The sequence below is a fragment of the Streptomyces sp. NRRL F-525 genome, from assembly GCF_000716605.1.
Classification (GTDB): Bacteria; Actinomycetota; Actinomycetes; order Streptomycetales; family Streptomycetaceae; genus Streptomyces.
This window is the reverse complement of sequence record NZ_JNXE01000002.1, coordinates 57,672-112,473: the sequence shown is the minus strand read 5'-3', so window position 1 is coordinate 112,473 and position 54,802 is coordinate 57,672. Positions and strand designations below refer to the sequence as shown.

The 54,802-nt window shown below is 70.7% G+C and carries 55 protein-coding genes (2 of these 55 only partly in view); 26 read left to right on the top strand and 29 right to left on the bottom strand.

What is annotated here, in order from left to right; all coding sequences use genetic code 11:
- Nucleotides 1-1,077, top strand: the 3' portion of a protein-coding gene (locus OO69_RS03615; RefSeq protein ID WP_033278910.1) for an NAD(P)-dependent alcohol dehydrogenase. It extends 30 nt beyond the left edge of the window; 1,077 of the gene's 1,107 nt are visible here — the last part of the coding sequence; the start codon falls outside the window, past its left edge; the stop codon is at nt 1,075-1,077.
- 13 nt (nt 1,078-1,090) lie between these two features.
- Here the strand turns inward: OO69_RS03615 and OO69_RS03610 are convergent, their stop codons facing one another.
- Nucleotides 1,091-2,041 carry an NADP-dependent oxidoreductase gene (locus OO69_RS03610; protein WP_199810872.1) on the bottom strand — a complete coding sequence of 317 codons (951 nt, stop codon included), beginning with the start codon at nt 2,039-2,041 and terminating at the stop codon, nt 1,091-1,093.
- 71 nt (nt 2,042-2,112) lie between these two features.
- Here OO69_RS03610 and OO69_RS03605 point away from each other — a divergent pair, with 71 nt between their 5' ends.
- Together OO69_RS03605 and OO69_RS03600 are read left to right on the top strand one after the other, a co-directional pair.
- Nucleotides 2,113-3,060 (top strand): GlxA family transcriptional regulator, encoded by a 948-nt coding sequence (locus OO69_RS03605; RefSeq protein ID WP_033278908.1) that lies wholly within the window; start codon nt 2,113-2,115, stop codon nt 3,058-3,060.
- Nucleotides 3,061-3,117: 57 nt separating this feature from the next.
- Nucleotides 3,118-3,945 carry a hypothetical protein gene (locus OO69_RS03600; protein WP_033278907.1) on the top strand — a complete coding sequence of 276 codons (828 nt, stop codon included), beginning with the start codon at nt 3,118-3,120 and terminating at the stop codon, nt 3,943-3,945.
- 7 nt (nt 3,946-3,952) lie between these two features.
- On the opposite strand, the gene OO69_RS03595 is transcribed toward OO69_RS03600, so the two are convergent.
- Both OO69_RS03595 and OO69_RS03590 read right to left on the bottom strand, forming a co-directional pair.
- Nucleotides 3,953-4,516 carry a TetR/AcrR family transcriptional regulator gene (locus OO69_RS03595; RefSeq protein WP_033278906.1) on the bottom strand — a complete coding sequence of 188 codons (564 nt, stop codon included), beginning with the start codon at nt 4,514-4,516 and terminating at the stop codon, nt 3,953-3,955.
- Entirely contained in the window at nt 4,513-4,875 is a 363-nt protein-coding gene (locus OO69_RS03590) for a DUF1304 domain-containing protein (RefSeq protein ID WP_033278905.1), read from the bottom strand. The genes OO69_RS03595 and OO69_RS03590 overlap by 4 nt, the downstream gene beginning before the upstream one ends.
- Before the next feature lie 272 nt (nt 4,876-5,147).
- Between OO69_RS03590 and OO69_RS03585 the strand changes: the two genes are divergently transcribed.
- The 5 genes from OO69_RS03585 to OO69_RS03565 are packed head-to-tail and all read left to right on the top strand — an operon-like array spanning nt 5,148 to nt 9,468.
- Entirely contained in the window at nt 5,148-6,854 is a 1,707-nt protein-coding gene (locus OO69_RS03585) for an ATP-binding protein (protein WP_033278904.1), read from the top strand.
- Nucleotides 6,851-7,261: a roadblock/LC7 domain-containing protein gene (locus OO69_RS03580; protein WP_019057749.1), complete on the top strand. Its 411-nt coding sequence runs from the start codon at nt 6,851-6,853 to the stop codon at nt 7,259-7,261. The genes OO69_RS03585 and OO69_RS03580 overlap by 4 nt, the downstream gene beginning before the upstream one ends.
- On the top strand, nt 7,258-7,629 hold the full coding sequence (locus tag OO69_RS03575) for a DUF742 domain-containing protein (protein ID WP_033278903.1): 372 nt from the start codon (nt 7,258-7,260) through the stop codon (nt 7,627-7,629). The genes OO69_RS03580 and OO69_RS03575 overlap by 4 nt, the downstream gene beginning before the upstream one ends.
- Nucleotides 7,610-8,218 (top strand): GTP-binding protein, encoded by a 609-nt coding sequence (locus OO69_RS03570; protein ID WP_033278902.1) that lies wholly within the window; start codon nt 7,610-7,612, stop codon nt 8,216-8,218. The genes OO69_RS03575 and OO69_RS03570 overlap by 20 nt, the downstream gene beginning before the upstream one ends.
- Complete coding sequence (locus OO69_RS03565; RefSeq protein WP_033278901.1) at nt 8,215-9,468, top strand: cytochrome P450; 1,254 nt, start codon at nt 8,215-8,217, stop codon at nt 9,466-9,468. Before OO69_RS03570 ends, OO69_RS03565 begins: the two co-directional genes overlap by 4 nt.
- 104 nt (nt 9,469-9,572) lie before the next feature.
- On the opposite strand, the gene OO69_RS03560 is transcribed toward OO69_RS03565, so the two are convergent.
- The 3 genes from OO69_RS03560 to OO69_RS03550 all read right to left on the bottom strand — a co-directional run bounded on the left by OO69_RS03560 (nt 9,573) and on the right by OO69_RS03550 (nt 13,903).
- Entirely contained in the window at nt 9,573-10,583 is a 1,011-nt protein-coding gene (locus tag OO69_RS03560) for a terpene synthase family protein (protein ID WP_033278900.1), read from the bottom strand.
- 178 nt (nt 10,584-10,761) lie between these two features.
- Nucleotides 10,762-12,393, bottom strand: a complete 1,632-nt coding sequence (locus OO69_RS03555; RefSeq protein ID WP_033278899.1) for an amidohydrolase — start codon at nt 12,391-12,393, stop codon at nt 10,762-10,764.
- A gap of 19 nt (nt 12,394-12,412) precedes the next feature.
- Nucleotides 12,413-13,903, bottom strand: coding sequence for an APC family permease (locus OO69_RS03550; protein ID WP_033278898.1), 1,491 nt, complete (start codon nt 13,901-13,903; stop codon nt 12,413-12,415).
- Between the two features lie 133 nt (nt 13,904-14,036).
- Between OO69_RS03550 and OO69_RS03545 the strand changes: the two genes are divergently transcribed.
- Together OO69_RS03545 and OO69_RS03540 are read left to right on the top strand one after the other, a co-directional pair.
- The gene (locus tag OO69_RS03545; RefSeq protein WP_033278897.1) at nt 14,037-14,756 is read left to right on the top strand and encodes a TetR/AcrR family transcriptional regulator; all 720 of its coding nucleotides are present in this window, start codon (nt 14,037-14,039) and stop codon (nt 14,754-14,756) included.
- A gap of 16 nt (nt 14,757-14,772) precedes the next feature.
- Complete coding sequence (locus OO69_RS03540; RefSeq protein WP_033278896.1) at nt 14,773-15,237, top strand: pyridoxamine 5'-phosphate oxidase family protein; 465 nt, start codon at nt 14,773-14,775, stop codon at nt 15,235-15,237.
- A 9-nt stretch (nt 15,238-15,246) separates the two neighbouring features.
- Here the strand turns inward: OO69_RS03540 and OO69_RS03535 are convergent, their stop codons facing one another.
- Nucleotides 15,247-16,704, bottom strand: a complete 1,458-nt coding sequence (locus tag OO69_RS03535; protein ID WP_033278895.1) for an FG-GAP repeat domain-containing protein — start codon at nt 16,702-16,704, stop codon at nt 15,247-15,249.
- A gap of 168 nt (nt 16,705-16,872) precedes the next feature.
- Between OO69_RS03535 and OO69_RS03530 the strand changes: the two genes are divergently transcribed.
- Nucleotides 16,873-17,265, top strand: coding sequence for a VOC family protein (locus OO69_RS03530; protein WP_033278894.1), 393 nt, complete (start codon nt 16,873-16,875; stop codon nt 17,263-17,265).
- A 28-nt stretch (nt 17,266-17,293) separates the two neighbouring features.
- Here OO69_RS03530 and OO69_RS03525 read toward each other — a convergent pair whose 3' ends face one another.
- A complete protein-coding gene (locus tag OO69_RS03525) occupies nt 17,294-17,596 on the bottom strand; it encodes a DUF4235 domain-containing protein (protein WP_033278893.1) in 303 nt (100 codons plus the stop codon).
- 118 nt (nt 17,597-17,714) lie between these two features.
- On the opposite strand from OO69_RS03525, the gene OO69_RS03520 reads away from it, so the two are divergent.
- Entirely contained in the window at nt 17,715-18,686 is a 972-nt protein-coding gene (locus OO69_RS03520; RefSeq protein WP_033278892.1) for a cation diffusion facilitator family transporter, read from the top strand.
- 78 nt (nt 18,687-18,764) lie between these two features.
- On the opposite strand, the gene OO69_RS03515 is transcribed toward OO69_RS03520, so the two are convergent.
- Nucleotides 18,765-19,214, bottom strand: a complete 450-nt coding sequence (locus OO69_RS03515) for a nitroreductase family deazaflavin-dependent oxidoreductase (protein WP_033278891.1) — start codon at nt 19,212-19,214, stop codon at nt 18,765-18,767.
- A 197-nt stretch (nt 19,215-19,411) separates the two neighbouring features.
- On the opposite strand from OO69_RS03515, the gene OO69_RS03510 reads away from it, so the two are divergent.
- The 3 genes from OO69_RS03510 to OO69_RS03500 all read left to right on the top strand — a co-directional run bounded on the left by OO69_RS03510 (nt 19,412) and on the right by OO69_RS03500 (nt 21,476).
- Nucleotides 19,412-19,870 (top strand): nuclear transport factor 2 family protein, encoded by a 459-nt coding sequence (locus OO69_RS03510; RefSeq protein ID WP_033278890.1) that lies wholly within the window; start codon nt 19,412-19,414, stop codon nt 19,868-19,870.
- A gap of 162 nt (nt 19,871-20,032) precedes the next feature.
- Complete coding sequence (locus tag OO69_RS03505; RefSeq protein WP_033278889.1) at nt 20,033-21,256, top strand: cytochrome P450; 1,224 nt, start codon at nt 20,033-20,035, stop codon at nt 21,254-21,256.
- Nucleotides 21,257-21,269: 13 nt separating this feature from the next.
- Complete coding sequence (locus OO69_RS03500) at nt 21,270-21,476, top strand: ferredoxin (RefSeq protein WP_033278888.1); 207 nt, start codon at nt 21,270-21,272, stop codon at nt 21,474-21,476.
- A gap of 60 nt (nt 21,477-21,536) precedes the next feature.
- Here the strand turns inward: OO69_RS03500 and OO69_RS03495 are convergent, their stop codons facing one another.
- A complete protein-coding gene (locus tag OO69_RS03495; RefSeq protein WP_033278887.1) occupies nt 21,537-22,406 on the bottom strand; it encodes a sigma-70 family RNA polymerase sigma factor in 870 nt (289 codons plus the stop codon).
- An 80-nt stretch (nt 22,407-22,486) separates the two neighbouring features.
- On the opposite strand from OO69_RS03495, the gene OO69_RS03490 reads away from it, so the two are divergent.
- A complete protein-coding gene (locus OO69_RS03490; protein WP_033278886.1) occupies nt 22,487-23,164 on the top strand; it encodes an FMN-dependent NADH-azoreductase in 678 nt (225 codons plus the stop codon).
- 2 nt (nt 23,165-23,166) lie between these two features.
- Here the strand turns inward: OO69_RS03490 and OO69_RS03485 are convergent, their stop codons facing one another.
- Nucleotides 23,167-23,724 carry a TetR/AcrR family transcriptional regulator gene (locus tag OO69_RS03485; protein WP_033278885.1) on the bottom strand — a complete coding sequence of 186 codons (558 nt, stop codon included), beginning with the start codon at nt 23,722-23,724 and terminating at the stop codon, nt 23,167-23,169.
- Nucleotides 23,725-23,822: 98 nt separating this feature from the next.
- Between OO69_RS03485 and OO69_RS03480 the strand changes: the two genes are divergently transcribed.
- A complete protein-coding gene (locus OO69_RS03480; protein WP_033278884.1) occupies nt 23,823-24,281 on the top strand; it encodes a nuclear transport factor 2 family protein in 459 nt (152 codons plus the stop codon).
- 9 nt (nt 24,282-24,290) lie between these two features.
- Complete coding sequence (locus tag OO69_RS03475) at nt 24,291-24,815, top strand: flavoprotein (protein ID WP_033278883.1); 525 nt, start codon at nt 24,291-24,293, stop codon at nt 24,813-24,815.
- On the opposite strand, the gene OO69_RS03470 is transcribed toward OO69_RS03475, so the two are convergent.
- The 6 genes from OO69_RS03470 to OO69_RS03445 form a co-directional block, all read right to left on the bottom strand.
- Complete coding sequence (locus OO69_RS03470; RefSeq protein ID WP_033278882.1) at nt 24,812-25,633, bottom strand: hypothetical protein; 822 nt, start codon at nt 25,631-25,633, stop codon at nt 24,812-24,814. The two genes, OO69_RS03475 and OO69_RS03470, sit on opposite strands and share 4 nt — an antisense overlap.
- 165 nt (nt 25,634-25,798) lie before the next feature.
- On the bottom strand, nt 25,799-27,118 hold the full coding sequence (locus tag OO69_RS03465) for an alpha-glucosidase/alpha-galactosidase (protein ID WP_033278881.1): 1,320 nt from the start codon (nt 27,116-27,118) through the stop codon (nt 25,799-25,801).
- A 38-nt stretch (nt 27,119-27,156) separates the two neighbouring features.
- Nucleotides 27,157-27,975 carry a carbohydrate ABC transporter permease gene (locus OO69_RS03460; RefSeq protein WP_033278880.1) on the bottom strand — a complete coding sequence of 273 codons (819 nt, stop codon included), beginning with the start codon at nt 27,973-27,975 and terminating at the stop codon, nt 27,157-27,159.
- Complete coding sequence (locus OO69_RS03455; RefSeq protein ID WP_033278879.1) at nt 27,972-28,934, bottom strand: carbohydrate ABC transporter permease; 963 nt, start codon at nt 28,932-28,934, stop codon at nt 27,972-27,974. The genes OO69_RS03460 and OO69_RS03455 overlap by 4 nt, the downstream gene beginning before the upstream one ends.
- Before the next feature lie 23 nt (nt 28,935-28,957).
- Nucleotides 28,958-30,253: an ABC transporter substrate-binding protein gene (locus OO69_RS03450; protein WP_051800754.1), complete on the bottom strand. Its 1,296-nt coding sequence runs from the start codon at nt 30,251-30,253 to the stop codon at nt 28,958-28,960.
- Between the two features lie 10 nt (nt 30,254-30,263).
- Complete coding sequence (locus OO69_RS03445; protein ID WP_033278877.1) at nt 30,264-31,226, bottom strand: endo alpha-1,4 polygalactosaminidase; 963 nt, start codon at nt 31,224-31,226, stop codon at nt 30,264-30,266.
- Between the two features lie 258 nt (nt 31,227-31,484).
- Between OO69_RS03445 and OO69_RS03440 the strand changes: the two genes are divergently transcribed.
- Nucleotides 31,485-32,456 (top strand): aldo/keto reductase, encoded by a 972-nt coding sequence (locus OO69_RS03440; RefSeq protein ID WP_033278876.1) that lies wholly within the window; start codon nt 31,485-31,487, stop codon nt 32,454-32,456.
- Between the two features lie 43 nt (nt 32,457-32,499).
- On the opposite strand, the gene OO69_RS03435 is transcribed toward OO69_RS03440, so the two are convergent.
- Complete coding sequence (locus OO69_RS03435) at nt 32,500-33,279, bottom strand: phytanoyl-CoA dioxygenase family protein (protein ID WP_033278875.1); 780 nt, start codon at nt 33,277-33,279, stop codon at nt 32,500-32,502.
- Nucleotides 33,280-33,855: 576 nt separating this feature from the next.
- On the opposite strand from OO69_RS03435, the gene OO69_RS03430 reads away from it, so the two are divergent.
- Complete coding sequence (locus OO69_RS03430; RefSeq protein WP_033278874.1) at nt 33,856-35,667, top strand: ricin-type beta-trefoil lectin domain protein; 1,812 nt, start codon at nt 33,856-33,858, stop codon at nt 35,665-35,667.
- Between the two features lie 3 nt (nt 35,668-35,670).
- Here OO69_RS03430 and OO69_RS03425 read toward each other — a convergent pair whose 3' ends face one another.
- From OO69_RS03425 to OO69_RS03410, 4 genes are all read right to left on the bottom strand, one after another.
- Nucleotides 35,671-36,162, bottom strand: a complete 492-nt coding sequence (locus OO69_RS03425; RefSeq protein WP_033278873.1) for a universal stress protein — start codon at nt 36,160-36,162, stop codon at nt 35,671-35,673.
- A gap of 16 nt (nt 36,163-36,178) precedes the next feature.
- On the bottom strand, nt 36,179-37,492 hold the full coding sequence (locus OO69_RS03420; protein ID WP_405988901.1) for an arsenic transporter: 1,314 nt from the start codon (nt 37,490-37,492) through the stop codon (nt 36,179-36,181).
- 7 nt (nt 37,493-37,499) lie between these two features.
- Entirely contained in the window at nt 37,500-38,222 is a 723-nt protein-coding gene (locus OO69_RS03415; protein WP_033278872.1) for a DUF4232 domain-containing protein, read from the bottom strand.
- A gap of 135 nt (nt 38,223-38,357) precedes the next feature.
- Complete coding sequence (locus tag OO69_RS03410) at nt 38,358-39,740, bottom strand: serine/threonine-protein kinase (protein ID WP_033278871.1); 1,383 nt, start codon at nt 39,738-39,740, stop codon at nt 38,358-38,360.
- 46 nt (nt 39,741-39,786) lie between these two features.
- Here OO69_RS03410 and OO69_RS03405 point away from each other — a divergent pair, with 46 nt between their 5' ends.
- A complete protein-coding gene (locus OO69_RS03405) occupies nt 39,787-40,338 on the top strand; it encodes an RNA polymerase sigma factor (protein ID WP_033278870.1) in 552 nt (183 codons plus the stop codon).
- A gap of 6 nt (nt 40,339-40,344) precedes the next feature.
- Here OO69_RS03405 and OO69_RS03400 read toward each other — a convergent pair whose 3' ends face one another.
- Entirely contained in the window at nt 40,345-42,720 is a 2,376-nt protein-coding gene (locus OO69_RS03400) for a SpoIIE family protein phosphatase (protein ID WP_033278869.1), read from the bottom strand.
- Between the two features lie 256 nt (nt 42,721-42,976).
- Here OO69_RS03400 and OO69_RS03395 point away from each other — a divergent pair, with 256 nt between their 5' ends.
- The gene (locus tag OO69_RS03395; protein ID WP_033278868.1) at nt 42,977-46,069 is read left to right on the top strand and encodes a glycoside hydrolase family 2 TIM barrel-domain containing protein; all 3,093 of its coding nucleotides are present in this window, start codon (nt 42,977-42,979) and stop codon (nt 46,067-46,069) included.
- A 37-nt stretch (nt 46,070-46,106) separates the two neighbouring features.
- Here OO69_RS03395 and OO69_RS03390 read toward each other — a convergent pair whose 3' ends face one another.
- The 3 genes from OO69_RS03390 to sigJ all read right to left on the bottom strand — a co-directional run bounded on the left by OO69_RS03390 (nt 46,107) and on the right by sigJ (nt 49,133).
- A complete protein-coding gene (locus OO69_RS03390; RefSeq protein ID WP_033278867.1) occupies nt 46,107-46,622 on the bottom strand; it encodes a hypothetical protein in 516 nt (171 codons plus the stop codon).
- Between the two features lie 94 nt (nt 46,623-46,716).
- The gene (locus OO69_RS03385; RefSeq protein WP_033278866.1) at nt 46,717-48,198 is read right to left on the bottom strand and encodes a cytochrome b; all 1,482 of its coding nucleotides are present in this window, start codon (nt 48,196-48,198) and stop codon (nt 46,717-46,719) included.
- Nucleotides 48,195-49,133, bottom strand: a complete 939-nt coding sequence (sigJ, locus tag OO69_RS03380) for an RNA polymerase sigma factor SigJ (RefSeq protein ID WP_033278865.1) — start codon at nt 49,131-49,133, stop codon at nt 48,195-48,197. Before sigJ ends, OO69_RS03385 begins: the two co-directional genes overlap by 4 nt.
- Nucleotides 49,134-49,323: 190 nt before the next feature.
- Here sigJ and OO69_RS03375 point away from each other — a divergent pair, with 190 nt between their 5' ends.
- Complete coding sequence (locus OO69_RS03375; RefSeq protein WP_033278864.1) at nt 49,324-50,937, top strand: DHA2 family efflux MFS transporter permease subunit; 1,614 nt, start codon at nt 49,324-49,326, stop codon at nt 50,935-50,937.
- Between the two features lie 86 nt (nt 50,938-51,023).
- Here OO69_RS03375 and OO69_RS03370 read toward each other — a convergent pair whose 3' ends face one another.
- Both OO69_RS03370 and OO69_RS03365 read right to left on the bottom strand, forming a co-directional pair.
- Entirely contained in the window at nt 51,024-51,713 is a 690-nt protein-coding gene (locus tag OO69_RS03370) for a 2OG-Fe(II) oxygenase (RefSeq protein ID WP_033278863.1), read from the bottom strand.
- 17 nt (nt 51,714-51,730) lie between these two features.
- The gene (locus OO69_RS03365) at nt 51,731-52,228 is read right to left on the bottom strand and encodes a methylated-DNA--[protein]-cysteine S-methyltransferase (protein ID WP_033278862.1); all 498 of its coding nucleotides are present in this window, start codon (nt 52,226-52,228) and stop codon (nt 51,731-51,733) included.
- A 137-nt stretch (nt 52,229-52,365) separates the two neighbouring features.
- On the opposite strand from OO69_RS03365, the gene OO69_RS03360 reads away from it, so the two are divergent.
- Together OO69_RS03360 and OO69_RS03355 are read left to right on the top strand one after the other, a co-directional pair.
- Nucleotides 52,366-52,611 carry a hypothetical protein gene (locus OO69_RS03360; protein ID WP_033278861.1) on the top strand — a complete coding sequence of 82 codons (246 nt, stop codon included), beginning with the start codon at nt 52,366-52,368 and terminating at the stop codon, nt 52,609-52,611.
- Nucleotides 52,612-52,614: 3 nt separating this feature from the next.
- The gene (locus tag OO69_RS03355; protein ID WP_033278860.1) at nt 52,615-52,989 is read left to right on the top strand and encodes a toxin Doc; all 375 of its coding nucleotides are present in this window, start codon (nt 52,615-52,617) and stop codon (nt 52,987-52,989) included.
- Nucleotides 52,990-53,355: 366 nt separating this feature from the next.
- Here OO69_RS03355 and OO69_RS03350 read toward each other — a convergent pair whose 3' ends face one another.
- Nucleotides 53,356-54,396, bottom strand: coding sequence for a helix-turn-helix domain-containing protein (locus OO69_RS03350; RefSeq protein WP_234444323.1), 1,041 nt, complete (start codon nt 54,394-54,396; stop codon nt 53,356-53,358).
- Between the two features lie 145 nt (nt 54,397-54,541).
- On the opposite strand from OO69_RS03350, the gene OO69_RS03345 reads away from it, so the two are divergent.
- Nucleotides 54,542-54,802, top strand: the 5' portion of a protein-coding gene (locus tag OO69_RS03345) for an oxidoreductase (RefSeq protein WP_033278859.1). Its footprint extends 615 nt past the window's final position; 261 of the gene's 876 nt are visible here — the first part of the coding sequence; it begins with the start codon at nt 54,542-54,544; the stop codon falls past the right edge of the window.

Here is a 54,802-nt window from a genome sequence, read left to right as displayed (position 1 = left end):
GAGTCGGGCGGCGCACCCTTCACCCTCGCCGTCGTCGAACTGGCCGAACCGGGCCCGCACGAGGCGCTCGTCCGGGTCGTCGCAACCGGCCTGTGTCACACGGACCTTGGCGCCGCCAGCGGCGGACTGCCCTTTCCGCTCCCGGGAGTTCTCGGTCACGAGGGCGCCGGTGTCGTCGAGGAGGTCGGCTCGGCCGTCACCGGGGTCGCGCCCGGCGACCACGTCGTCCTGTCCTTCACGTCCTGCGGCGACTGCGGCAACTGCCAGGGCGGCCACCCCGCTTACTGCGCGACCTGGCTCCCGCTGAACCTCATCGGCGGTCGCCGTGCCGACGGCAGCAGCACCATCAGCCGCGACGGCGAGCCCCTCGGCGGACACTTCTTCGGCCAATCCTCGTTCGCCGAGCGGGCGTTGGTCGACGAGCGCAGCCTGGTGAAGGTCGACCCGGACGTGCCGCTGGCGTCGATCGCCCCACTGGGGTGCGGAGTTCAGACCGGAGTTGGCGCCGTCTGGAACGTCCTCGAGCCCCGGCTCGGCGACACGATCGTGGTACTCGGCGCCGGAGCCGTCGGCCTGTCCGCGGTGATGGCCGCCGCGCTCACCCCGGCCACCCGGATCATCGCCGTCGACCGGGTCGGTGAACGCCTGTCGCTGGCAAAGGAGTTGGGCGCCACCCACACCGTCAACGCGGGCGAGGCCGACCTCGGTGAGACCCTCGCGGTACTGACCGACGGCCAGGGAGCCGACGGCATCGTCGAGACGACCGGCAACGTGTGCGTCCTCCGGCAGGGCGCCGACGCGCTCGCCGCCCGGGGCACGCTGGTCGTCGTAGGGGCGCCGCCGTTCGGCAGCGAAGTCGCCCTGGACGTCAACGGGTTGCTCCCCGGGAAGCGCATCGTCGGCATCACCCTCGGCGACAGCGAGACGCAGAGCTTCATCCCGGCGCTGGTGCGACTGGTCAAGGAGGGGCGGCTGCCGCTGCACCGTCTGATCACCACGTATCCGTTCGCGGACATCGACCAGGCGGTGCGGGACATGAGTGCGGGCAAGGCGATCAAGCCCGTGCTCACCTTCTGACCTGTTCGGTCGGTCAGTCGACCGTCAGCACCAGCTTGCCCGCGGTGCGGCCGGTGGCGCCGAGCGCGTGTGCCTCGGCGGCATCGGCCAGCGGGAACGTCCTGGCGATCGTCGCGCGCAGCTTGCCCGCCTCGACGAGGTCCGCGATCGACTCCATGTCGGCGCGGTCGGCGTCGACGAGCATCCGGACCGCCCGCACGCCGAGCCGCTCGGCCTCCTCGTAGAAGTCCGGCTTGCCCATCGGCACGATGGAGACCACGATCCCGCCCGGCCGCAGCACCCGCAGCGACTTGAGCGCGGTCTCGCCGCCGAGCATGTCCAGGACGACGTCGACGTCCTTCACGGCGTCGGCGAAGTCGGTCTCCCGGTAGTCGATCGCCTCGTCGACGCCGAGTTCGCGCAGGAAGTCGTGCTTGGCCGCGCTCGCCGTGCCGATCACATAGGCGCCGCGCGCCTTCGCGATCTGCACGGCCACGTGCCCGACCCCGCCGGCCGCCGCGTGGATCAACACCCGCTGTCCGGGCTGGAGTTCGGCGTTCTCGACGAGTGCCTGCCACGCGGTCAGCGAGACCAGGGGCAGCGCGCCCGCCTGGACGTGGTCGATCCCGGCGGGCTTGTGGACGAAGGCGCGGGCCGGAGCGGCGACGTACTCGGCGTGCGAGCCGTGGCCCCACGGGTACGACAGCATCCCGAAGACCTCGTCGCCGGGCGCGAACCGGGCGACGCCGACGCCGACGGCCTCGACGACGCCGGAGACGTCCCAGCCGAGGGTGAACGGCGGCTCGCCGAGGAAGCCGCCGGTGGCCCGGTGCTTCCAGTCGGTGGGGTTGAGCCCGGCGGCACGGACCCGGATCAGGATCTCGTTGGCACGCGGCGCGGGCCGCTCGACCTGTACTTCTTCCAGGACCTCGGGACCGCCGAGGGCGTTCTGCGTGATGACGCGCATGGTGTTCACAGTGCTCATGGTCAGTCAGCCTGCCGGGTCCCGCCCGACAAGGAAATGGCACGATGGCCAACCTTCGATAGAATCGTGCCATGCAGCATGTGGAACGGGTCGTGGTCCTGGCGCTCGACGGCGTCTACCCCTTCGAGCTGGGCATCCCCAGCCGTATCTTCGGCGCGGCCGACGGCCACTACGAGGTGCTGACCTGCACGGTCGACGGCCGTCCGGTGCGCACCAACGCCGACTTCTCGGTCACGGTGGAGCACGGCCCCGAGATCCTCGAAACGGCGGACACGGTCGTGGTCGCCTCCATGGCGACCACGCGCATCCCCGCCGGGCTGCCCGACGAGATCGCCGCCGCCCTCGCCCGGATCCGCCCGGACGCGCGGATCGTCTCGATCTGCACGGCCGCCTTCGTGCTCGCCGCCGCCGGTCTCCTCGACGGCCGCCGCGCCACCACCCACTGGCAGGTCGTCGACCGTTTCCGGGCCCTGTATCCGCAGGTCGACCTGGACCCGGACGTGCTCTTCGTCCAGGACGGCCGCATCCTCACCTCCGCCGGCGCGGCCTCCGGAGTCGACATCTGCCTGCACATCGTGCGCACGGACCACGGCAGGGAACTCGCCAACGCGGTCGCCCGCAGCTGCGTCGTCCCGCCGTTCCGCGACGGCGGCCAGGCCCAGTACATCCAGCAGCCGGTGCCGGACGCCGGCGTCACCAGCACGGCCGCCACCCGCGACTGGGCCCTCACCCGCCTCGACGAGCCCCTCGCCCTGACCGACCTGGCCCGGCACGCCGGTATGAGCCTGCGCACCTTCGCCCGCCGCTTCAACGACGAGGTGGGCCTCAGCCCCGGCCGCTGGCTGATCCAGCAGCGGATCGCCCGCGCCCGCGACCTCCTGGAGGCCAGCGACCTCTCGGTCGACCAGATCGCCGGCCGCGTCGGCTTCGCGACGGGCGCGTCCCTGCGGCAGCACCTGCACGCGGCGATCGGGGTCTCCCCGCAGGCGTACCGGCGCACGTTCCAGACAACGCGCTGAACCCCAACGTTTCGGCCCGCCCGCGCGTCGTAGGAACACGACATGAGGGGGCAGGGCATGCGCAGAGGACTCGCAGGGGTCGCCGTACTGGTGGCCGTGACGGCGGTGGGATGCGGCACGGAGGACGGGAAGGACATCGTGGTCGCGGGCACCCCACCGGCCACGCCCTACGCCGGACCGCTGTACGTACCGGCCACCGCGTCCGACGAATCGGGCGCCGCGGGGCGGGCGTTGGAGTGCGACGGTTCGATGTACGCGGGCGGCGGCGCCGAGACATGGAGCAAGGGCGACGGCGGGAAGACACCCGAGGGCGGCCTGCGGACGTACTTCGACATCGAGCAGCCGGACGTGCCGCGCACGGGCTACCGCGTCGAGCGCAAGGCGGACGGTCGCGTCCTGTTCTCCTACGACGTCGGCGGCCGGACGAAGGTGGCCGTCATCGTCGCCAAGGACCGTAAGAACAGGCCGGGTTGGGGCCCGGAGACCAGAGCCTCCTGCGATCCGGCCGAACTCCCGGCGAGCTTCACCAAGGCGCACGGCTACGAGATCTGGACCGACAGGAACGGCAAACGCGTGCCGACCACCGTGGTGAGCAGCTCGGTCGGTGCCGCGCACTGCGACTGGCAGAAGGCGCACTTCCTGCACACCGGCGAAGGCGACAAGGGCAGGTTGTACGCCCGCGACCCGGACAAGGTGCTGCCGTCCGGGATGCTCACCGCTCCCTACGACGGCGACGTCCGGATGCCGGAGAGCGCCCATGACACCGGATACCGGTACCAGGACCGGCAGTTGTGGCTCACGGCCGACGCGTCGACGGCGTACGTCCGCACGCCCGACGGCGTGGAGGCCTGGCCGCTGGTGAAGGACGGCCAGGCCTGTCAGTGAGCCGCCGTCACCGGCTCATGTGCAGCGCGACCAGCAACTGCCATACCTGGTCGGCGATTTCCTCCGGCGTGCCCTCCAACAGGCCGTGCAGCCAGTCCGCGAGGACCCCGCCGAAGGTCCCGGCGACGGCCGAGGCGACCAGCGGGGCGTCCGCCGCGCCCGCGAGTTCGCGCTCGCGGAGGCTGTAGGCGCGCAGGTCCCGGTGCAGGACCCGGCCGAGCGGGCCGCCGCCGCCCGGGCTCAACAGGGCGCGGTACAGGGCCGCGTGGGGAAGCAGGCCCGCGAAGAACTCCGGCAGCGCGGGCGGCGCGTGCACGGGGTCGGGCCGGCCGCGCCACGCGTGCAGTGCCTCCACGGCCTCCCGTACGACGTCCGCGCAGGCGTCGACGGCAAGCGCTTCCAGGCCGTCGTAGTGGACGTAGAAGGTGGCCCGGCCGACCCCCGCGCGGCGTGCGAGGGCGGCCACGCCGACCTCTTCCAGGGGGTGTTCGGCGCACTCGTCGAGGAGGGCCTGGCGCAGCCGTGCCCGGGTGCGGGCGGCCCGCCGGTCCTCGGGCTCGGCGCGGCTCACCGGGCGATCAGCACGGCGGCCAGGGCCACCGCGCCGGGCAGCGCCTGGGCGAACAGGATGCGCCGGTTCGCCGTCACCGTGCCGTAGACGCCCGCGATCACGACGCAGCTGAGGAAGAAGACCTGGGCGCGGAAGCCGGTCGGGTCGGCGGCGATCAGGCCCCAGGCCAGACCCGCGGCGAGGAAGCCGTTGTACAGGCCCTGGTTGGCGGCGAGCGGTGCGGTGGCTCTGGCCATATCGGGGTCGAAGCCGTGCAGGCCGCGCCCGGGCTTCTTCTCCCACAGGAACATTTCGAGCACCAGGATGTACAGATGCAGCGCGGCCACCAGTCCGACCAGCACATTCGCGAGCGTTTCCATGATCGATCGACTCCTCGTCCTCTTGGATCATCTTCTTGGGCAGGTGTCTACTATAACTGGACACCTGTCCATGTTCAGACTTCTCGGAGCGTGACGGAACCCTCACTTCCGCACCACCTCGAGGTTGATCTTTTACCGTTCAAACCCGATAAGCTCCCCTGCGGCGCAGCGAGTTGACGTGATCGTGACCGGTCGGCTCGTGGGGCGTCCTCCTGAGTGCGGTCTGTCCTCGCACACCCCCCTGTACGTTCGTGTCGCTTCGAAGGATGCAGATGGAACTCGCCACTCCGCCACCGGCGGCGCGGGCACCGGTCGCCTGGTACAGCTGGTGGCTGATGCCGCTGGCCTTAGGGGGTGGGACCGTCGCCGCCACGTTCATGAGCCCGGAGCGAATAGCCACGACCGCGGCCGGAGCGGCGGCCACGGTGGCGAGTGCCGTGTGCGTACGACTGCTCGTCCGGAGCCAGGATCGACTGCGCCGTTCCGAAAGCGGTTTCCGCACCGCGCAGGCCGAGCACTCCCAGCAGTGGCTGCAGCATGTGGCGGGCCTGGAGCGGAAGTTCGGCACCGAACGCGCCACGCTGGAGGCGCAGCTGACCGAACACGCCGGCGCCTACGAGACCCAACTCGCCGACACCTCCGGCGCCTACGAAGCCCAACTCGCCGAGCAGGCACGGGCGTTCGAGGAGCGGCTGACCCAGCAGGCCGCGTCCTACGAGGCGCAGCTCGCCGACCAGGCCGAGGTCTGGCAGGAGCAGCTGGCCCACCAGCTCGCCGCCGTGGCCCGCCTCGCCGACGAACAACTCCCCGAGGCACTCGCGCAGTTGCGTGCCGGTGACGCCATCGACGACCTGCTGCCGGCCGCGAGCCAGTGCGCGAAGGTCAGCGCCGAGCTCCAGGCCGAACTGCGCAAGGTGCTGCGGACCTCGCTCATCGGCGTCGAGGAGGAGTTCAACCGCTCCACCGCCGCCGAGCAGGCCGTCATCAGCATTGGCAACCGCATCCACGTACTGACCAGCAAGTTGCGCGGCCGACTGCACGAACTCCAGGGTGAGCACGGCCGGTTGCCCGCCGTCGCCAGCGGTCTGATGGAGCTGGACCAGGAGATCGGCCCCGCCGACTGTCTCGCCGCGAGCGTCGGTGTGCTCGGCGGCTCGGACCGGCCCGGCCGGCAGTGGCAGGAACCGCAGCGCCTGCTCAGCGTGGTGCGCGGCGGCATCGGCCGGATCAAGGACTTCCACCGCGTCGACGTACGCCAGCTGCCCGAACTCGGCGTCGACGGCGGGCTGGTGGACCACCTCACGCTGATTTTCGCCCACCTCCTGGACAACGCGGCCCGCTACTCGCCGCCCACCGAGCCGGTCATCGTCTCCGGCAAGGAGGTGCCCAACGGCGTCGGCATCGAGATCCAGGACTCCGGCAAGGGCCTGAGCGAGGAGTCCAAGCGCGAGGCCGAACACGCCCTCGCCGGCACCGGCGCGGGCCCCGGACTCGGCGGTGTCTCCGAGGACGCCAGCATCGGCCTGCGCGTCGTCGGCACCCTCGCCCGCCGCTACGGCATCCGCGTCACCTTCGCGGACTCGCCCTGGCTCGGCACCTCGGTCGTCGTCGTGGTCCCGCACAAGTACTTCAGCCGGCTGCCCGCGTCCTCCGTGACCGGAACCCCGTCGTTCCAGGCCCCCGCGACAGCCGCGCTGACACGTGTCCCGGACGACGGGACCCCGGCCGGAACCGCCGGGGCGGAGGACACCACATCCGGCGGGCTGCCCAGGCGCCGTAGCAGGCGCGGCGAGACGGCGCGGCTCCAACCGGCCGGGCGGACCGGGGAGATGGCCGTCTCCGCCGTACCGCCCGACGCCTCCTTCGCCGGCCTGGCGGCCTTCGCCACGGCCGGACGGGAGGCACCGGGGGAGGAACCGGCGTCCGCAGGCCGCGAGTTCACCGAGCACAGCACTGAAGAGAGCGACGAGTCCACATGACGCAACAGGGAACCGACGTGAGCTGGGCGCTCCGCGATCTGGTGGAGAGCATCCCGGAGATCCGCTTCGCCCTCGTGGCCTCCAGCGACGGCAAGGCGATCACCTCGTTCGGCGCGGAGGATCCCGACGACGTGGACCGCTTCGCGGCCGTGGTGGCCGGCCTGCAGGCGCTGGCCCAGCCGGTCGCGGAGCAATTCCCCAAGTACGCGGGGCAGTTGCGGCTGGCGATGATCGAGGTCGACGGCGGCCACCTCTTCGTCGTCCGGGCGGGTGTGGAGACCTATCTCGGCGTGCTGGCCCGGGAGGGCCTCGACCAGGGCCTGCTCGGACACCAGATGCGGGACCTGGCCCGCAGGATGGGTGAACTCCTCGGCACCACCGCGCGCCTGGAGGAGCACTCTGGATGAGTGCTCCCCGCCGGCCCATCGACCCCTCCGGTCTGGAGCGTTACTACGTCCTCACCGGAGGGCGCAGCGGACCGGGCGGTTCGGCGTCGAGCCTCGACGTGGCGACCCTCATCGTCTCCCGCGCCGCGCCCGTACCGGGTATGCAGCACGAGCACGAGGAGATCCTCCGGCGCTGCCGCGAGCCGCTGTCGGTGGCCGAACTCGGCGCCCACCTCGGACTGCCCTTCAACATTCTCGCGGTGCTGCTGGCGGATCTGCTGGAGGCAGACCGCGTCGAAGCCCGTGACCCCATCCCGGCGCACGGCGCCGGCCGCGGGCCCGACCTCGCGCTCCTTGAGGAGGTACTCAGTGGACTTCAACGGCTTTGACCGGCCCGGCGCACCGGCCGGTGACGGCACCCGCTCGGTGAAGGTGATGATCGCCGGCGGCTTCGGCACCGGGAAGACCACGATGGTCCGCTCGGTCAGTGACATCAAGCCGCTCACCACCGAGGAGACCCTCACCGAGGCCAGCGCCGGCGACGACCGTCTCATCGGGGTGGCCGACAAGACGGAGACCACCGTCAGCCTCGACTTCGGCAAGATCCACCTCAACGACGAGCTGGTCCTCTACCTGTTCGGAACCCCGGGCCAGGAGCGGTTCTGGTTCCTGTGGAACGGCCTGTTCAAGGGCGCGCTCGGCGCGGTGGTCCTCGTCGACACCCGCCGCCTCGCCTCCAGTTTCCGGGCGATCGAGGAGATGGAGCGGCAGGAGGTCCCGTTCGTCATCGCGCTGAACGTCTTCCCCGACTCCCCGGAGCATCCGGTCGACGAGATCCGGGACGCCCTCGACATCTCCCCGGACATCCCCGTCGTGGCCTGCGACGCCCGCGACCGCCACTCCAGCCGTGACGTACTGGTCGCGCTGATACGGCACTTGAAGGACCGCTCGGCCGTCGTCGCACTGGAGCCCCGATGACCGACCAGACGTTAAACGGCCCCGACGCTCCGCGAGGCTGCCCGGTCGCCCATGGCCCGGGTGAGGACCTCACCCGGCTGTACGGGCCGGACGCGGCGACCGATCCGCGCGGCATCTACGAGCGGCTGCGCGAGCAACACGGGTCGGTGGCACCGGTGTTGCTCGAAGGGGACGTGCCCGCCTGGCTGGTCCTCGGGTACCGCGACAACCGGCGGGTGCTGGACAGTCCCCGGCAGTTCTCCCGGGACGCGCGGATCTGGCGGGACTGGCGGGAGGGGCGGGTGCCGGACACCTCGCCGATCATGCCGATGGTGGGGTGGCGGCCGGACTGTGTCTCCCAGGACGGGGAGCCGCACCGTCGGCTACGGGGTGCGGTGACCGACGGGCTGTTGGCCGCGGCCGGGCGGGGGGTCCGGCGGCACGCAACTTACTTCGCCAACAAGCAGATTGACGCGTTCGCGGACACCGGTCGGGCTGATCTGGTGGCGGATTACGCCGAGTATCTGCCGATGCTTGTCCTCACCCGGATTCTGGGGCTTCCTGCGGGGGACGGGGATCGGCTTGTCGAGTCCAGTGCGCAGGTGCTCAAGGGTGGGGAAGACGCCTTGCTGCACAACGACCGCATCATCGAGATCCTCGGTGAACTCGCCGAGCGTAAGCGGGCCGAGCCGGGTTCTGATTTCACCACCGCGTTGATCGAGCATCCGGCTGGGCTCGATGCGGAAGAGGTCGTCATGCATCTGCGGCTCGTGTTGATCGCCGCGCACACCACTACCAGCAATCTGTTGGCTCGGGTGTTGCAGCGGATTCTCACGGATGCGTCTCGGCTGTCCGGGCTGGTGAGTGGGCAGTTGACTGTCTCGGCGGTTGTCGAGGAAGTCATGTGGGACACCCCGCCGTTGGCCGTTCTGCCGGGGCGGTTCGCTACGGCGGATCTTGAGCTCGGGGGGCATCGGATCGAGGAGGGGGATCTGATTGTCCTGGGGCTCGCTGCGGGGAATGGTGATCCGGAGGTTCGGCCCGATGCGGGGGTTTCTGTGCAGGGGAACCAGTCGCATCTGGCGTTCAGTTCGGGGCCGCACGAGTGTCCGGGGCAGAGTATTGGGCAGGCGATTCTTGAGGTCGGCGTCGATGTGTTGCTGCATCGGCTGCCGGGGTTGCGGTTGGGGGTGGCTGTGGAGGAGCTGACTTCTACGGCGTCTACGTGGGAGTCTCGATTGGACCGGCTGCCGGTTGAGTTCGCCGTGTAAGTGGTTTGTTCTTTGTCTGCGGGCACGTGGGGGCTGGTCGCGCAGTTCCCCGCGCCCCTAAAAACAAGCTGCCCGGCCCCTTGGCCGGGCAGCTTGCCCTCGGATCACACTGCCAGCAGGTCGTCCACTGAGCCTTTGCTTGCCGACTCCGCTGTTGTCTCGTACCTGCCCGACACCAGGGCCCACTCGTAGTTGCCGTTGATCCAGTGCTGGATGGCCTCCACGCCCTGGTGGACTCGGCGGCGTTCGTCCTCGTTCAGGGCCAACTCGTCGCACATCTGGGGGACTTGGGCTTCCAGGTCGAGGTACTCGGTGAGGCGGGCGTTCGTCATGCGGTACGCCTCATCCGCCGCCGCTTCCCAGGACAGGCCGCGGTCGCGGTGGAGGACGGCTATCAGGTTGTGGCCGTCGCCCCGGCGGCGTTCGCGTTCGAAGGAGTGGATGTCGTTCATGAAGCCGATGGTGTCGGCGGCGAGGTCGCGCATGCGTTCCATCAGCGGGTGGGCCTGGACCTGAGCCGGCACCTCGAAGCCCCGGCTGCGTTCGCCGGCGTCGATGCTGTGATGGATGCCGACCGTGCGGCGGCGGAACTCCGTGTACTCGTCGAGGTCCAGCGTGCCCGCGATGCCCCGGGCCGCCAGGTCGACCTCCTCGCAGTGCGCCACCAGGAACCGGCCCCAGGACGCGGCGAACCGGGTCCGCCAGGTCAGGGACATGCCATCCGAAAGGTGGTCCCAGACCTGGGCCCAGGCCACGGTGATCGGGCAGACCACCCGGGGCCTGCTGCCTGCCGGACGCAACGGCGTGACGATCAACTCCCGTGCCACTTCCAGTATTCGGTCGGCGCGATCCGGTTGGCTCGCGTCGAACTGGTCGTCGAAGAGGAACGCCAGCGAGAACCAGTTCATCAGGACGACCATGTCCGCGGCCGACGCGTGCGGATAGGTGCGGGCCGCGGCCTGCGGGAGATCCCACGACCGGTACTCCTCGAACCCGGCCTGGCTGCGCACCAGGCCCATGTCCCAGATCCAGCGCAGATGGCGGGCACGGGCGTACTCCAGGTGCTCGCTGACGGGAGTGTCGAAGGGGAGGTCGAAGGTGACGTCCTGAGGCATGCGCTTCCTTTCGGGAGACGGAACACTGAGTCCCCCCACCGCGAGCGGACGGCCCGTTCGACCGCCCGCACCCTCGAACTACGCTGTGTGGTACGAAAGTTGGTCCCACCAGCGGTTACGAGGCTGCCCAGAGCCTAGATGATCTACGCCGCGCCGCGATCGTGATCCCCGTTACTGTTCACGCCTCCTGGGCTGCGTAAACTCCCGTGCCTCCCACATAAGTAAGCGCTACCTGCGTCTCCGCGATCTCCTCCGGCGGAGCGGCGAACGGGTCGCGGTCAAGGACCACCAGATCCGCCAGCGCCCCCGGCGCGATTCGCCCTGTGTCGTCCAGGTGGTTCGCGTAGGCCGAACCCGCGGTGTACGCCGTGATGGCCGTCGCCAGGTCGAGGCGCTCGCCCGGCAGGAACACCGGTCCCTCGCCCCCGGGTTCGACCCGGTTCACCGCGACATGGATGCCCTGGAGCGGGTCGGGACTGCTCACCGGCCAGTCGCTGCCCGCGGCCAGGGTGGCTCCGGAACGCAGCAGCGCCCCGAACGGGTACTGCCACAAGGCCCGTTGGGGCCCGAGGAACGGAATCGTCAGCTCGTCCATCTGCGGTTCGTGCGCGGCCCACAGGGGTTGGATGTTCGCCACCGCGCCGAGCCGTGCGAAGCGCGCCACGTCGTCCGGGTGCACCACCTGAAGGTGCGCGAGGTGCGGCCGGGTGTCACTCGGTCCGTTCGTGGCCCGTGCCGCCTCGACCGCGTCCAGAGCATCTCGTACGGCCCGGTCGCCCAGCGCGTGGAAGTGGCACTGGAAGCCGAGCGCGTCCAACTCCGTCACGTACTTGGGCAGTTGGTCCGGGTCGATGAAGCTGGTACCCCGATTGGCCGTCGCGCAGCCGCACTTGTCGAGGTACGGGTCGAGCAGGGCGGCCGTGCCGGTCTCGGCGACCCCGTCCAGCATCAGCTTCACGCTGCTCGCGCGGAACCGGCCGTGGCTCAACCGGGCCCGCCGCTCCACGAGTTCGGGGATCTGCTCGGCGCCGCGCTCCCGGTCCCACCACAGCGCGCCTACGACCCGCGCGGTGAGCGAGCCGTCCCGGGCGGCCGCGAGATACGCGTCCGACGGGTCGTCCATCCCCAGGAACTCGCCGACCAGCGCGTCCTGCCAGGCGGTGATGCCGAGCGCGTGGAGGTGTCGCTGGGCGTGCAGCAGTGCGGCGAGGCGGTCGGCCTGTGTGGCGGGTGGGGTGAGGCGGCCGACCAGTTGCATCGCGCCTTCCTGGAGTGTCCCGGCCGGTTCGCCCGACGCGTCGCGCTCGATCCGGCCGTCAACCGGGTCGGGCATGTCCCTTGTGATGCCCGCGAGTTGGAGGGCCCGGCTGTTCACCCAGGCGCCGTGATGGTCCCGGTTGGGCAGATACACCGGGCGGTCCGGAACGACCGAGTCGAGCAGCTCCTTCGTCGGCGTACCCCCCTCGAACGCCTCCATCGACCACCCGCCCCCGGTGATCCACTCCCGCTCGGGATGCGCGTCGGCGTAGGCCCGTACGGCGGCGATCGTGTCCTCCGCCGTCTTGGCCCGCGTCAGATCGCACTGGGTCAGCTCAAGACCCGCCGGCACCGGATGCACATGCGCGTCCTGGAACCCGGGCAGCAGCAACCGCCCTGCCAGATCGACGACTTGGGTGCGTGGCCCGGCGAGCTCGTGCACCTCGGCATGGCCTACGGCGGTGATCCGGTCGCCGGTGACGGCCACGGCGGTCGCGGTGCGGCCCTCGGGGGTGAGGACAGGGCCGTTGGTGAAGAGGAGGTCTGCGTGCATGGTTCGTATCCTTGCGGGGTTATCGGGAGGTGGCGAGAAGCTGCGGCGCGTCGGCGTCGGTGCCTCGGCCGGAGTGGAAGTACGGCGATCTGCGCACCCACTTGGCCCACGCGGCGGCCAGGAAGCCGGACGCGATCATCGCCAGCGGGGTGAGCAACAGGAACCAGCCGTTGTCCGCGCTGACTTCGAGGTGATCGGTGGAGGTGTAGAAGGACCAGCCGAGGTAACCGCCCAGTGCCAGAAGGGAGATGGCGCTCAGTGTGGGCAGGACGACCGCGCGTATGCCCTGCCGCCAGTCCTCCCGGAGGAGGGCGCGGAAGCGGACGGCCGCGGCCAGTGCGGTCAGGGCGTAGGAGAGCGCTACGACGATTCCGACGGCGTTCACCGTGGCCATGATCATGTCGGCCAGGCGGGGGATCACCAGGGACAGTGCCGCAACTGCCGTTGCCAGCGCGCCGATCAGCAGGGTGCCGAGGGCCGGAGTGCCGTAGCGGGCGCTGACCTTGCCCCAGACCGGGCCGAGGGTGCGGTCGCGGCTCATCGCGAACATGCCTCGGGCGGTGGGGATCACGCCCGCCTGGAGGGAGGCGACCGCCGAGAACATCAGGGCTACCAGGGGGAGTGCGGCCAGTGGCTGGGAGGCCAGGCGGTCGCCGAAGTACGCCAGGCCCTGGGCGCCGTGGCCCGCCAACTCGTCCTCGGACAACACCCGTTGGAAGGCGATCGAGCCGAGCAGGAACAGGCCCAGCATCGTCACGAGGGTGATGAGCCCGGCCCGGGACGCGTCGCGCGGGTCACGGACCTCCTCGTTCACGGTGAACGCGGCCTCGAAGCCCCAGTAGCAGAACACCGACAGCAGCAGGCCCTGCGCGAGCGCCGATGCCGAGGGGATCGCGAACGGGTCGAACCAGCTCAGGCTGAAGGCGTGCGGGCCGGTGACGATGCCGTAGCCGCAGAAGCCGAGCAGGACGACGTACTCGAAGATCAGCAGTCCGGCCTGGAGGCGGGCGGCGGTGCGCACGCCGGTCACGGCGGTGAGGGTGACGGCTACGAGGATCAGGATGCCTACGGCGGTCGTCTGGGCCGTCGAGTCCGGGTCGAGGGTGAGGCCGGCGACTCGGTGCACTCCGGCCTCGCCTGCCAGCTGGATCATCGCTGAGCCGGTGACCGCCGTGGTGTACGCGAGGAAGGCGATCGTGGCGACGATGTTCACCCAGCCGACCAGGAAGCCGAGCCAGGGAGTGAGTGAACGGCCCACCCACACATAGCCGTTGCCCGCGTTCGGCTCCACCCGGTTGAGCCGGGAGTAGGCGCCCGCGATGCCCAGGATCGGCAGGAAGGCGAGCAGCATGATGGCCGGCAGATGCAGCCCGACCACCCCGGCGGTCACACCCAGACCGATGCCGATGCTGGTGGTCGCGGCCGTGCTGGACGCGGCGATGGCGACGCCGTCCAGCAGACCGAGGGACTTGCGCAGTGCGGGCCCCGACGGGGGTGGCGTGTCGTTCATGGCGTGCTCTCCGCTCGCACCGGGGGGCCCGAACGGCCCCGGTGAACGCACATGAAACTGCCCGCGCACTTAACAGGTCAACGGTGTTGTCGTAAGGTGCGGACGCCCGGACGGACCATCGAGGAGGTGCCGTATGAGCGAGCGTGTCGTCCCGGCCGCCGCCCGGCAGCGCAGGCGCCCCACCAAACAGGGCGTCGTCCTGTCCGAGGAGCTGATCGTCGAGACTGCCTTGAGATTGATCGAGGAGCATGGGGCCGATGCCCTGTCCGTGCGCCGGCTCGGGCGCGCTCTCGGCGCCGATCCCAGCTCCCTGTACCGGTACTTCCGGCACACCGACGACCTGATGCTGGCGGTCGCGGACGAGCTGATCGGGCGGACGTTGCGCACCTGGCGACCCAGCGGCGACTGGCGGGCCGACCTGCGCGAACTGGGGCTGCGCGTGCACGCAGGGGCGCTCGCGCACCCGAGGGCGGCGGTGCTCAGTTCGTACCGGGTGACCGGGCGGGTGTACGAGATCCAGGCCGTGGAGGCGATCCTCGGGGTGCTGCGCGGGGCCGGGTTCCCCGATGCCGAGGCGGTGCGGATCTATCACGCCTACGTCGATCAGGCCCTCGCCTTCGGGGCCCTCGACTCGGCGAACACGGCGTTGCCGAAGCCGGCCCGCGAGGCGGAGGCGGCCGTATGGCAGGCGACGTACGCGCGGCTGCCCGCCGACACGCATCCGCACATCGCGGCCACGGCCCGGCACCTTGTGGCCACCATGCGGCACAGTTCCTACCCGGCCGCCCTGGATCTGCTGCTCAGCGCGGCCGCGGCGCGGCTCGCCGAGATCCGCGCGGCGGCGGAGGGCTGAGCGGCAGACTGGGGTCATGACTCATGAGCCCGCGCGCACCGCGAAGCAGCGCAAGCAGGACACCCTTCGTCGGCTGGAGCACGATGAGGACGCCTGGGTCGCCACGGCCGGCGAGGACGGGGGAGCGCCCTATCTCGTTCCGCTGTCGTTCGTGTGGGACGGCACGACCCTGCTGTTCGCCACCCCGGCCGCGAGTCCCACCGGCCGCAACCTCGCGGCGACGGGCGTCGCCCGGCTCGGCATCGGGCCGACCCGGGACGTCGTGATGATCGAGGGCACGGTGGTGACGCTGACGCCGGACGACCTGCCCGAGGAGGACGCAGAGATCTTCGCCTCGAAGACCGGCTTCGATCCGCGCCAACTCACCACGCCCTACCTGTACTTCAGGATCCGCCCGCAGCGTGTACAGGCCTGGCGGGAGGCCAACGAGCTGAAGGGGCGGGACCTGATGCGGGACGGGGAGTGGCTGGTGGCCGACTGAGCCCGATCGCTATGGCGAGGGCGGGGTTTGCGAGGCGCGCGGGGCGAAGGCCGTCGTCGTGAACGTCGCCTTGTTCGCGGTCGTCGTGCCCTCGGTGATCCACCAGCGCGTGGCGCGTTCGCCGTAGGTGCCGAACCTCGCGTCCGCGCCCCAGTTCAGGACCAGTTCGTCCTTGCCGTCACCGTCGAAGTCGGCGGCCCCCGCGGGCCGGGCGTGCCGCCACTTCGCCGGGATCTTCCTGCCGTCCTCCGCGGCCGGCCCGTGGCGCAGGACCCTGGTCCGCCGGGTGCCGTCGATGAGCGTCGCGCCCTCGTACGTGGCGACGAGGATGCCGTCACGGCCGTCGCCGTCCGGGTCGGCGGACACGTAGCCACCGGGCCCGTACTGGGTGCGCGCGGACTTCGGTGCCTCGGGGAGCCGGTACGTCACCGGTGCGCCGCCGGTGCCGGGATAGACGGCGAGCGAACCGTCGACGTCGGGCGGCTCGGTCTCGTAGCCGGGCTCGTCGTTACGGCTGCCGTCGTCGCCCACGGCCACATCGCGCTGTCCGTCGCCGTCGAAGTCGCCGAACGCGTGGGCGTTGCCGCTCCTCAACCGGCGTCCGGTGGAAGACAGTTGGGAACCCCGGTGGGCGGTGTAGAGCGTGGTGCCTGACTGCCCGCCGTCGCTCACCGCGTGCACCAGGAGCGAGGTCGCGCGGGGTGTGCCGGTCGGGGCGACGGCGTCGGCGGTGAGGTCGCCGTCCGCCCAGGGGAGGGTCGTGTCGGTGCGGGCGGGGGCGCCCGAGCGGGTGAACGGGCCGTACATCACCACCAGGGACGATTGGTTGTACGCGAACCCGGCGAGGTCGTGGTGCCCGTCGCCGTCGAAGTCGCCGCGCACCACGGACCGGACGCCCAACTTCGTCGCGCTCCGCGGGAGTTGGACCGGCGTGGCGGAGGCCTTCCCCGTCGGTCCGTTCGGGCCGCCCCACGCTATGTACGGGAGGGTGCGCGGGGCGGTGACGTTGTCGTCCGACGTCATCGCGCCCTGGACGGTGGTGACGAAGTCCGGGAAGCCGTCGCCGTCCAGATCGGCGGTGGTGAGGTCGGCGGCGGACAACGAGCCCTTGGGGGCGAGGAGTTGCCTGCCGGGTTCGGGCAGTCCCAGGTCGGCGCGGCCGTAGACCGTGCGCGTCGACGGGTCGAGGCCCTTGGCCGATCCGTAGACCACACCGACCCGTTCGTCGGTCGCGCCCTCGCCGCCGCCGACGACGATCGGCACAACGAGGTCGCGGTGACCGTCGCCGTTGATGTCGTCGGGGTCCTTGGAGCCCTTGCCGGGAGCGGGAGTTCGGCTCGCGGCGGCCGTCGTCGGTTCTCCGGACGACGGGGTCGATTCACGGGCGCCGGTACCGCTGCCGCATCCGCCGAGCGGAGCGAGCGCGGTGCAGACGGCGAGGGTCACTACGGCGATACGGGGCTTCACCCGTCTCACTCTGACATCCCGCGTCCCACCCGAACCAGGGAAGCCGTGCGGTTGTTGCACGTTCGTTGATCGACTCCGGACTTCGGCATCAACTCGCGGAACGGGGATATCCGTTGGGGGCGAGGCAACCGGACTCGACCCTTGCCCGCCCCAGTCTTCGGAGGACACATGGCATTGGTCAACGCTAGCTTCGTGGTGCTCGACGCGGTCGAGCCGGAGAAACTCGCCGTGTTCTACACGGAGTTGCTGGACGGTGAGCAGACGGACATCACCCTGGACCAGGTGGAGATCAGGGGTGCGGACGGGACCCGGCTGGCGTTCCGCCGGGACCTCAGCGCCACCCCGCCGAGCTGGCCCCGCTCCGAGAACAACCAGCAGGTCCACCTGGACTTCCTGGTGGAGGACATGGACGAGGCCGAGCGCAGGATCATCGGACTCGGCGGCCGCCCGCTGGAGACCAAGGACATGCCGGGCCCGCACGAGGAGCGCGTGTACGCGGACCCGGCCGGCCACTCCTTCACACTCCGCCCGGTACCGCCGACGGCCACCGACCAGGTCTGAGCGACCTCGCTCCCGGCCCCCAACCGCCTTACTCCCGGCCGCCCTTGTCCTTCGCCGGCCAGACCCCGGTCGAGCGTTCGATGGCCTTCGCGCCGGTGCGGTCCGCCGCGCTGCGCGCCACCGCGAAGAGGGCGCCCTGGAGCGCGGCGGCGATCAGGATCTCGGCCCAGCCGCGGTCCCGGTCCAGTGGGTCGGGGGCGTTGTCCTCGTGCCGTATCGCCTTCCACGTGGCGCGGAAGGCACGGCCGGCGAGGGCACCGCTCACCAGCCCCAGGACTAGGCCGACGGGCTGGTAGAGGAGGGGGAGTTTCTTCTTCTTGATCTTGGCCACGGGGATCTCCTTCTGCGCACGGGCTGACGGGTCGGGACGGTCGGCATCCCGACGGTGTCATCGAAACCGGTCCTCCGGTAGAGGGTGTGGGCAGCACCTTCAGGGGCAGTCGGCGTAGATGAGCGACACAGCTGCCGACCACGAATCCGACCGGAAGACCCGCGTCACCGTCCTCGTCGCGCTCGCCGCCAACCTGGTGATCGCGGCCGCCAAGGCCGTCGGCGGGCTGGTCGCGGGCTCGCCCGCGCTGCTTTCCGAGGCCGCGCACTCCGTGGCCGACAGCCTCAACGAGGTCTTCCTCCTCGCGGCCCTGCGCCGCAGCCGCCGCCCCGCCGACCAGCGGCACCCCTTCGGCTACGGCAAGGAGCGGTTCTTCTGGTCGCTGCTCGCGGCAGTCGGGATCTTTGTCATGGGCGCCTGCTTCTCCGTGTTCCAGGGCGTCGAGGCCCTGCGCAACGGAGCCGAGGAGACGTCCACCGGCTACATCGTGGGCCTGATCGTGCTCGGTGTCGCCCTAGTCGTGGAGGGGATCTCCCTGCTGCGGGCCCTGCACCAGGTGCGCGCGCAGGGCGGTGGCATGGACGCGCTGCGCGACCCCGCGCTGCGGACCGTCGTCGCGGAGGACGGCACGGCTGTGGTCGGCGTGACCCTCGCCATCGTCGGCATGGCGCTGCACATGATCACCGGTCAGGTGGTGTGGGAGGCGTCCGCGTCGATCGCGATCGGTGTGCTGCTCGGCTACGTCGCCTACCGCCTCGGCCGCGACGCCCGCGACCAGCTCATCGGTGAGGCCGTAGACCCCGAACTGAGCGACAGGATCCGCGAGTTGCTGGCGGCCGAGCCCGAGATCGACAGCGTCGAGGCGCTGTTCACGATGCGGATGGGACTCGACTCGACGATGGTCGCCGCGCGGATCGACCTGGTTCCCGGGATGGACAGCGAGCGGGTCGAGGAGGTCTCCGTGCGGATCAAGCGGTCGCTCGGCGAGGCGGTGTCCGAGGCCGGCGAGATCTTCCTGGACATCACCGACCGGCCGGCGGAGGAGGCACGGAAAAGCCCCGCCGCGACGGGGGAGCGCGGCGGGGCCTGAACGTCGGATGCCCGACGGTCACCGGTTCATGCGCCCCGGAAACAAGAAAATCTCTCCGGGCCGGTCAGACTCCGGTACTCAGCTTCCGGCGGCCGGTTCGAGGACGAACACGGGGATCTGGCGGTCCGTCTTCGTCTGGTACTCGGCGTACGGAGGGTACGCGGCGACCGCCCGCTCCCACCACGCGGCCTTCTCGTCGCCGGTGACCTCGCGGGCCGTCAGGTCCCACTTCTGCGGCCCGTCCTGCAGTTCGACGTGCGGGTCGGCCTGAACGTTGAAGTACCACACCGGATGCGTGGGCGCGCCGCCCTGCGAGGCGACGACGGCGTAGGTCCCGTCGTGCTCGACACGCATCAGCGGGGTCTTGCGGATCTTCCCGCTCTTGGCACCCACCGTCGTCAGCAGGATGACGGGCAGACCGGTGTCCGCCAACGTTGTCCCCTTGGTACCGCCCGAGCTCTCGTACAGCTCGACCTGGTCGCGGACCCACTGCGACGGGCTGGGTTCGTACTCGCCCTCAAGAGGCATGGCATTCGTCCCATCTCGCGTTCTACGGCTGTCTGGCACCGAGATTCAACACCAGCCGGTGCGTGATTCATCCATACCGCGACTCTCTTCGGCCATGCCCCCTCCACCGGGTGACTACCTCGGAGGTAATCGCACCGGAACGGTCTCTCCGGCACAGTCGGCACCCCACACGATCACCGGCCGAAGGAGAGCGCCCGATGTCCGCGACCCCGACCACGCGCACCGTCGTAGCAGACCTCCTGCACCGGATCGGCCACGCCGAGCCCGAGCGCATCGCCGAGTTGTACGCCGAGCACGTCGACTGGAGGCTCGACTGGCCCGAGGACGCGCACGGCAGCCCCGCCACCCCGTGGATCCGGCACCGTGCCACCCGCGCCGACGCCGCCGACCACTTCCGGGAGCTCGCCGCGCACCATGTGCCGGGACACGTGGGCACCGAGATCGAGCGCGTCCTGGTCGACGGCGAGGACGCGGTGGTTCTCGGCGAGATCCGGCTGACCGCCAGGCCCACCGGACGGCCGTATCGCGCCAGGTTCGCTCTTCATCTCACCGTCCGGGACGGGGTGATCGTCCGTCATCACGTGTACGAGGACAGCCTCGCCGTGACCCGGGCCTTCGCCCCGGCGGACTGCGGGACTCCGGTCGCGGGCGGGTGACGTCGGACCGGTCCCGCGGCCGTGATCGTCGGTCGGCCGGGGTCATGCGGTTCGGCCAGATTGTAGGTACCACCGATCTGGCCGAACATCAGGTGGCCTTATAGGTGCCTCGGGCATCTAATGAAGATCGGCAAGACGCACTCTTCGTCTGCGAGGTCTTCCATGACGGATCTGACGGAACTGACGGATCTGACCGACCAGCCCGAACCCGTCTCCTTCCCGCAGGACCGCACCTGCCCCTACCACCCGCCCGCCGGCTACGACCCCCTCCGCAGCGCCCGCCCCCTGACCCGCATCACGCTCTACGACGGCCGCCCGGCATGGCTCGTCACCGGGCACACCACCGCCCGCGCACTGCTCGCCGACCAGCGGCTGTCCTCCGACCGCAGCCAGCCCGACTTCCCCGCGATCAACGAACGGTTCGCCGCGGTCCGCAACCGCAAGGTCGCCCTGCTCGGCGAGAACGACCCCAAGCACCGCACCAAGCGGCGGATGATGATCCCCGCCTTCACCGTCAAGCGCGCCACGGCGATGCGGCCCGACATCCAGCGGATCGTCGACGAGCTGCTCGACGTGATGATCGCCGAGGGTCCGACCGCCGACCTGGTGTCCGCGTTCGCGCTGCCCGTCCCCTCGATGGTGATCTGCGCGCTGCTCGGCGTCCCGTACGCCGACCACGAGTTCTTCGAGGCCCAGTCCCGGCGCCTGCTGCGCGGTCCGAAGCCCGAGGACAGTCAGGACGCCCGCGATCAACTGGAGGCGTATCTGGGCGAGTTGATCGACCGCAAACTGGAGAGTCCGGGCGAGGGGGTGCTGGACGACCTCGTCCGGGACCAGTTGAGCGAAGGGGCGCTGGACCGCGCGGAGTTGATCTCCCTCGCGATCATCCTCCTCGTCGCGGGCCACGAGACGACCGCCAACATGATCTCCCTGGGCACCTTCACGCTGTTGCTCCACCCCGAGCGGCTCGCCGAACTCCGGGACGATCCAGGGCTGTTGCCCGACGCGGTCGAGGAACTGATGCGGTCCCTCTCCATCGTGGACGGGCTGGTGCGGCAGGCCCTCGTGGACATCGACGTGGACGGCACGACGATCCGGGCCGGCGAGGGCGTGATCTTCTCGGCCGCGGTCATCAACCGCGACGAGGACGTCTACACCGCCCCGGACACCCTGGACTGGCACCGGCCCACCCGCCACCACGTCTCGTTCGGCTTCGGCATCCACCAGTGCCTCGGCCAGAACCTCGCCCGCGCCGAACTGGAGATCGCCCTGCGCAGTCTCTTCGAGCGGCTGCCCACGCTGAGCCTGGCCGTCCCCGCGGAGGAGATCCCCTTCAAACCCGGCGACACGATCCAGGGGATGCTGGAACTCCCCGTGACCTGGTAAGAGGCTGCGCTCCATGCACACGGAAATCCACATCGACAAGGACATCTGCATCGGGGCGGGCCAGTGCGCCCTGGCCGCCCCGAACGTCTTCACCCAGGACGACGACGGCTACAGCGCGGTGCTGCCGGGCAAGGAGGACACCGACGACCCGATGCTCAAGGAGGCGGCACGGGCCTGCCCGGTGAGCGCGATCACGGTGTCGGACAAGGCGGTGGGCTGAGCGGGTCGTTCCGTAGGGGGTGGCCGACCTGTCGGCCACCCCCTCCACCGCCCGAGCCGATCAGCCGAGCACCCCCACCTCGATACCCCGCAACCCCTCCCGCCCCGCGACCACCTCATACGCGGCGACCCGCCCACCCTCGACCCTCACCCGGAGTGCCAGCAACAGCCGTCCCCCCGGCGCGACCACGATCCCCACGTCCCCGTCGACGAGGGCGACGGTCGCGTACCGCGTCCGGTGCCGCAGCAGTACCGTCCCCTCCGCGACCGCCCGGGCCCCGCGCAGCTCGGCCGGAACGCCGGGCGGCAGCACGGCGGGGTCGGCGTGCCGGACGACATCGGGGGCGAGGACGTCGAGGAGCGCGCCGAGGTCACCGCCCCGCGCGGCGGACAGGAACGCCTCCACGACCTCCCGGTGCCGGTCGAGTTCGGCGCCCGGCACCACCGGCGTGCCCCGCACCTTCTGCCGGGCCCGGCTGGCGAGCTTCTTCGCGGCGGGCCGGGACCGGTCCAGGACGGCGGCGACGCGGTCGAACGGCACCGCGAACAGGTCGTGCAGCACGAACGCGACCCGCTCCGCCGGACCCAGCGCATCCAGCACCACCAGCAGCGCGAGCCCCACCGAGTCGGCGAGTACGGCCTCGTCCTCGGGCAGGTCGTCGGCGCTTCGCTCCGGCACGTCGTCGCCGTAGGGATCCTCCCGTCGGGACGCGCGCGAGCGGAGCATGTCCAGGCAGATACGCGAGACGACCGTCGTCAGCCAGGCGGTGAGGTTGTCGACGCCGTCGCCGCCCGTACGGCTGAGCCGGAGCCAGGCCTCCTGCACCGCGTCGTCCGCCTCGCCGAGCGACCCCAGCATTCGGTACGCGACCGCCCGCAGCCGCCCGCGCCGCTCCTCGAACCGCTCCGCCAACTCGTCGTGCCCCCGCATGGGTCACCTTTCCTCGCCGTGCTCCGTCACCAGTCCGACGTACACGAAGACGTACACGGACCGACCGAGGTGACCACGCCATGCTGCTGCACATCGACTCCAGCGCCGACCCGACCGCCGACTCCGTGACCAGGCAACTCACCGAGACCTTCGCGCGGACCTGGCACACCCACCACGGCAGTACCGCGGACCACCGTCACCGCGACCTGTCCGCCGCGCCGGTGCCGCCGATCACCCCCGCCTACACCACCCTCGGCCGCCGCGTGGAACGCGAGGGATTCGTCCCGCCCGCCAAGGTCCCCGCGCTGATCGAGACCGCCGCCGAGCGACACGAATGGGAGCGGACTCTCCCCTGCATCACCGAACTCCTCGCCGCCGACACGCTGCTGCTCGGTGTCCCCATGTACAACTTCTCCGTGCCCGCGACCCTCAAGGCATGGATCGACCGCGTCACCTTCCCCGGCGCGCTCACCGACCCGGACACCGGCGAGAGCCTCCTGCGGCACACCCGCGTGGTCGCCGTCATGGCACGCGGCGGTGGCTACGGCCCCGGCACCCCGCGCGAGCACTTCGACTTCCAAATGCCGTACCTGCACGCCTACTTCGGCAACCTGGGCGTCCCGCCGGAAAACCTCCACCTTGTCGCCGCCGAACTGACCCGGGTCGACGTCCTGCCCCAACTGGCCGGGCTGGAGGACCTGGCGGCGGACTCCCTCACCAGGGCCCGCGCCACACTCGCGGAACTCGCCGCAGCCTGACCTCAGTTGGCGCGCGCCCGCGACAACGCCAGGGCCGCCTCGCGCGCCTCCACCGCCGGTTCCGCGCTCCCGGTGATGCCCGCCGTGACCATGGCACCCTCGGCCAGCAGGAACAACTGCCCGGCGAGTACGTCGGGCAGCCCCGCGTCCGCCACGAGACCGGCGAGGTACTCGCGGAACGCCCGCTTGTGCGCCCGCACTTGGGCCACCACCCGCTCCGAGGTCGCACCCAGTTCGCCGTACGAGTTGATCCACGCGCACCCGCGGAAATCGGCCTCGCCGAACCACTCCTCCAGCCAGTCGAAGACGGCCGGAATCCGCTCCCGCGGATCATCGTGCCGCGCGACATGCTCGGCGAGGCGTCCGCGCCAGCGCAGGTCACGCCGTTCGAGATACGCCTCCACCAACTCCTCCTTCGCGGGGAAGAGTTGGTAGAGCCGCTTGAGGGAGAGCCCGGACGCGGTGCGGACGGCGTCCATGCCGACGGCCTGAACCCCCCGCCCGTAGAACAGCTTCTCGGCGGCGTCCAGCGCCTGCTCCCGGGCGACCTCGCTGTCCATCGAACCGACCCCTCCTTGACCTGAGAACGTGCGTTCTCTACGTTAGCAGCCATCGAGAGAACGCACGTTCTCCGTATCTCGCCGCTCTGGAGACGACCATGGCCGACCGCCCTCCCCTCCCGCCCTTCACCCGCGAGACCGCCGCCCAGAAGGTCCAGGCCGCCGAGGACGCCTGGAACACCCGCGACCCGCAGCGGGTGGCGCTCGCCTACTCGGAGGACTCCGTCTGGCGCAACCGCGACACCTTCGTCACCGGCCGCGCCGAGATCGTCGCGTTCCTCACCGCGAAGTGGGCCCGCGAGCAGGAGTACGCGCTCCGCAAGGACCTGTGGGCCTTCGACGGCAACCGCATCGCCGTCCGCTTCCAGTACGAGTGCCGGGACGCCGACGGCCAGTGGTGGCGGTCGTACGGCAACGAACTGTGGGAGTTCGACGAGCACGGCCTGATGACCCGGCGCGAGGCGAGCATCAACGACCTGGCCATCCTGGAGAAGGACCGCCGCGTCTTCGGGACGCGACCCGAGGAGGAGCGCGGGCGCTCGTTCCCGCTTCAGTAGGCTCCCCGGGTGATCGAACAGGACTCGAAGCCCTTCCTCTACGTCGTCGTCTGCGCCGCCGGGATCGCCGCCGGCGTCGGCCAACTGATCGCCGCCGCGCAGGAGTCGGGCTGGGAGGTCGGGGTGATCGCGACCCCGGTCGCCGCGTCCGGCTTCTTCGACATCCCCGCCGTCGAGGAGCGGACCGGCCGCCCCATCCGGTCCGCCTGGCGGGTGCCGGGCGACCCGCGTCCCTTCCCGCCGCCGGACGCCGTGGTCGTCGCGCCCGCCACCTTCAACACGATCAACAAATGGGCGGCCGGTACGGCGGACACCCTCGCCCTCGGCACCCTGTGCGAGGCGTACGGGCTGGGCGTCCCGACCGTCGTACTCCCTTGTGTGGCCGACGCGTTGGCGGCCCACCCCGCCTACCAGGAGAGCCTGATACGGCTGCGCGGGATGGGCGTGCGGTTCGGGGACCCGTACTCCGGTGAGGTCCAACCGGGCGGCGGGCGCCCGGAGTTCGGCTGGGAGAGGGCGCTGGAGCTGCTCTAGCCGCAGGTCACGGTCGGTCCCGCCAGCATGCCCCCGGTGTACAGCGCCTGGCCCTGCGGCATCCAGTACCCCAGCTTCGAAACCACCGTGGAACAACGGGACTTGACGGCGACCCGGACCACCACCGTGTCCGGGTGGCCCGGCTGGAGATCGGTGAGCGCGCAGTCCAGGGCGTGCGGGAGCCGGGCCTGCGACGGGTGGCGGCCGACCAGCGGATTGACGCAGCGCGGGTCGGACGTGGTCAGCTCCGCGCCCGTGCCTTCCTCCGCGATGAGCCCGAACCGCGCGCTGCCGTCGCCCTCCTCGCTGTGCCGGTGGACCGTGTACGTCAGCGTGGTCACCGAGTCGGGCCGCAGCGTGCTCCGGTCGACCTCGATGCCGTGGGTGACCTTCGGCCGCGGCGCGGTCAGGGTCAGCGTGGCGCGGACGGTGCCCTGCAGGTCCACGCCCTCGGGCGCGGAGCGGACGCGCACGGTGGCCGTGAAGGCGTACGTCCCCGGGCCCGGATACTGGCCCGACCCCGGCAAGGTGCCGGACGCGGCCGTCCCGCCGTCACGCTCGGCGGTCCAGGTGCCCGAGGTGCGGCACGTGTACCGGACGGCCGACCTGAGCTGTCCGCAGGTCGCGGGAGCCGAGACCGCCATGGTCGGGGTGCCGCTGCCCGCGCAGAGGCTGACGACGGCATGCTGGCCGTGCGCGCCGTGCAGGGTGCCCGCGGGCGCGCACAGGGTCGACGGCGGCTCGGGCGGGGACGGCGCAGGGTCCGTGCCACCCCACGCGGGCGACACCAGGGCCAGCGGCAGCGCGGCCGCCCCCATCAGCAGAGTCCTCAGTCTGGTCGAACGTCTCGGCACCGGGTTCCTCCCGTACGGCCGCGACCGGCCGGGTGCCGGTCGCCTGCGCCGAGGATGCGGGAACCTGACCGCCGCCCGGTCGCTCCCACGCCGGGCGGCCGGGCTGGTCACACCAACGCCGGATGTCCTTCAGTGACCCAGGCGGACCCGCAGCTCAGGCTGCAGCAGCTCTCCATGTGCCTCTACGAGGTCGTCGCACAGGCCCCAGATCCGCTCGACCGGCAGGGCCGCCGCCGTCGCCGGGTCGGCCATCGCCGCGTGCCGGATGTGGTGCGGGTCGCCGTCGGTGGCCGCGCGGACCACCAGGTCGGTGACGGAGAGGTAGGCGCTGTTGAGGGCCGCGCACTGCGGAGGCAGGGCGCCGATCCGGGTCGGCTGGACGCCCAACGCGTCGACCAGGCACGGGACTTCGACGACCGAGTCGGCGGGGAGGTTGTCGATGAGGCCGCGGTTGGGGACGTTGCCGTAGATCGTGCGGGGCGTGCCGGTGGTGATGCTGTGGATGATCTGCGGGGCGTACTCCAGCGTGCCCTCGACGGGGAGCGGGATGCCGGAGGCGAGGGCGTCGCGGGTGCGTTCGTAGCTCGCGGTGTTCTCCTCGATGATCTCCAGGTACGCGCCGACCGGCAGTCGTAGCCGTTCGATCTCGCTGTCGTGGTGGAGATACCAGGGCACGTACTCGGCGGAGTGCTCGCTGGTCTCGGTGGGGTAGTGGCCGAGGCGGCGGTACATGTCGACGCGGACCCGGCGCAGCAGTTCGGGGTCCTTCGCGATCGCCTCGTCGAGGAGCGGGTAGAGGTTCTGCCCCGACTGCTCGAAACGCAGTACCCACGCTTGGTGGTTGACGCCCGCGGCCAGGTACGAGACCTCCTCGAAGGGGACGCCTACGAGCTGGGAGAGGTCGTGCATCGTCCAGTACACCGAGTGGCACAGGCCCGTCGCCTTGAGGGCGGGGGCGGTGCGGCTCAGGTAGAGGAGGTTCATCGCCATCGGGTTGGTGTAGTTCAACAGGTGGGCGTCCGGGCAGAGTTCGGCCATGTCCTCGGCGAGTGACCGCAGGACCGGGAAGGTGCGCAGTGCGCGGAAGATGCCGCCGATGCCGAGAGTGTCGGCGATCGTCTGGCGCAGGCCGTAGCGGGCCGGGATCGCGAAGTCCGTGCGGGTGGCCTCGTTCATGCCGACCTGGACGATGTTGACGACGAAGTCGGCGTCCGCGAGGGTCGATCGGCGGTCGAGGTGCGCGGTGATCTCCGGTGTTGCGCCGCGTACTTGGGCGATGTGCCGGGCCGCGCCCTCCGCCGTGGCGAGCCGTTCCGGGTCGATGTCGTGCAACGCGATCCGGGCACGGGCGAGTTCGGGGAACGCGAACAGGTCGGCGAGCAGGCCCTGCGTGAACACCACACTGCCGGCGCCGATGAAGGCCACCTTCACAGCGCTGCCGTCTGTCATCAAGGTCCTTTCGGAGAAGCGGAGTTGGAGATGTCGGGTCATCCCTTGAGCCCGCTGGACGTCAGCGACTGGATGAACGTCTTCTGCGCCAGCAGGAACGCCACCAGCACCGGCACCACCGTGATGACGTTGCCCGCCATCACCGCCGACCACTTGGTGTGGTGCTGTCCCTGAAAGGTCGTCAAGCCCAACTGGAGCGTGTACTGGGTGTCGTGGTTGATCGCGATCAGCGGCCACGACAGGTCGTTCCAGGTGGACAGGAACGTGAGGACGGCGACCGTGGCGAGCGCGGGCTGGGCCAGCGGCATCACGATGGAGAACAGCACCCGCAGCCGCGAACACCCGTCGATCCAGGCCGCTTCCTCCATCTCCCTCGGCAGCGCGAGGAAGAACTGCCGGAACAGGAACACCGCGAACGGCGTCACCAGCGACGGCAGGATCAGCGCGCCCAGCGTGTCGATCAGCCCGAACCACTTCATCACCAGGAACGTCGGGATCATCGTCAGCTGGAACGGCACGACCATCGTCGCCAGCATCAGCCCCAGCAGGACCCGCGACCCGGTGAACCGCATCCGCGCGAACGCGTACCCGCCGAGCGATCCGAACAGCAGATTCGACACGACGGCCACCGACGCCACGATCAGCGAGTTGGCGAACCAGCGCGGGAACATCGCGTTGCCCAGCACATAGCGGTAGCCGCCGAGGTCAATTCCCTTGGGCCACAAGGCCGGTGGGAAACGGTTGATCTCCGCGTTCGTCATCACCGAGCTGAGCAGCAGCCACACGAACGGCAGCGCGAAGCACAACGCCAGCGGCGCCAGCACGAGATGCCACGCACTCACCCGCCGCGCACTCATCGCACACCCCCGTCCGTACGGCCCTGCCGCCGCCGTACGACCCGCAGCGCGCCGCCCGCGACCAACAGCGCCACCGCGAGCACGTACGCCGACGCGGCGCCGTAGCCCGCGGTGAACATCTGGAAGGCCTGCTGCCAGACGAAGTACACGATCACCGTCGTCGAACCGAGCGGGCCGCCTTTCGTCGTCACGTAGATCAGGTCGAACACCTGGAGCGAGGTGATGAACTGCCACAGCACCAGGAAAAACGTGACCGGCGTGAGCGCGGGCAGCGTCACATGGCGCAGTACCTGCCTACGGTTCGCGCCGTCGATGCGGGCCGCCTCGACGAGTTCGGGCGGTACGTCCTGGAGCGCGGCCAGATACACCACGACGCAGAAGCCGACCCCGCTCCAGAGCGAGATCAGCACCAGCAGGTACAGCGCCTGGTCCGGGTCTGCGAGGAACCCCTGGGCGGAGATGCCGAGTTGATGCAGCAGCGCGTTCGCGACGCCGAACTCCGGGTCGAGGATGAACGAGAACAGCACGCCCTGCGCGGTCGCCGACACCACGAACGGGATGAACACCAGCGTGCGGTACAGGCCGATGAGCCGGATCCGGCGGTTGAGCGCCAACGCCAGCGCCAGTCCGCCGACCAGGCTGAGCGGTACGTACAGGGCCGCGTACAGCAGCGTATTGCTCACCGCCGTACGGAAGTTGGGGTCCTGAGCTAGGGCGCGGTAGTTGTCGAGGCCGACCCAGCGGCCGGGCGTGACCAGGTCGTCGGCGCGGAACGACAGGAGCAGCGACCAGACGACGGGCACGACACTCAGCCCGAGGATCACGACGACCGACGGACCGATGAACGCCCAAGCGGTGGAGCGCTCTTGGCGGGCGCGACGGCGGGCGGCGCGGCGCGCGGCTTGAGCGGTGGCGGCGGGTTGCGCGGGAAGGGTGAGGGCGCGGGGCAGTGTGGACATCGGGGTCTCCCGGAAGGGGGAAGTCACCTGGGGATCAGTAGGGCCGCGTCGGCCTTGTCGGCACAGGAACGGAGCGCCTTCTCGGGGGAGTCCCGGCCGAGCAGGACGGAGACGATCGCCTCGCCCAGCGCCTGCGAGATCTGCGGATACGCGGCATGGACGGGCCGGACGCGTGCCGAACGCAGGGAGTCGGTGAAGACGTCGAGACCGACCGTACCGGCGCTGTGCTCCCGCCACTCCGGCCGTGCCGCGGTACCCGTGCTCAACGGCAACCCGCCCGCCGAGATGTCCCAACGGACATCGTGTGTAGGCGAGTTCATCCACTGCACGAACTCCACGGCCGCCCGGGACCGGGCCGAGCCGTTGTCGAAGACCGTCCATGTGTCGGGCCCGGAGATGGTGACCGCGTGCCCGCTGTACGTCGGCAGCGGCACGACCCCGTAGTCGATCTTCGCGGTGATGATGTCGGGGAGTTCCCAGGGGCCGGTGGCGACCATCGCCATCCGGCTGTTCAGGAACACCTGATAGAGCTGCTCGCTGCCGGGCTTGGTGTCGAGGTACGCGCTTTTGTCGTGGCCGAGTTGGGCGAGGGTTCGGAGCGCGCGTACGCCCTGGTCGGCGAAGCCGATGTGTTTGCCGTCCGGGGCGACGACCTCGCCGCCGAGATCCCACAGCATCGGCCAGAGCCGCCACACCGTGTCCTCGTCGCCGACGGCCGGCCAGCCGGTGCCGAAGACGCCCCGGTCGTGGTCGGTCAACTGCCGTGCCGTGGCGGCGAATTGGTCCCAGCTCCAGCCGGGTTCCGGGTAGTCGAGTCCGGCCTGCCGGAACAGCTTCTTGTTGTAGACGACGGCCAGCGAGTCGAGCACCGCGGGCGCGGCCCGCACCCGGCCGTTGACGGTGACCGCGTCCCGCACCGGCTTCCAGAAGGAGTTCCACGGCGTCGGCCCTTCGCGCATCGCGGACGTCAGGTCGACGACCCGCGGGCTGCGCGCCACGCTGGCCAGGTCCGAGCCGAAGATGTAGGCGATGTCCGGGTAGGAGCCGGCGGCGAGCGCGGCGGTCACCTTCTGGAGCATCGCGTCGGCCAACACCCCACCGCCGCCCGGGTCCACGCGGATCGTGGGGTGGGTCCGGTTGAACTCCGCGACCAGCGCCTCCACTGCCTTGCGGCCCGTGTCGACCTGCCCGTGCCACAGCTCCACGGTGACCCGGCCGTCCGCACCGACCCCGTCCGAGGCACCGCCCGCACAACCACTCGCGGCACCGATCGCGGCGGCCCCGAGCAGCAGCCCGCGGCGTGACATCCCGTTCCCCATCACGGCCTCCTCACCGCATCTTGCGGACGTAGTCGGCACTGCCGGGCGTCGACACGTCCACGTCCCGGCGCACGATGCTGAGCTTCCCCGCGAAGCCCGAACGGGCCTTGCGCAGACCGGAGTCGGAGTACTCGATGACGATGACCCGGTCGTCGAAGGCCCGCGCGTACTCCCCGCACTCGTCGTACTCGGCGCACTCCTCCGCGATCGCGAAGTCGAGACCGAGCTTCTTCCTGAGTCCCGCCAACTCCACGGTGTTCTTCTGGGCGATGGCCAGGTGCCGGGCGTGCGCGTGCCGGGAGAGCAGGGCGATGAGGGCGGTCGCGTCGTTCGCCGTCAGGAGGCCGTGGGAGCGGGTGTAGCTGTCGTAGTTGTCCGGCTCGACGGCGTCGAAGCCCTTCGCCGCGCAACCGTCGATCCACCGGTTCACCCGCGCCGCCACCCGCTGCCGCTTGGCCGCGGTACGGATGTCGAGGAGCGCCTCGCCCCAGTCCTCGTCGACCACCACCTCGCCGTCCGCGTCCCGGAGCAGCAGGTCGGCGGGCCAGGAGGCGCGCTCGTCCGGCTGGGCCTGGAAGGCGTTGACGTAGCAGATGTTGTAGAGGCCGGGCGCGGGCAACGCCGTACGGTCGCGGCTGACGATCCGGACGCCGGCGGGCGGGGGATAGGCGCCGCCGATCTGGTAGTCGAAGTCGGCGTGGAGGGGCGGGAGTTGGACCGGGCCGGGCGCGGAGCGCGACGGGCTCGCCGACGGCGTGGGGCTCTTCGACGGCGTGGCGCTCTTCGATGGAGTGGAGCTTCTGGACGGTGCCGCGCGGGACGGGCTCTCCGCTGGCACCGCGCGCGACGGTTGTTCCGGCGCCGAGTTGGTCGTGGTTCCGCACGAGGTCAGGACCGCTGCGGTCGCGACGGCGCCGCTCAGGACCGCGGCCGTCCCGAGACCTCCGACGCGGGAGACACCCTTGACGGGCATGTCCGCTCCATCAATCGCGGGTACGACCCCGCCTCGGACCGGATGGAGCGGCGGTCCTGGCGACTGTGGCCGGGCTTGGAACCTGTCCGCTACCGGCTGGGCGCACCTCTGCGTACCGCGCCGCACGCGCGGGCACGTCCAGGATCAAAGCGCCCGGCCGCGCCACTCGTCAAGGGTGCGCGCACATGCGCGACTTCGAGTACCCACGAAGTCGTACGCTCCGAAGCGGTACCGAACTCGAAGGCAGGAGCAGCAACGATGCAGTACGTGAAGCTCGGTTCGACCGGCCTGGACGTCTCGCGGATCTCTCTGGGCTGCATGACCTACGGCCTCCCGGACCGCGGCACCCACGAGTGGACCCTCGACGAGGAGGCGTCGCGCCCGCTGATCCGGCAGGCGCTGGAGGCCGGGATCAACTTCCTCGACACGGCGAACGTCTACTCCGACGGCACCAGCGAGGAGATCACGGGCAGGGCGCTGAAGGACTTCGCCCGCCGTGACGAGGTCGTCCTCGCCACGAAGGTGCACGGCAGGACCCGTCCCGGACCCAACGGCGCCGGACTCTCCCGCAAGGCGATCATGTCCGAGATCGACCACAGCCTGGAGCGGCTCGGCACCGACTACGTCGACCTCTACCAGATCCACCGCGCCGACCCGCACACCCCCGTCGAGGAGACGATGGAGGCGCTGCACGACCTGGTGAAGGCGGGCAAGGTCCGCTACATCGGGGCGAGTTCGATGTACGCGTGGCAGTTCGCCAAGCACCAGCACGTCGCCGAGCGGCACGGCTGGACCAAGTTCGTCTCCATGCAGAACCACTACAACCTCCTCTACCGCGAGGAGGAGCGCGAGATGCTGCCGCTCTGCGCCGACCAGGGCGTGGGCGTGCTGCCATGGAGTCCGCTGGCGCGCGGCCGCCTTACCCGGGACTGGGGCACCACCACCGAGCGCAGCAGCACGGACAACTTCGGCAACCGCCTCTACCAGGACGGCGACCGCGCCATCGTCGAGGCGGTCACCCGCATCGCCGGCGACCGGGGCGTGCCGCGTGCCCAGGTCGCCCTCGCCTGGCTGCTGCACCAGAGCACGGTGGCCGCACCGATCGTCGGCGCGGCCAAGCCGCAGCACCTCGAGGACGCCGTGGCGGCCGTAGAACTGGAGCTGAGCGACAAGGAGTTGGAGGAGCTGGAGCAGCCCTACACTCCGCACGCGATCAGCGGGCATTCCTGACCTGTCGCCAACAGGGCGTGTCCCAGGGCGTCTTGACGGTTCGTCAGTGCGGGCCGTGTGGTGCGAACTCCGTGCCGCACGGGCCCGCCCCGGCGCTCTCCGCCAGCGGCACCCGCTCGCCGCTCATCGAGATCGTGCGGTAGAAACTCCCGATACGGTCGGCCGAGCGGCCCACGTAGTGCCCGATGAACGAACGGCGGAAGCGGTCCGCGCTGCGGTTGGGCCGGGAGCCGTGCACCAGGCTGCCGTTGAAGAACAGGACGTCCCCGGGGGCCATGTCGACCGGCACGGGCGTGAGCCCCGGCGGCGGTGGCACGTACTCACGCGCGAAGGACACCCCGGGATCCGCCTCCTCCGGGCAGAACACGTCCATGCGATGGGTGCCGGGCACGACCTCCAGGCCGCCGTTGTCCCGGTCGATCTCGTCGCAGGCGATCCACGCGGCCACACACGTGCCCGGCTCGGCCCGCAGATAGAAGTTGTCCTGGTGCAGCGCCTGGCCGCGCGCTCCGGGCGGCTTGAAGTAGAACATGCTCTGCGCGGCCAGTACCTCCTCGCCGAACAGGGTCTCCAGGACGCTCCGCAGACGCGCGTCCAGGAGGAAACGCAGGGCCAGTTCACTGATCTCGTGGGGGTGCATCACCCTCGGGTGGGTCCGGAGGGGATCGTCGGAGACGCGTGGTTCGAAGTGCCCGGGGACCGGGCCGGACGCGTGCAGTGCCGTGAACTCCGCGCAGAGCCGGTCGATTTCGTCGTACCTGAACAATCCGCGCGCGACCGTGAACCCGTCCTCCGCGAACGCGCCGATGTCCGTGGCCGTCATACAGACCTCCTCGGTGTTATGTCACACCACAGTGTCAGGAGGCCGGGCATGTGCCTATTGGTTGGCCGTGAACTCCCTCATCGGTGACGGCGTGGAAGCCGTCAACTCCCGTGACGCCGGTGACTCGTCGGGCAATGGGCCGGGCAGCCGGAACATGACCTGGGAAAACCGGGAGAAGGGCCGTCCCCGTGTCCGACGCGCGGGGTGCGCCGGGCGGCCTCCGGCCAATGGTTTCGGGATTTCCCGTGTGGATACGGTGGCAATCCCATAACGGACCCGATTGACGAATCGTCAAATGGCAGGGGCCGGACCGCAATGCACAAAACGAAGGAAGACCTTGTTCCGCCTCGCTGACCTGTGCAAAGGTGTGCCTGTCGGCGCGCGGGCACATAGATGATTCCCCTCCGCGCGCTCGAGGCCGCTCCCGTACGTCACCCCCCTTGCTTCAAAAGAGCTGCCCCAGGCGGACGTTCGGGATGCCATCAATCGGACGGGTGGACTTTGTCGACCTGTCGACGGGGTCGCATACCCGCCGGTATGGACTGAATTCCGCGTTTCACCTGGAGGAATGCAGCCGTGAAGGACGCAGGTCCCTCGAATTCCCCGACTTCCGCTCACCACTTCGAAGTGACCGACGAGCAGCTCAGCGCCGAGCTGAAGAAGTGGACGGGGACGACGCCCGCGCTGCAACCCGTCGGCGAACTGCTGGACCGGCACTGGGAAGCGGCCTTCGCCTATGCGCGGCTGTGCACCGACGGACCGCACCACGCCGGAATGCTCACCACGGCAGCTTTCACCCGGCTCTTCGGGGAATCCCTGCGGCAGTCGGGACCGACCGCGGCCTGGCGCCCCCAGGTGCTGGTCACCGTCCGCCGTATCGCCGCGGAATGGGTCGCCGACCACCGGCAGGAAATGCTCCACCCCGATCTGCGCTGGGCGAGCGGCGACGGCGACCGCGGCGCGGCCCGGATGCTGCCCGTGCCCGAACGGCGCCTGCTCTCCCGGGCGTTCCAGCGGCTGAACCAGTCGGCCCGCACCCTGCTCTGGCACATCGAGGTCGAGTCCGAACCCTTCTCGATACCCGCCGGACTGCTGGGCCTCGACGAAGAGGGCGCCGACGTCGAACTCGGCCGTGCCCGCGGCCGGTTGCGCGAGGAGTGCCTCCAGGTCCACCGCGAACTCGCCCAGGACGACGAGTGCATGCGCTACATCCGGCTGCTGGACGTCACCTTCCGGCGCGGCGGCGCGGAGGTCGACCCGGACCTCGCCATGCACCTCAGCGTCTGCAAGCACTGCCGGTACACCGCCGACCAGTTGAACCAGTTCAACGCCGGTCTCGGCATCGCGCTGGCCGAAGCGGTGCTCGGCTGGGGCGCGCGGGCCTACCTGGAGGTCAGGGCCGGCAGCCGCGCGCTGCCCGCCGAGGTGTCGTCCGCCTCGACCGAACTCGCGGTGCACCCCGGCCCGCGGCGCGGCGAACTCAGATCGGCCCACAAGGCGGCCCGGCGCGTCCGCCGCCGCAACCTCGCCGTGGCCGTACTGACCGTGAGCGGACTGGTCGTCCTCCCGCTCGTCCTGTGGTCCATCGGCGGCTCCGGCGGCGACAAGACCACCACGGAGAACCAGGCCGCCGGCGCCTCCGGCGCGGGCAAGGAATCCGCCGACCCCTCCTGGGCCAGCAAGAACGACACCACCCAGGGCACGCTCAGCGGCCGGCTGCACAACGTCGAGTCCGGCCTGTGCATCGGAGTCGCCGGCAACAAGCCCCTCAAGGGCAACGAGGCCGAACTGCAGACCTGCTCCTCGGCGGCCGGCCAGCAGTGGTCGTACGAGACGGACGGCCGGCTGCGCAGCACCGCCGACCCCGGCCTCTGCCTCGACTCGCACCTCGCCTTCGAGGTACAGCTCGCCCCCTGCACCAGCACGTCCTCGGCGACCGCGAAGAACATCCGCTACGACTTCACGCTCCAGGGCATCCTCGTACCGCGCTGGAACCAGGACCTGGCACTGACCCCCGCGTCCACCGACGGCGGCGGCGCGCTCGTCCTGAAGAACCGGGCGGACGGCTCGGCGCAGCGCTGGGTCTTCGACACCTCGAAGGCCGACCCGCAGATGCAGGTCGTCAACTGGGACACCGACAGCACCGGTTCGCCGACCCCGACGACGAAGAAGGCCGCCCCGACGCCCTCGAAGACCCCGACGGCCACGCCCACTCCGACGCCGAGCGCGTCGACCCCGCAGTCCACGCCGACGACGGCGGCCCCGACCATGGACTACTGCGACTACTACCCGTCGTACTGCGAGGGGAACGGTCAGGGCGGCGGTGGCTGGGGTGGCGGCGGTTACGGCGGTGGCGGTTACGGCGGCGGCTACCACGGCGGCCGCTGAACCTCAGTGGTGCGGTGGAGGTGGCGGCGGCAGGGTCGCGATGCCCGGCGCCGCCTCCGGCCACACCAGCAGCACCGGACAGGGCGCGTGATCGACGGCGAACCGTACGGCGGGCCCGAGACTGTGCGGGCCGAGCCGGGCCCGGTCGCCGTCACGGGCCAGCACCAGCAGATCGGCGTCCCCGGCGGCGGCCACCACCTCGCGCTCCACACGCCCGGCCCGCTCCATCCGGGTGCACGGCCGCCCGAGCCGCTCGGCCGCGGCCTCCAGCAGCTCCGCCGCCGACGTACTGCCGAGATCCTCCAGCCGGGTCCCGGGATCACGCCGCGGACCACCCCGGCCGAGCAGCCCGGCGAACGCGCCGTGCGCGACCCCGGGCACGTCCGGCCCGCTCACATGCAGCAGCACCACCTCGTCCGCCTCCGGCGCATGCGTCCGTACGGCGTCCACGCAGGCGGGCCAGGTGCCCTCGACCAGCCAGGCGATCACACGCATTCGGCCTCCCTCGGTGTCAGAGAACCTGGAGCGACACCCACAGTGCCAGCACCGCCGGGACGAGCGCGGACGGCACGGCGAGCAGCCCCAGCTTCGTGAACTCCTTGAGATCCACGCCGTGTTCGTGCTGATGCACGATCCGCCGCCACAGCAGCGTCGCGAGCGACCCGGCGTAGGTCAGGTTCGGTCCGATGTTCACCCCGAGCAGCACGGCGAGCACGGCCCCGGGCCCGGACTGCGCGGTCAGCGGCAGCAGGACCAGGACCGCCGGCAGGTTGTTGATGAGGTTCGCGAGTACGGCGGCCAGCGCGGCGATCCCGAGCAGGGCCGCGATGCCGGTGCCGCCGGGCAGGAGGTGCCCGAGCGCGTCGGAGAGCCCGTTGTCCACCACGGCCCGCACCACGATCCCGAGCGCCAGCACGAACGCCAGGAAGGACGGCGCGGCCGCCCGCACGACCGTCAGCGGGGTCGCCTGCCGCCGTAGCAGCGCCCGGCCGGCGAGGACGAGCGCGCCCGCCAGCGCGGCCCACGCCGGGTCGATGCCGATCGCGGAGGTCAGCACGAACCCGGCGAGGGTGCAGGCGACGGTCGCCAGCGCGAACACCGGCAGCTCGGGCTTGTCGCCGGAGGTCGGCGAGGGCGCGGCCGCCGCGAGGTCGCGGGCGAAGAAGCGCCGGAACACCAGGTACTCGGCGCCGATCGCGACCAGCCAGGGCAGCACCATCAGCCCGGCGAAGCGGGTGAAGCTCAGGCCGCTCGCCGCGAACGCGAGGAGGTTCGTGAGATTGGAGACCGGCAGGAGCAGCGAGGCGGTGTTCGAGAGGTGCGTGCAGGCGTAGACGTGCGGCTTCGGACGGACACCCATCCGGGACGCCGTCGCGAACACGACCGGCGTCAGCAGCACGATGGTGGCGTCCAGGCTCAGCACGGCCGTGATCAGCGAGGCCAGCGCGAACACCGCCGTCAGCAGCCGGCTCGGACTGCCTTTCGCCCACTCCGCCATCCACGCCCCGCAGGCCCGGAACAGGCCCTCCACATCGCAGAAGTGGGCGAGCACGAGCACCGCCGCGAGGAACCCGACCACCGGTCCGAGCTGCTCGGCCTCCGCCCGCGCGTGGTCGAGCGAGATCGCCCCGGTGGCCACGGCGATCCCGGCGGCCGGGACCGCCATCACCGCCTCCGGCCACCCGAAGGGACGGACGACGGCCCACACGAGGACGGCGACGAGCAGGACGACGGACAGGGTTTCGGCGAGCGGGGTGTTCAGGGGACGGTCCTCCGGGACGCGGGACGTGGTGCCCGCCCCATGTAACCAGGCCGCGGCGCGCAACCCGTGATCAGGAACCCGTACCCGCGCTGAACACCGTCAGACGCACCGAGGACGAGTTGCCCGACACAGGCACCGCTCCGTTCGTCCACTTCACGTGCAGCGCGTCCTGCTCGTCGGGCGGGGTCACCGCCAGCCAGCTGGGGGTCGCCGTCTTCGCTCCGCTGATCTCCGGGTTGGAGAAGGTCAGGCCCGCCCAGGCGCTCTGCCCCGGCTTCAGCGTGACCGTGGTGGCGGTGCTGCCGGTCTCGCGCTGCGGGTCGTCGCCCAGCTGGGTGCCGGACGCGTTCAGGAACGCGGCGCCGGGATAGCCGCGGACCGTGCAGGTACGGCCGGACGCGTTGGTGAGGACGATCGGGAAGTTCTCCTGCCCGGCGCCCGGGTCGTTGCCGCCGACCTTCGCCTTCAGCTCGGAGGTGTGGCACCGGCTGCTGCTCGCGGTGCCGGTGTTGGTGCTCGTGCCGCCGGTGCCGCCGGAGCCGGAGGCCGAGGTGGAGGAACCCGACGAGGCGGGGTCCGAGCCGGTGGCGGTGCTGGTGCCGCTCGACGTGGAGGCCGGCGTGCCGGACCCGTCGGCCGAGGAATCACCGCCCGCGGGAGCGGCCGTACCCGACTGGGTCTGCGGGCTGCTCACCGTGCCGCTGCCGTCGCCACAGGCCGTCGTCAGGCCCAGTACGGCCACGGCGCTCACGAGCAGGGCCGCCCGGCGCAGGGACTGAGACGTGTTCGCCATCTTCAACACTCCTGGAAGTTCACCGCACAGCGCCTCGCGCGCTGTCACAAGGGTCCGATGCGGGTGCGCGTCGAAAGGTTCGCGGGATCACCGGATTTTTTCAGACAGTGATGCCGACAGCCATTCCGACCCTGATCAGGTGACCCGCAGCGACCGGAGTATGCGTGCGGTCGCGTCGCCGCTGTGCTGCCGGATCTGGACGTACACCTGGGGCTGCGCGGCGCCGCCGACCATGCGCAGCGCGGTCTCCGAGAGGGTGCCCGTGCCGCCCGAGCAGTCGCTCCAGGTGCGGGTCGTGCCGCGCCAGGTCGCGCTCGAATAGGCGTGGCTGCCGTCGTAGTGACAGCCGGAGTGGGCGATGGCGTCCACCTCGGTGCTCACGCTGCCGTGCTCGCTCAGGCCGATGAACACGCCGTTCACGTCCGCCGACAGGTCCGGCCACTTCGACAGGTCGTCGGCGACGGCCAGCCCCGGCTCCTGCCCGGACTGCAGCCCGAGCGCCTTCGGATTCCAGCCCGAGTCGCGCAGCTGACGGCCCCACGCGTTGGGCACCTCGGCCACGATCCGGCCGGTGCTGTCCTTGACCCGAAGATCTGAACTCCCGGACGAAAAAGGGAAGTTCAGCACCGCGGCGCCCGCCCCGGCGGCCACCACGACGAACAGCCCCGCCATCAGCGCGACCCCCCGGTGCCGGCTGTGCGGCCTGCGCTGCTTGCGCGTGGGGGCGGCCTCGGCGGCCAGCCGCTCCAGCTCCTCCGCGAACTCCCGCGCCGTCGGCCAGCGCTTCTCCCGGTCCGGTTCCAGCGCGCGGAGCAGGGCCCGCTGGAGCTCGGGGGACACGTCCGGGCGCAGCCGGTCCGGGCGTACGACCTGTCCTGGTGCCCCCGGGACCGTGCCGGTGAGCAGTTCGTAGCCGACCGCGCCCAGGCTGTACACGTCGGCACGCTCGTCGATGCCGTACCCGGGCTGTGCCTGCTCCGGCGGCTGATAGCCCGCGGAACCGGCGGCCAGGGTGAGGCCCGACCCCTGCGCCAGGCTCTTGGCCAGGCCCAGGTCGGCGAGCAGGACGCGGTAGCTGCCGTCCGGGGCGCTGCGCAGCAGCACGTTCGTCGGCTTGATGTCCCGGTGGACGATGCCCGCCTTGTGCAGCGCGGCGGCGCCCCGGGCGGCCAGCGCGGTCAGCCGCAGCGCCTCGGGGACGGGCAGCGGACCCGACGTGAGCAGATCGGCGAGGGTGCCGCCGTCGGCGTACTCCATGACGAAGTACGGCCGCCCGTCGGGCAGCTCACCGATGTCGTAGACCTGCACCACCCGGTTCGAGTCGGCCCGGCGCAGCAGGCGGGCCTCGGAGAGGAAGCGGTCGACGATGTCGAGGCGGTGCGCCCAGTTGTCGGCGAGGACCTTCACGGCCACCGGGGCCTCGAGCACGTCGTCGTGCGCGAGCCAGACCGTGCCGAACGCGCCGGTGCCCAGGCGGCGTTCGAGTCTGTAGCGGCCGATCTGTTCGACGAAGTGCATGCGACTATCATGCCTGCTCGTAGACCGAGGCGGAGGAGTGGATCCAGTGCAGGACAAGGCGCGGACCGAGGAACTGGCGCGGCGGGCCGCGGCCGGTGACCCGGGTGCCCTGGACGAACTGCTGCGGACGATCGGACCCGAGGTCCTCAGGCGGTGCGGGCGCTTCCTTCCGTGCCGTGAGGACGCCGAGGAAGCGGCCCAGGACGTACTGATGCAGGTCGCCCGGAAGATCGGCACGTTCGAGGGCCGCAGCCTCTTCAGCACCTGGCTCTACACGGTGGTCGCCAACGGCGCCCGGCAGAAGTACCGCGAGCTGAAGCGGCGGGCCGCCGAGCAGCCCGCCGAGATCGACGTGTCACAGCACGTCGATCCGCGCACCACGAGCGTGATCGCCGGATCGAAGATCGACCTCCTGGAGGCGCTGGAGCGCCTGGAGCGGGAGCAGCCGCACCTCGTCGAGCCGCTGGTCTACCGGGACATCTGCAACCTGGAGTACGCCGACATCGCCGATCGCCTCGGCATCCCGCTCGGCACCCTCAAGTCCCGGCTGCACGAGGCCCGCCGCCAGGTCAGGCCCTGGCTGACCGAACTCTCCTGATACGGCTCAGACCTCGTCGAAGAGCGAAAGCTCCGCCCAGATCGTCTTGCCGTCCGCCGTGTGCCGGCTGCCCCAGCGCTGGGTGAGCTGCGCGACCAGCAGCAGGCCGCGCCCGCCCTCGTCCCAGGTCTTGGCGCGGCGCAGGTGCGGAGCCGTGTGGTTGGTGTCGGAGACCTCGCAGATCAGCGTGGTCGCGTCATGGATCAGCCGGAGCCGGATGGGGTGCGCGCCGTAGCGGATCGCGTTGGTGACCAGTTCGCTGACCACCAGCTCGGCCGTGAACCCGGCCTCGCTCAGGTTCCACTGGTCGAGCTGCTCGACGACCTGCTTGCGGATCGGGGCGACGAGTGACGGGTCGGCCGGGATGTCCCAGGTCGAGACCTGCTCGGCGGGCAGCCCCTGCGTACGGGCCAGCAGCAGCGCCACGTCGTCGGCCGCGCCGCCCGGCGGCAGCACGGCGTGCAGGATCCGGTCGCAGGTCTCGTCCAGGGAGTCCGAGGGGGCGTACAGGGCGTCGAACAGCAGCCGTTGACTGTCGTCGAGGTCCCGCTCCCGGCTCTCGACCAGCCCGTCGGTGTACAGCGCGAGCACGGTGCCCTCGGGCAGCTCGAACTCGGCCGACTCGAAGGGCAGCCCGCCCAGGCCCAGCGGCGGTCCCGCGGGCAGGTCGACGGGCTCGGGCGGACCGCCGGGCCGGATCATGACCGGCGGCGGATGCCCGGCACGGGCCAGCGTGCAGCGGCGGGACACCGGGTCGTACACCGCGTACAGGCAGGTCGCGCCGACCTCGCCCGGGCTGCCCTCGCCGCCGGCCTCCGCGGACAGCCGTACGACGAGGTCGTCGAGGTGGGTCAGCAGTTCGTCGGGGGCCAGGTCGATGTCGGCGAGGGTGCGGACTGCCGTGCGCAGCCGGCCCATGGTCGCGGAGGCCTGGATGCCGTGGCCGACGACGTCCCCGACGACCATGGCGACCCGCATCCCGGACAGCGGGATCACGTCGAACCAGTCGCCGCCGACCCCGGCACGCGCCGCCGGCAGATAGCGCGAGGCCGCTTCCAGGGCTGCCGTGCGCGGCAGTTTGCGGGGGAGCAGGCTGCGCTGGAGGGCCAGCGCGGTCTCGCGTTCGCGGGAGAAGCGGCGGGCGTTGTCGATGCAGACGGCGGCGCGGGCCGTGACCTCCTCGGCGAGCAGGACGTCGTCGTCGGCGAACGGGTCGAGGCGCCGGTACCGGGTGAGGACCGCCACGCCGAGGGTGACCCCGCGGGCCTGGATCGGGACGGCCATCGAGGAGTGGATGCCGTACTCCTCGACGCGCTTGGTGCGGGTCCTGTCCCAGGCGAGCCAGAGCTCCAGGGCCCGGCCCGAGGCGACGAGCGTGCGGCCCGCGACCAGCGCGTCGGCCTGCGGGGACTGCTCCGGGTACACGTTCAGCTGGCCCGGTTTGGCGACGGCCTCGGGGCTGCCCTGCTGCACCGACTGGTGCGCGGCGCGGCGCAGCCGGATCGGCGCGGTGATCGCCGCCGGGGGCTCGCCGCCGTGCTCGTGCGGGTCCAGCAGGTCGATGCTGACGAAGTCGGCGAGGGCCGGCACACAGACGTCCGCGAGCTCTTGGGCCGTACGGGTGACGTCGAGGGTGGTGCCGATACGGACGCTCGCCTCGTTGACGAGCTGCAGGCGCTCCCGCGACAGGTAGTTCTCGGTGAAGTCGTGCGCGGCCAGACACACGCCCCGCACCCGGCCCTCGGCGTCCGTGATCGGCGCCATCCGGGCCAGCCACGCGTGCGCGGTGTCCTCGCCGCCGGTGCGCATGTAGATCTGGAAGTCCTCGGCGGTGCCGGAGGTGAGCACGCGCAGCATGTACTGCTCCAGCTCCGAACTCTGCGTCTTTCCGCCGATCTCGGTGATCCGCAGCCCCTGGATGCGCTCCTCGGGCAGACCGATCACCTCGGCCATCGCGTCGTTGACCCGGCTCAGCCGCAGCCGCTCGTCGTAGACCGCGATGGCACACGGCGACTGGGTCAGCGCCGCGGTCGCCAGCGGGTCCTCGGAGGTGCGGGGACCGCCGCCCTCCAGGGGCGTCACGACGAGCCAGTCGCCGGGCCCGCCGTCCCGGGGCCGCCGGTGGTGGGCCAGCAGCCACACCGGCACGGCCCGCCCGTCTCGGTGGCGCAACGAGACCGTGCCGTCCCAGCGGGCACCCGTGATCCCGGGCAGCGCCTCGGCACCGCCGGCCAGCAACCGCACGGCCGGGCGGCCCACGACCTCGTCCGCGGTGTGGCCGAGGAGCCGCCTGGCCCCGTCGTTCCACTCCACCAGAATGCCCGCGTCGTCGATGACAACCCGCGCCGTCGCGGCATCGTCGAACGGGTAGACCGGTCTCATCGTCGCCACTCCATTGCGCGCACTCACAGTGAACAGACACGTCACTTGTGTTCCAGCCTAGTGCGTCACGGTCGCGCGCGGACGAGAACCCCCAGGGCGGGGGAGCACGGCGGGCAAGGGGGAAATCCGGCCGAAGTGATCCGCGGGACACCTGTCTGTCCCCGCACCCTTGACGGCCTTGCGTGGCACCCCGTCAGAATCTGTTCGGTCACGATCAGTTGTGAGTACTTCTGGGCCCTGATGAGGGAGAGCCGCCATGACGGTCACTCGCAGATCGGTTTTGATCGCTTCTACGGCCGCGCCGACGGCCGCTTCACTCCTGTCCGCCCCGGCCGCACGCGCCGCCACACTGGGCGCCTCCGGCCGCCGCACGGTCCCCCTCCGGGACGGCTGGCGCTTCGCGCTGGTCAACCCGGGCGGCATCACCGACCCGACCGGCGCCTACGCCCAGGCTGCCGCACCCGACTACGACGACTCGGCCTGGCGCCAGGTCGCCGTCCCCCACGACTGGAGCATCGAACAGACCCCCACCACGGCATACGGCACGACCAGCGGCACCGGGTTCTTCCCCGGCGGCCTCGGCTGGTACCGGATCGCCTTCACCCTGCCGCCCGCCTTGGCGGGCAAGCGGATCTCGGTCGAGTTCGACGGCGTCTACATGGACTCGTACGTCTACTGCAACGGCACGCAGGTCGGCCAACACCCCTATGGATACACGGGGTTCGCCCTCGACCTCACCGACCTGGTGCACACCGACGGCACCACGGATAACGTCGTCGCGGTGCAGGTACGGAACCAACTCCCCAGCAGCCGCTGGTACTCGGGCAGCGGCATCTACCGCGAGGCCCGCCTCGTCGTCACCGAACCGGTCCACGTCGAACGCTGGGGCACCTACGTCACGACCCCGGACATCACCGCCGAGCGGGCCGTCGTACGGGTGCAGACGTCCGTGCTGAACGAGTCGGGCACCGCGAGCGAGGTCGAGGTCAGATCGCGGGTCGTCGACCCCGGCGGCCGGACGGTGGCCCGCGCCGCCTCCACGGCCACGGTCGCAGGCCGCGGCACGGAGCACCATGAACTCACCGTCCCCAAGCCCGAGTTGTGGGACATCGAGACCCCGGACCACCGCTACACCCTGGAGACGGAACTACGGGTGGCGGGCAGGGCGGTCGACACGTACAGCACCCCCTTCGGCATCCGCACCTGTCGCTTCGACCCGGACGAGGGCTTCTCCCTCAACGGCACGCACACGAAGATCAAGGGCGTCGACCTCCACCACGACCAGGGCGCGCTCGGCTCCGCGATCAGCATCGACGCCGTGCGCAGGCAGTTGAGCATCATGAAGTCGATGGGAGTCAACGCCTTCCGCACCTCGCACAACCCGCCCTCGCCCCAAATCATCCAGGCCTGCGAGGAGTTGGGCATCGTGATGATGGTCGAGGCCTTCGACTGCTGGCACACCGGCAAGACGACCTACGACTACCACCGGTTCTTCGACGACTGGTGTGAGCGGGACGCCACCGAGATGGTCCTCGCCGCCCGCAACTCGCCCGCCGTGGTGCTGTGGTCCATCGGCAACGAGATCCCCGACTCCACCTCCACCGCGGGCCTTGCGATGGCCGACCGCATCATCGGCGCGATCAAGGCGGCGGACGACACCCGGCCGGTCGTGATCGGCTCGAACAAGTACCACGGCGTGCCCGCCAAGGGCTCCGTCGCCGACCTCATGCTCGCCAAGCTCGACGGACTCGGCCTCAACTACAACACCGCCAAGTCGGTCGACGGCCTGCACGCGGCCTATCCGAACCTGTTCCTCTTCGAGTCCGAGTCCTCCTCGGAGACCTCGACACGCGGCGCCTACCAGGAGCCGGAACACCTCAACACGGGCGAGAACTACACGCCCGGCAGGCGGGACACGTCCTCGTACGACAACAACCTCGCGTCCTGGACGATGAGCGGTGAGTACGGCCACAAGAAGGACCGGGACCGGAAGTGGTTCGCGGGCCAGTTCCTGTGGTCCGGCATCGACTACATCGGGGAGCCGACGCCGTACGACGTCTTCCCGGTCAAGGCGTCCTTCTTCGGCGCGGTCGACACGGCCGGCTTCCCGAAGGACATGTACCACCTCTTCCGCAGCCAGTGGGTCAGTGAGCCCATGGTCCATCTGGTGCCGATGAGCTGGAACCACGAGCCCGGGGACACGGTCGAGGTCTGGGCCTACGCCAACGTCGACACCGTCGAGCTGTTCCTCAACGGAAAGTCCCTGGGGACAAGGGAGTTCGACACCAAGACGACCACCGACGGCCGCACCTACCTGGAGACCACCGAGGCCACCGGCGACGACAAGACCTTCACCACCGGCCCCTACCCGGGCAGCTACACCAGCCCGAACGGCAGCGCGGGCAAACTCCACCTGATGTGGAAAGTTCCTTACGAGCCGGGCGAGTTGAAGGCGGTCGCGAGCAGCGGCGGGAAGGCGGTCGCTTCCGACGTGCTGCGTACGGCCGGTGCCGCACACGCCGTGCGCCTCACGACCGACCGCAAGTCCCTCGCCGCCGACGGCCGTTCACTGGTCTTCGTGACCGCGGAGGTCGTCGACGCCCACGGTGTCGTGCTGCCCGACGCGGAGGATCTGATCGCCTTCGAGGTGAAGGGCGGGTCGCTCGCCGGGCTCGACAACGGTCGGGAGGAGAGCGCCGAGCGCTATCAGGCGAGCACCCGAACCGCCTTCCACGGCAAGGCACTTGCGATCGTGCGGTCCGGTACGAAGGCGGGATCGCTGAAGGTGACGGCGCGGGCGGAGGGGCTGCGGGGCGGGACGGTGACGGTGCGGACGACGCCTGTTCGGGACGTGGCCACGACTTCGGCGCCGCGCTTCGAGGCCGACTACCCTGCGCCCCTGAACTACCCGTATGCCGACGCGAGTTACTCGGGCCGCCCCGACACGCTCCCGGCCGCCATGCTCGACGGTGACCCGGCCACCGGTTGGTCCAACGCGTTCGCGAAGTCGGCCACGGCTCTGTTGCCGGCGTTCAGTGGGGCGCGTGCCGAGGACTGGGTGTCGGTGGACTGGGGGAGGGGGCGGTCCTTCGGCCGGGTGGAGGTGTCGTTCACGGTGGACGCGACGCACAGTCTGCCTTCGGCGGTGGCGGTCGCGGTGTGGGACGGGCGTGGGTGGGTGCCGGTCGAGGGGGCTGCCGTCGACTGGGCCACGGCCTCGGACGCTCCGACCGTCATCACCTTCGGTGCCGTGCGTGGATCGCGGGTGCGGCTGACGCTGACGAGCAGTCACCCGGGGACGGTCCAAGGGGCCCTGCGCATCAGCAAGTTGGAGGCACCGGCCGGATAGGGTGGCGGGCAGTTCTGATACTTCGAGACATCGCACATCAGGTGTCGTCGGGACTGCCCGCCAGAGATCCGCCTATCCAGAAGGGCAGTGCCTTCTGGTCCCTGCTCAGTGAGCGTCGTATGGCGTTGACCAAGCGCACCTGCGCCTGGGCGGACGCCCTGTTGGCCCGGGAGAACTCCTCCTTGCTCAACGGGTCACGCGTCGGGTCACGGGCCGGGTCGCGGGCCGCCTGGTCGAGGAACTCCCCGATGGCCTTGCCGAAGTTGTCGATCTCCACCGCGACAGCCGCGGGGGCGACCAGGCTGGCACGGGTCAGGGCCGCGCTCCACTCGCTCCAGTCGTAGTCCCAACCCCTGCGATCGGCGTGGGCTCGGCTGATGATCATCGTGAACTTGGCGTAGTGGCTGATCAGTTCCTGGTAGGCGAGCAGCTGTTTGTCCCGCAGCCACTGACGGTCCTGGGCCCGGTGCGTGACGATGCCGCCGACCAGGACGCCGATCGTGGCGGACAGCGCCCCTGCGCCCGTGGTCACCAGCGTGTCCAGCAGCGCCACCTCAAGCCCCGTATTCCCCGTCGCTCGGACATCGGCGGCTCGAACCTACTGGTGACCGACTTTCGGTGACAACGCTCCGGCGCGGCAACCGGCCCTAGGGCTCGCGTTCCACGAGTTCCCTCGGCCGCTTGTGCGCGGTGAGTGTGTGGAGTTCGGCCTGGTCGAGTGGCCGGTGTACCTCCACGTACTCGCCGTGCGGGAGCCGCTTGATCACTCCCGTCTCGCGGCCGTGCAACACCAGTTCCGTGTCCCGGAGTTGGAGGCCCAGGCAGATACGCCGGGTGATGACGAAGGCGAGTGTCGGTACGACGAACACCGCCACCCGCACCGCCCACGTCACCGTGTTGATCGACAGGTGGAGGCGGGTCGCCACGATGTCGTTGCCGCCGCCGGCCAGGAGGATCAGGTAGAGGCTGATCCAGGCGACGCCGATGCCCGTGCGGGTGGGGCGGTTGCGGGGGCGGTCCAGGAGGTGGTGTTCGCGCTTGTCGCCGGTCCGCCAGGACTCCAGGAACGGGTACACGCCGATGAGGACCAGGAGGAGCGGGAAGACGAGGATGGGGATGAGTACGCCGAGCACCAACGTGTGGCCCCAGAAGGTGACTTCCCAGCCCGGCATGACCCGGACCAGGCCCTCTGCGAAGCCCAGGTACCAGTCCGGCTGGGCGCCCGTCGAGACCTGGTCGGCGCGGTAAGGACCGTACGACCAGACGGGGTTGATCGACGCCACCGCCGCCAGGACGGTGAGGGCGCCGAAGACCAGGAAGAAGAAGCCGCCCGCCTTCGCGAGGTAGACCGGCATGAACGGGGCGCCCACCACGTTGCGTTCGGTGCGGCCGGGGCCCGCGAACTGGGTGTGCTTGTGGTAGACGACCAGGAGGACGTGGACGACCACCAGCGCCGCCATGATGCCGGGGATCAGCAGGACGTGGAGGGAGTAGAAGCGGGACACGATGTCGTGGCCGGGGTACTCGCCGCCGAACAGGAACATCGACAGGTACGTCCCGACGATCGGCACCGACAGCAGCGCGCCGTCCACGAAGCGCATGCCCGTGCCCGACAGCAGGTCGTCCGGGAGCGAGTAGCCGAAGAGGCCCTCGAACAGGCCGAGGAACAACAGGGTCCAGCCGAACAGCCAGTTGAGCTCGCGCGGCTTGCGGAACGAACCCGTGAAGAAGTGCCGCATCATGTGCGTCAGCATCGCGGCGATGAACACCAGCGCCGCCCAGTGGTGCAACTGCCGGACCAGCAGCCCGCCCCGCACGTCGAAGCTGAGGTGCAGCGTCGAGGCGTAGGCGTCGGACATCCGGATGCCGTTGAGGGGGACGTAACTCCCGTGGTACGTCACCTCGTTCATCGACGGGTGGAAGAACAGGGTGAGGTAGACGCCCGTCAGGATCAGTACCACGAAGCTGTAGAGACAGATCTCGCCGAGCAGGAACGACCAGTGGTCCGGGAACACCTTCCGCAGATACTGCTTGCCGAGGGTGTGGATGCCGAGGCGGCCGTCGAACCAGTCGGCGACGCGTTCACCCCGCGAGGGGCCGGGAGTTGAGGACTCGGGCGTCGTGGTCACTGGTCCTCCTCGTCCCGGTGTACGTGCGTGAGCTTCTCGGGGTTGGTCACGATGTAGACCCCGGACACCTGGTCGCCCTCGGGCGTGAGGTCCATGACCATCACCGCGTACGGCGAGTCGCCCTCGAACAGCACGGCCGCGTCGTCGCCGTTGACGCGCCGGTAGCGCAGCTCCAGGTCCTGGGGGCCACGGCGCCGGCTCGCGAAGGAGTTGATGAGGCGCACGGCCTTGTCCCGGCCGTGCACCGGGCGCAGTCCCGCCGGTTTCCGGTTGCCCCCGCTGTCGGTCCACACCGTGACGTCCGGTGCGAGGATCTCCATCAGCGAGGCGATGTCCCCGCCGATCGCCGCCCGCACGAACCGCTCGGTCGCCTCCCGCCGCACCCGGGGATGCGCCTCGTACAGCGGCCGCCGCGCGTGCACATGGGCCTGCGCCCGGTGCGCGAGCTGTCGTACGGCTGCCGGGGTGCGCTCGATGATGTCCGCGATCTCGGTGTGGGCGTACCCGAACACCTCGTTGAGGACGAAGACCGCGCGTTCCAGCGGGGACAGTGACTCCAGGACGACCAGCATGGCCAGCGACACGGACTCGGCGCGCAGGGCGGGGTCCACCGGGTCGTCGTCGGCGGGCTGGTCGACCAGTGGCTCCGGGAGCCAGGGGCCTACGTACGTCTCGCGGCGGCGGGTGATCGTGGCGCGGCGCTGGAGCGCGTGGTTGACGGCGATGCGGACGAGGTAGGCGCGCTGGTTGGTGATCGTGTCCAGCGGGGAGCGCCGGGCGCGCGACGTCCAGGAGAGCCAGGTCTCCTGGAGGACGTCGTCGGTGTCGGCGACGCTGCCCAGCATGTTGTAGACGAGGCCGAACAGCAGCTCCCGATGGTCCATGAAGACAGTGGTCGCCTCGTCGGTGACAGCGATCCCGGAAATCTCGGACATGTATGCGCCTCCCCAGTGGCGTGCTCACTACTGCGAGGGCCGGCGGGGGTCGGAATGTGACAGCCGAGGGCCTGAATGTGACGTACGTCTCGGGAAACGGGCGCCGTGTCACACCTGTTGGGCGGTCGGCCTCTTGAACGCGAGTCCGGCGTGCAGCCGGATGCGTAGTCGGATGTAAGGAGTCGACATCGTGTTCAAGAAGTGGCACGGCAACCCCTGGGCGATCCTCATCACGCTCTCGCTCGGGTTCTTCATGACCCTCCTCGACCTGACGATCGTGAACATCGCGATCCCTCAGCTCGGCGAGGATCTCGGCGCGTCCCTGGACGAGATCCTGTGGATCGTCAACGCCTACACGCTGGCGCTGGCCGTCCTGTTGATCACCGGTGGACGTCTCGGCGACCTGCGCGGCAAACGGAACCTGTTCGCCGCCGGAGTCACCGTCTTCACCCTGGCCAGCCTCGCCTGCGGCCTCGCGCAGGATCCGGCCCAACTCATCGGATTCCGTGCGGTGCAGGGGCTGGGCGCGGCGCTGCTCATGCCGCAGACCCTGTCGATCATCGCCGAGGTGTTCCCGGCCGATCGGCGCGGTGTCGCGATGGGGATCTGGGGTGCGGTGGCGGGGGTGTCCGGCGCGCTCGGGCCGATCCTCGGCGGGGTGCTGATCACCCATCTGTCCTGGCGCTGGATCTTCTTCGTCAACCTGCCGATCGGGGCGCTGGTGCTCGTGCTCACCATGGCGATCATCCCGGGCGCCGGGCGTACGGTACGGCGGCGCTTCGACACCCTCGGGGTCTCCCTCGCCTCAACTGCCCTGTTCTGCCTGGCGTTTGGGCTGACCGAAGGGCAGCGGTACGACTGGAACGCCGGGATCTGGAGCCTGTTCGGCGCGGCCGTCGTCCTCTTCGCCGGGTTCCTGGTGCATGAGCGCGGGCAGCAGGACGGTGAGCCGTTGGTGCCGTTCTCGTTGTTCCGGGACCGGAACTTCAGCCTCATCAACTTCGTCGGTGTCACCGTGTCGTTCGGCGTGGTCGGGATGTTTCTGACGCTGACGATCTATCTGCAGTCCGTGCTGGGCTTCAGCGCGCAGAAGGCGGGGCTTGTGTTGTTGCCGGTGGCGCTCGGGTCGTTCGTCATGGCCGGGCCCGCCGGGGCGCTCGCGGACAAGGTCGGCGGCAAGTTCATCCTGATGGGCGGGTTGCTGGCCTGGGCGGGTGGGCTGGTGTGGGTCGTCGGTGTCGCGGACGTCGGTACGGGGTGGTTGACCGTCGCGTTCCCGCTGTTCCTCACGGGGTTGGGGGTCGGCTGTACGTTCGCGCCGATGGCCACGGAGGTCATGCGGAACGTTCCGCCCCGGCTGGCGGGGGCCGCGTCCGGTGTCACCAACGCGCTTCGTCAGGTCGGTTCGGTGCTGGCCGGGGCGGTGATCGGGGCGGTGCTTCAGGCGCAGCTGGCGTCTTCCCTGACCTCGCAGGCGCGGGCTCGGGCCGGTCAACTCCCTTCGGCTTACCGGGAGTCGTTCGTTGCCGGGTTCTCGAAGGCGGAGTCCGGTGTCGGTGCCGGGCAGCTAGGGGGTGCGCCGGGTGGGGTTCCGCGTGGTGTCGCGGAGCGGATGCGGGTGCTTGGTGGGGAGGTGTTCGGGCACGGGTTCGTCCATGCGATGGGGCCCGCCGTTTTTGTTGCCGTCGCTGTGCTGTTGGGCGGTGCGGTTGCGTGTCTTGGGGTGCGGCGGCACCGGGGGCCGTCCGGTCATCCGCATGCCTTGCCCATGTCTGAACCGGAGTTGGAGGAGGCCGCTCGGTGACTTGGGGCGGGTGGTCGGCCGCGGGTCGGTGGGGGCTGGTCGCGCAGTTCCCCGCGCCCCTAAGGGGGTTGTGCCTCCCCGGGTTTTCAGGCTGCGTCGTGGAACACCAGTCCCAACGCGTGACGCCTGCCGGAGCGTACGGTGCTCACCCCGTGTCGCATTGCCCCCGCCGACCAGCCGCGCTTCGTCCGTACCGGGCGGTCGCGGGTCGTGAAGACGAGGCCGTGGCCCTGCTGGAGCGGGGTCGCGGTGGCCCGGGACTGGGCGCGGGGGCGTTGCTCGACCATCAGGAACTCGCCGCCGGTGTAGTCGGTGCCGTACTCGTCGAGGCCGATCACCACCTGGAGCGGGAAGACCAACTCGCCGAAGATGTCGCGGTGCAGGGCGTTCCAGTCGCCCTCGCCGTAGCGCAGCAGGATCTGGGCCGAACGGGCCTGGCCGGCGGCATGGCAGCGGGCCAGCCACTCGTCCAGGTCGTCCGGCCAGGGGGACGGACGGTCGAGGCGGGCCGCCCAGTCCCGGGCGATCGGGAGCAGGCGCGGGTAGAGGGCGGCGCGCAGGGCGGCTACCGGGGCGGGGAGGTCGTGGGTGAAGTAGCGGTACTCGCCGGAGCCGAAGCGGTGGCGGGCCATGTCGACGGTGGTGCGGAACAGTTCCGGCTTCTCGTACAGCGCGGTCAGGTCGCCGCACTCCGAGGGGGTGAGCAGTTGTGCGGTCGGTGCACTGCCGTACAGGTCCAACTCCTCTGCCAGAGCTGACCAGTTGGTGCCGTCCATGACGAACTTCCTCCGTGTCAGCCGAGCATCGGTTGCAGTGCGCCCTCGTGGGTCAGCAGACGTACCTTGCGTTCGACACCGGCGGCGTAACCCCGCATCGAGCCGTCCGCGCCGATCACCCGATGGCACGGGCGCACCAGCAGGAGCGGGTTGGCGCCGAGGGCCGCGCCCAGTGCGCGGACTTCGGCGCGCGGTACGCCCAGGCGTTCGGCGAGGGCGCCGTACGTCGTCGTGGTGCCGTACGGGATCTCGTCGAGGGACTGCCAGACGCGCTGCTGGAACTCCGTTCCCTCGGCGGCGAGGGGGAGTTCGAAGTCGGTGAGGTGTCCGGCGAAGTACGCGGACAGTTGGCGGGTGGCCTCGGTGAAGGCCTGGTCGTCGCGTTGCCAGTCGGCGGGGATGGCCGGGTGGTCCGGCATGGTCAGGGAGGTGAGGGTGGTGCCGGTCGGCGACTTCTCGCCGGTCAGGAGCAGCTCGCCCAGGGGGCTGTCGGTGAGTGTGTAGATCGTGGTCATGGAGACGAGTCTGCTCCGGAACGGCGGCCGGTACCGGCGGGATTCGGACATGGAGGTGGGACCCGCTCGGTACCGTCAGGCGTAGCTCTTGACCTGGTGGTATTTACGGGTAAGTACCCGAGCGGTACCGTGTTGGCATGCCAGCTCTCAACGTGGAGTTCAGCGAGCGCGAGCTTGAGGACCTGCGGCAGATCGCCAAGGAGCGCGGTACCTCGATGAAGGCGCTCGTGCGGGAGGCGGCCGCGGCCGACATAGCCCGGCACCGGGCGCTGCAGGAGGGCGCCGAGGCGTTCCGCCGGTTCTTCGCCACGCACGCCGACGAGTTCGCCGCCGCGTTCCCCGACGACGAACCGGCGGCCAAGGGCGAGGGGCGGGTCGCCTGACGCATGCCCGTCATCCATATCGACGTGCCCTGGCTGCTCCAGCGCCATGAGGAAGTCCTGCCGGACCAGCCCACCATCAACGACTTCTCGGCGTTAGTCGCAGCCGTAGCCCGCCACCGCGTCGACCCGCCCCGCCTCGGCATCGACTCCGACCCGGCCTGGCGCGCCACCGCCCTCCTCCACACCCTCGCCCTCCTCAAGCCCCTCCCCTCGGCCAACGCCCGCTTCGCCTGCGCCACGGCGGTCGCCTACATGTTCGTCAGCGGCGTCGGCATCGACCCGCCCTACGGCGCCCTCGTCGACCTCGCCCGCGACCTGATCTCCGGCAAGACGGATGTCTACGGCGCGGCGGACCGGTTGCGGTCCTGGCAGATCTGACGGGTGGGGCTGGCGGGCGGGCAGGTTTGGCAGGCGGGTCTGTCTAGCGGTCCTCGTCGAGGCGGGGGGTCTTGTCGCGCCCCGGCGGGGTTCCCCGCGGGGGTGCTTCGCCGCTGGCTGCGGCCCGGGAGTCTCCCTGGCGGGGCGTCTGGGCGGACGCGGCTTGCCGGTCGTCCCGGTGGAGGGCTGGTCACTCGCCGCCCGCAGGTTTCTCTCAGGTGGCGTTTCGCCGGACGCGTTTCGCCGGTCGCGCTGGTGGGAGGGCTGGCCCCTCGCTGCCCGCAGGTTTCTCTCAGGTGGCGTTTCGCCGGACGCGTTTCGCCGGTCGCGCTGGTGGGAGGGCTGGCCCCTCGCTGCCCGCGGGTTTCACTCAGGGGGCGTCTGGCTGGACGTGTCTCGCCGGTGGACGCGGTGGGAGGGCTCGCCGTTCGCCGTCGGCGGGTTTCCCTCCGGAGGCGTCTCGCCGGACGCGGCCCGTGAATCCTCCCGCCAGGGCACCGGGCCGTTCGACGCCCGCCGGTTTCCCTCCGGGGGCGTCTCCCTGGACGCGGCCATTGAATCCTCCCCCCAGGGCGTCTCGCCCGACGCCGTCAAGCTGCCCAGCAACCCCAGCAGTTCCGCGCTGCGGCTTCCCGGCTCGGCGTGGAAGACGACCAGGCTCAGGGCGTTCGTGCCGGGGATCTCGAACTTGTTCGACCGGAGCTTGAAGTCGCCGACGAGTGGGTGGGTGAGGAGGCTGGTGCGGCCGAGCATGGGGCGTACCTCGTGGCGGCTCCAGAGGAGCCGGAAGCGGTCGCTGCGTACGGACAGTTCGCCCACCAGTTCCACCAGCCGGGGTTCGTCGACGTCGGGGCCGATGTGGCCGCGCAGGGTCGCGGCCCCCTCGGCCGTCAACTCCTCCCAGTCGCGGCGGAGTTCACGCTCGGCGGGGTCGAGGAAGACGGCTCGCAGCAGGTTCACACCCGGCGTGTAGTTCGGGGACAGCGCCCGGCACAGCGCGTTGGCCGCGAGGCAGTCCGTGAACCGGTTCTGGACGTATGCCGGGTGACCGGACCACGTGTCGAGCAGCTCGCGGACGCTCGTCGGTACCGCCTCGGGCCGCCGGACTCGCCTGCGGGACACGGCCGGCCGTTCCGGCTGCGCGAGGCTCAGCAGATGGGCGGTCGCGGAGACGTCCAGGCGCAGCACCCGGGCCAGCGCCTCCAGCACTTGCGCGGAAGGATTGCGGTCACGGCCCTGCTCCAGCCGCAAGTAGTAGTCGGAGCTGATACCGGCCAGCAGGGCGACCTCCTCCCGGCGCAACCCCGGCACCCGGCGCAGCCCACCACCGCTCAGGCCCACGTCCTCGGGCCGGACCCGCTCCCGGCGGGCCCGCAGAAACTCCCCGAGCGCGTTCTTGCTGTCCACACCCCCCACCGTAGGTCCGAATCCGCGGGGGTGCGTGTCCCTGTCACTACCAGGAACATCCGGGTACTGCCTGCCCGGCCGCGACAGGCGCAGAGTCGAGGGCAGGACCGAAGCGTCCACCCCCCCAATCGAAAGGCGCGCCATCATGGCCGACATCGTCTCCGGCGGCACCCTCACCCTCGCCGAGGACCTCACCCTCACCCGCATGGGATACGGCGCCATGCAGCTCGCCGGTCCCCACGTCTTCGGCCCGCCGAAGGACCGCACCGAGGCGGTGGCCGTCCTCCGTGAGGCCGTCGAGCGGGGCATCACCCACATCGACACCAGCGATTTCTACGGCCCCGTCGTCGTCAACGAGATCATCCGGGAGGCCCTCCATCCGTACCCGGACGACCTGCGCATCGTG

Excerpts from the sequence above, each read along its gene's own strand:
- OO69_RS03490 (WP_033278886.1), top strand. The coding sequence starts at position 22,487 with ATGCTGCTGCACATCGACTCCAGCGCCGACCCGACCGCCGACTCCGTG.
- OO69_RS03495 (WP_033278887.1), bottom strand. The coding sequence starts at position 22,406 with ATGCGGGGGCACGACGAGTTGGCGGAGCGGTTCGAGGAGCGGCGCGGG.
- OO69_RS03565 (WP_033278901.1), top strand. The coding sequence starts at position 8,215 with ATGACCGACCAGACGTTAAACGGCCCCGACGCTCCGCGAGGCTGCCCG.
- OO69_RS03505 (WP_033278889.1), top strand. The coding sequence starts at position 20,033 with ATGACGGATCTGACGGAACTGACGGATCTGACCGACCAGCCCGAACCC.
- OO69_RS03530 (WP_033278894.1), top strand. The coding sequence starts at position 16,873 with ATGGCATTGGTCAACGCTAGCTTCGTGGTGCTCGACGCGGTCGAGCCG.
- OO69_RS03370 (WP_033278863.1), bottom strand. The coding sequence starts at position 51,713 with ATGGACGGCACCAACTGGTCAGCTCTGGCAGAGGAGTTGGACCTGTAC.
- OO69_RS03365 (WP_033278862.1), bottom strand. The coding sequence starts at position 52,228 with ATGACCACGATCTACACACTCACCGACAGCCCCCTGGGCGAGCTGCTC.
- OO69_RS03550 (WP_033278898.1), bottom strand. The coding sequence starts at position 13,903 with ATGAACGACACGCCACCCCCGTCGGGGCCCGCACTGCGCAAGTCCCTC.
- OO69_RS03610 (WP_199810872.1), bottom strand. The coding sequence starts at position 2,041 with ATGAGCACTGTGAACACCATGCGCGTCATCACGCAGAACGCCCTCGGC.
- OO69_RS03585 (WP_033278904.1), top strand. The coding sequence starts at position 5,148 with ATGGAACTCGCCACTCCGCCACCGGCGGCGCGGGCACCGGTCGCCTGG.
- OO69_RS03555 (WP_033278899.1), bottom strand. The coding sequence starts at position 12,393 with ATGCACGCAGACCTCCTCTTCACCAACGGCCCTGTCCTCACCCCCGAG.
- OO69_RS03590 (WP_033278905.1), bottom strand. The coding sequence starts at position 4,875 with ATGGAAACGCTCGCGAATGTGCTGGTCGGACTGGTGGCCGCGCTGCAT.
- OO69_RS03510 (WP_033278890.1), top strand. The coding sequence starts at position 19,412 with ATGTCCGCGACCCCGACCACGCGCACCGTCGTAGCAGACCTCCTGCAC.
- OO69_RS03425 (WP_033278873.1), bottom strand. The coding sequence starts at position 36,162 with ATGCGTGTGATCGCCTGGCTGGTCGAGGGCACCTGGCCCGCCTGCGTG.
- OO69_RS03445 (WP_033278877.1), bottom strand. The coding sequence starts at position 31,226 with ATGCCCGTCAAGGGTGTCTCCCGCGTCGGAGGTCTCGGGACGGCCGCG.
- OO69_RS03415 (WP_033278872.1), bottom strand. The coding sequence starts at position 38,222 with ATGGCGAACACGTCTCAGTCCCTGCGCCGGGCGGCCCTGCTCGTGAGC.
- OO69_RS03435 (WP_033278875.1), bottom strand. The coding sequence starts at position 33,279 with ATGACGGCCACGGACATCGGCGCGTTCGCGGAGGACGGGTTCACGGTC.
- OO69_RS03545 (WP_033278897.1), top strand. The coding sequence starts at position 14,037 with ATGAGCGAGCGTGTCGTCCCGGCCGCCGCCCGGCAGCGCAGGCGCCCC.
- sigJ (WP_033278865.1), bottom strand. The coding sequence starts at position 49,133 with ATGTCCGAGATTTCCGGGATCGCTGTCACCGACGAGGCGACCACTGTC.
- OO69_RS03560 (WP_033278900.1), bottom strand. The coding sequence starts at position 10,583 with ATGCCTCAGGACGTCACCTTCGACCTCCCCTTCGACACTCCCGTCAGC.
- OO69_RS03480 (WP_033278884.1), top strand. The coding sequence starts at position 23,823 with ATGGCCGACCGCCCTCCCCTCCCGCCCTTCACCCGCGAGACCGCCGCC.
- OO69_RS03520 (WP_033278892.1), top strand. The coding sequence starts at position 17,715 with ATGAGCGACACAGCTGCCGACCACGAATCCGACCGGAAGACCCGCGTC.
- OO69_RS03400 (WP_033278869.1), bottom strand. The coding sequence starts at position 42,720 with ATGAGACCGGTCTACCCGTTCGACGATGCCGCGACGGCGCGGGTTGTC.
- OO69_RS03500 (WP_033278888.1), top strand. The coding sequence starts at position 21,270 with ATGCACACGGAAATCCACATCGACAAGGACATCTGCATCGGGGCGGGC.
- OO69_RS03580 (WP_019057749.1), top strand. The coding sequence starts at position 6,851 with ATGACGCAACAGGGAACCGACGTGAGCTGGGCGCTCCGCGATCTGGTG.
- OO69_RS03440 (WP_033278876.1), top strand. The coding sequence starts at position 31,485 with ATGCAGTACGTGAAGCTCGGTTCGACCGGCCTGGACGTCTCGCGGATC.
- OO69_RS03410 (WP_033278871.1), bottom strand. The coding sequence starts at position 39,740 with ATGCACTTCGTCGAACAGATCGGCCGCTACAGACTCGAACGCCGCCTG.
- OO69_RS03540 (WP_033278896.1), top strand. The coding sequence starts at position 14,773 with ATGACTCATGAGCCCGCGCGCACCGCGAAGCAGCGCAAGCAGGACACC.
- OO69_RS03355 (WP_033278860.1), top strand. The coding sequence starts at position 52,615 with ATGCCCGTCATCCATATCGACGTGCCCTGGCTGCTCCAGCGCCATGAG.
- OO69_RS03395 (WP_033278868.1), top strand. The coding sequence starts at position 42,977 with ATGACGGTCACTCGCAGATCGGTTTTGATCGCTTCTACGGCCGCGCCG.
- OO69_RS03455 (WP_033278879.1), bottom strand. The coding sequence starts at position 28,934 with ATGTCCACACTGCCCCGCGCCCTCACCCTTCCCGCGCAACCCGCCGCC.
- OO69_RS03450 (WP_051800754.1), bottom strand. The coding sequence starts at position 30,253 with ATGGGGAACGGGATGTCACGCCGCGGGCTGCTGCTCGGGGCCGCCGCG.
- OO69_RS03470 (WP_033278882.1), bottom strand. The coding sequence starts at position 25,633 with ATGGGGGCGGCCGCGCTGCCGCTGGCCCTGGTGTCGCCCGCGTGGGGT.
- OO69_RS03360 (WP_033278861.1), top strand. The coding sequence starts at position 52,366 with ATGCCAGCTCTCAACGTGGAGTTCAGCGAGCGCGAGCTTGAGGACCTG.
- OO69_RS03600 (WP_033278907.1), top strand. The coding sequence starts at position 3,118 with ATGCGCAGAGGACTCGCAGGGGTCGCCGTACTGGTGGCCGTGACGGCG.
- OO69_RS03605 (WP_033278908.1), top strand. The coding sequence starts at position 2,113 with ATGCAGCATGTGGAACGGGTCGTGGTCCTGGCGCTCGACGGCGTCTAC.
- OO69_RS03460 (WP_033278880.1), bottom strand. The coding sequence starts at position 27,975 with ATGAGTGCGCGGCGGGTGAGTGCGTGGCATCTCGTGCTGGCGCCGCTG.
- OO69_RS03575 (WP_033278903.1), top strand. The coding sequence starts at position 7,258 with ATGAGTGCTCCCCGCCGGCCCATCGACCCCTCCGGTCTGGAGCGTTAC.
- OO69_RS03465 (WP_033278881.1), bottom strand. The coding sequence starts at position 27,118 with ATGACAGACGGCAGCGCTGTGAAGGTGGCCTTCATCGGCGCCGGCAGT.
- OO69_RS03515 (WP_033278891.1), bottom strand. The coding sequence starts at position 19,214 with ATGCCTCTTGAGGGCGAGTACGAACCCAGCCCGTCGCAGTGGGTCCGC.
- OO69_RS03485 (WP_033278885.1), bottom strand. The coding sequence starts at position 23,724 with ATGGACAGCGAGGTCGCCCGGGAGCAGGCGCTGGACGCCGCCGAGAAG.